Raw genomic sequence first — 56,443 nt, 5'->3', positions numbered from 1 at the left:
AAGTCGCCCAGCGCGAACTTGCCGGCCACCACCGAGATCCGCTCGACGTCGCGGGTCATCGCCACCTGGTTGACGCCGTCCGGCACGTCCTCGGTGGCGCCGCCCAGCCCGAAGGTCTGGCGGATGAAATAGCGGTTCGAGCGCAGCTTCGGGAACGGCGCGCCGGCCTTCTGGGCCTCGCCGTTGACGAAGCCGGCGACGCCGAGCGTCCTCGACAGGCCGAAGCCCTGCGAGAATTCCGGGTTGTAGTAGAGCTCGGTGCTGTCGGTCAGCTTCACGCCGAGGAACAGGGTCGCGGTGGTGGTGGACTGGACCTGGTTCGGCACCAGGCTGTTCTCGCCGCGATAGGGCGCGCGGAAGCCCGGTACCCCTTGCATCACGAAGGTGGTCTGGCCGTGGAAGGAATAGCGGCCGGTGTCGCGGCTGGCCGGCGCGTCCTCGGCCACCTCCGCCGGCCGCCTGAGGCCGTAGGGATACCAGGAGAGCCGCGCCATCATCTGGTGCGACGAGAACGCGGCCTGGGTGGCGACGGGGCCGAGCCCCGGCACCGCGCCGAGGTCGAAGCGGCCGGACCGACCGAGGTCGATGTAGCGGTAGTCGAGGCCGAGCGCGAGGTTGGGGGTGATGGCGTATTGCACGCCGGCCCCCAGGGTGAAGCCGAGGAAGGACAGGTCCTTGCGCGCCGTCGCCGTCGTGCCCGCGGCGGCGTCCGGGTAGGTCGCCAGCACCCGCGCGTCGGCGCCCGCAAGCCCGAAGGTTGCGTAGACGAGGTAGCTCTCGAACGCGTAGCCGAGGCGGGCGCGCAGTGCGCCATAGAGATCGGTCTTGGCGCGGATCACGCTGAAGGCCGGATCGACGTCCTCGTAGCCGAAGCCCAAAGCCGTCGAGGGGACCGGGCGCTTGAGGTTGGCGCCGTAGAGGTCGGCCTCGATCCCGTAGAGGTAGGGACCCGTCTGCCAGTTGTAGCCGCCGAACAGGCCGCCGACCGCCGTGGTGGCGGTGCGGCCCGCATCCGAGCGCCGCGTCGAGTCGCCGCTCTGGAAGGCCGGGATCGCCCGGCCGCCGACCGTGCTCGGCCCGAAGCGGTAATTGCCGAACGAGGCGCCGGCGCTGCCCTCGACGCCGAGATAGGGGCCCGACCAGTCGGTGTAGGTCGGCCCCTCCGCGGGCGCGGGCGCGGGAGGGCGCAGGTCGGCGGCCTGCGCCAGCCCGGCCCACAGGCCGAGCGCCACACCGAGTCCCGCTCCGCCCGCACGCCGCATCGCCGCTTCCCCTGCCGTTCCGGTGCCGGGTATAGCAATTGCTATATTCCTGGCAACCGGCCACGCTCGTCCGGGAAAGGCCTCTACGGTTTCCGTGACGGTATTGTCACGGTCCGGCGCCCTAGGCCGGTTACCCTACGCCGAGAGCGTCGTCAGGCGCCGAGCAGCCCGCGGCCCGCGAGGTTGCGCATCAGCGCCGCCGCCCCGAAGGTCCAGGGCTCGCAATCCTGGCAATGGCGCATCCGGTTGACCAGCGCCCCGAGCCCGGGGCTGCGGATCACCACCCGGTCGCCGACCTGGTGGGTGAAGCCCTGGCCCGGCGCGCCGCGATCCTCCACGGGGGCGAACATCGTGCCGAGGAAGAGCACCGCGCCGTCCGGGTACTGGTGGGTCCCGCCCATCATCGCCTCGACGAGGTCGGCCGGGTCGCGGCTGATCTCCGAGAGGGGCGAGGTGCCCGACAGCCGGAAGCCGTCCGCGCCCATCACCTCGAGGCTCACCACCGTGCGGCGGACGTCGTCGAGGGAGAAGCGATCGTCGAACAGGCGCACGAACGGCCCCAGCGCGCAGGAGGCGGCGTTGTCCTTGGCCTTGCCGAGCAGCAGGGCCGAGCGGCCCTCGAAGTCGCGCAGGTTGACGTCGTTGCCGAGGCTCGCCCCGACGATGCGCTGGTCGGAGGCGACCACCAGGGCGATCTCGGGCTCGGGGTTGTTCCACTGCGAGCCCGGATGCAGGCCGGCCTCCTGGCCGCAGCCGACCGCCGAGAGCGGCTGGGCCTTGGTGAAGATCTCGGCGTCCGGGCCGATGCCGACCTCGAGGTACTGGCTCCAGGCGCCCTGCGCCACCAGCACGGCCTTGAGCGCCATCGCCTCGGGCGAGCCGGGCTTCAGGCGCCGCAGGTCGTCGCCGACGAGGCGCCCGACCTCGAGGCGGATCGCCGCCGCGGCGTCCGGGTTGCCCCGCGCCCGCTCCTCGATCACCCGCTCCAGCATCGAGACCGCGAAGGTCACGCCGGCGGCCTTGACCGCCTGGAGGTCGATGGGGGCGAGGAGCCACGGCCGTGACGGGTCGCGGGTGTCCGGCGGGGTGTTGGCCAGCACCGCGTCGAGGGGGCCGAGCGTCTCGCCCGTGGCGGCCCGCAGGGCGCCCGCCGGATCGGCCGCCTCGCACAGGTCGCGGACCGTCGGGAAGGCGCGGGTGACGTCGACGAGCTCGGGCGCGCCCGACGCGCCGTCGCGCACGGCGACGACGCTCGGGCCGTTCAGCTCCGGCCGCCAGACGCGGCCGGCGAGCGCCCCGGCACAGCCGTCCTCCGGCAGGATGGCGCGGGCGTCGAAGGCATCGAGGATCGGCTGCATGGGTGTCTCCTCCCGGCCGGCTCCCGTTCGGCGGGGCGCAGCATGGGGAGAGACCTAAGCCGATCGGCCGCGGCGGGGAAGCGCGGAAGACGCCGGATCGTCCGGATCCATGTGCCTGCCTCCGGGATCCCCCGCGGCGAGGGGCGTCAGGCCGCGTCCGGCCGGCAGGCCAGGACATGGCGGAGCGCCTCGTCCAGGGGGGCGGGGCGGCCCAGGTGGTAGCCCTGCACGAAGGGGCAGCCGAGGCTCCGCAGCATCGCGAGGTCCTCGGCGGTCTCGATGCCCTCGGCCACCACCTCGAGGCCGAGGGCACGGCCGAGGCCGAGCACCGCCTGGACCAGCCCGCGCTTGTCGTCGGAGTCCGCCAGGCCGGTGACGAGGCTGCGGTCGATCTTCACCCGGCCGGCCCGCAGGTGGCGCAGCGAGGCCAGCGACGAGTAGCCGATGCCGAAATCGTCGAGCGCGACGCCGATGCCGGCCCGCGACAGGGCGAGGAGCTTGCCCTGCACCGCCTCGATGTCGAGGGCGGTCTCCTCGGTGATCTCGATCTCGAGCATCGCCGGCGGCAGGCCGAGCGCCCGCAGGCGCTCGAGCACGATCTCGTCGACCGGGACCTGCACCATCTCCCGCGGCGACACGTTCATCGCCACCCGCACGCCCTGGACCCCGCCGGCGCGCAGGGCCTGGAGCGCGCCGCAGACCTGCTCCAGGATGACGCGCAGGAGCGATTCGGTCAGCCCCGCCCGGGCGGCGGCCGCGACGATCTCGCCCGGCGGGACCCAGCCGTGGACCGGGTGGTACCAGCGCACCAGGGCCTCGAGGCCCGCCACGGTGCGGCCGCCCTCGCCGAAGATCGGCTGGAACCAGACCGCGACGCCGGTCTCGGCGAGCGCGTGCGACAGGTCTCGCTCGCAGTCGCGGCGCAGCTCGATGCGGCCGCGCAGGCTCTCGTCGAAGATCCGGAAGCGGTTGCGCCCGGCGGCCTTGGCGGCGTGCAGCGCCTCGTCGGCGCAGGTCAGCATCTGGGTCAGGTCGGGCCCGTGGGCGTGGCACAGCCCGGCGCTGATGCCGAGCCGCCCGGCATCCAGCCCGTCGAAGGGCTCGACCGCCGCCTTGATCAGGGCCGCCGCGAGGTCGGCGGGCGGCAGGGCGGCGGACGGGTCGTAGAGGACCGCGAACTCGTCGCCGCCGAAGCGGGCCGCCAGGGCCTCCGGCGGCAGGCTGCGGCGCAGGCGCCGGGCCACCTCGACCAGCACCCGGTCGCCGGTGGTATGGCCGTAGACGTCGTTGACCGACTTGAAGCCGTCGAGGTCGAGGAGCATCAGGCACGGCGCCGGGCCGGGGCGCTGGATCCGCTCCTCCGCCGCCAGGGCGAAGCCGGCGCGGTTGTTGAGGCCGGTGAGCACGTCGTGGGTGGCGCGCCGCCGCATCTCCTCGGCGAGGATCGAGGCGGCCGCATGGGCCTCCTGGCGCGAGCGCGCGAGCGCCGTGGCCTCGTTCTTGAGCCGGCTGGTGCGGCGGAAGGTGCGCTCGGTCTCGGCCGCATTGCGCAGGAGCGCCGCGAGGTAGAGCAGCACCGTGAAGGCGAGGCAGGTACGGTCGAAGCCGCCGGCCCAGGCGAGGCAGCCCGCCGCGGTCAGCAGCGGCGGCGTGATGAAGCCCGTGGGGATGGCCGCGAAGGCCGTGCCGTGCGCGACCGCGCCCGAGGTGATGCCGCAGGTCACGATGAGGTAGAACAGCGTCTCGGGCGCGGTGTAGCCGGCGCACAGGAGCGGCACCAGGGACCAGACCACGCCCGACAGCAGGGCCGCCAGGGTGGCGAGGCGCAGGTGCCGGTCGACCGAGCGCGCCGCATCCTCGGCCTGCTCGGGCGCCTCGCCGGCCGCGAGGCCCTGGCAGGGCGCCCGGCACAGGCCGACGCGGATCAGGTTCACGGCCGACGAGACCGCGAACCAGGCGAGGCCGGCCTGCCCGTTCCCGGCATGCCAGGCCACCAGGGCGCTGGCGGCGCCGAGCAGCGCGTTCACCAGCATGGCGGGCTGGACGCTGCGCCGGACCGATTCGAGCTGGTCGCGTCGGATCGATGACCGCAGGTCGGTGTCGTCGCTCGCGGGCAACATGTCGGAGCCTGCTTCCTGGCTGCCTGTTCCTGACATGACCCCTCGGCGCGTCAGTGTGCTTCCCTTAGCGGTCGCAGGTAAAGAATCGTTGACGGCGGGATACGTCAACCCGCCCATTACGCGCAGTTCGCCCGACGCGACGGAACGTCGGCCGAGCCTGGCCGTTGAATTCGCGCTGCAGAGCGGAGGAGGGAATATGCGGAACGTGGCGAAGGCGGCCGTGGTGGTGGCCGTGACGCTGATGGGCGCCGGGGCGGCCGAGGCCAAGGGCTGCATCAAGGGTGCGATCATTGGCGGCGTGGCCGGCCATTACTTGGCCGAGCGCGGCGTGGTCGGGGCCGTGGCCGGCTGCCTCGCGGGCCGGGCGCTGGCCAAGCGGCGCGACCAGCAGCGCGACGTCGATTATGGCGCCCGCGTCGGACCCCGCGACGGCTACGCGCCGCGCCGGAACTACAGCTACTGACGGATACCCGTCCCGGGCCGGCCCGTGCCGCCCGGGATCGACACCGCGCGCCGGCGCGGCGATCGGTCCCGTGCCGGCGGCGCCGGCCGCCCCATCTGATCGCGCATTCCTCCCGCCGTCCGGATGCGCATGGCCGTCTTCTTCACCGCCGACACGCATTTCGGCGACACCCACATCCTGCGCCAGCGCGGCCGCCTGTTCGCCTCCATCGCGGAGCACGACGAGACGCTGGTGGCGAACTGGAACGCGGCGGTGGGCCCCGACGACGAGGTCTGGCACGTCGGCGACTTCGCGGCCCATGCCGAGCGGTCGCATTGCGCGACGATCTTCGCCCGGCTGAACGGCATCAAGCGCCTGGTGCGCGGCAACCACGACAGCAACCGCGTCCTCGACCTGCCCTGGGCCGATCCGCCGGTGGAGAGCGTCCGCGTCATCCTGCGGGAGGAGGGGCGCGAGTGGCGCCTCTTCCTGGCGCATTACGCCCACCGCGCCTGGCCGGGCCTGTGGCGCGGCACCCGCCACCTCTACGGCCACACCCACGGCACGCTGCCCGACACCACCCGCTCCTGCGACGTCGGGGTCGATGCCTGGGACTACCGGCCGGTGGGCCTGGCGGCGCTCGCCGCGCGCCAGGACGCCGCGACTCTGGTGCCGGAGGAGCTGGCGCGGGACGGCGCGACCGGTCGGAAGCCGGAGGAATGACGTCTCGATCCGTCGCACCCACGAACTCATCCTGAGGTGCCGGCGATCTGTGATCGGCCGGCACCTCAGGATGAGGTTTCGGTTGGGATGAGCGGGGGGCCGAACGGCTCCCCGGCTCCACTCAGCCGCCGATGTTGTAGGCCGCCAGCGCCGCCATGTTGACGATGTCGGAATCGGTCGCGCCGAGCGGGACGATCTGCACCGCCTTGTCGAGGCCGACGATCAGCGGCCCGAGCACCTGGGCGCCGCCGAGCTCCTGCAGCATCTTGGTGGAGATGGCCGCCGAGTGGAAGGCGGGCATCACCAGCACGTTGGCCGGCTGCTTGAGGCGGCTGAACGGGTACTGGGCGAGCAGGTCCTTGTTCAGTGCGACGTCGGCCGCCATCTCGCCGTCGTACTCGAAGTCGACCCGCATCCCGTCGAGGATGCGCACCGCCTCCTGCACCTTCTCGGCGCGCTCGGCCTTGGGGAAGCCGAAGGTCGAGAACGACAGCATCGCCACCCGCGGCTCGTAGCCGAGGCGGCGTGCCACGCCCGCCGCCTCGATGGCGATGCCGGCGAGTTCCTCGGCGCTCGGCATCTCGTGGATCGCGGTGTCGGCCACCAGCACCACCCGGCCGCGGGCGAGGCAGAGCGAGACGCCGATCACCCGGTGGCCGGGCTTGTGGTCGATGACCCGGCGCACGTCCTCGAGCGCGATCGAGTAGTTGCGGGTGGTGCCGGTCACCATCGCGTCGGCGTCGCCGAGCGCCACCATCGAGGCGGCGAAGTGGTTGCGGTCCTGGTTGATCAGGCGCTGGCAGTCGCGGAACAGGTAGCCCTTGCGCTGCATCCGGGCATACAGGAACTGTGCATAGACGCTGTTGCGGTCCGACTTCGCGGCGTTGTGGATCTCGATGTTGTCGCGACCGGCGAGATCGATGCCGGCGGCCTCGGCATTGGCCATCACCCGGTCCTCGCGGCCGACCAGGATCGCGGTGCCGAGGCCCTGGTTGACGAAGGAGATCGCGGCGCGGATCACCACCTCCTCCTCGCCCTCGGCGAAGACGACGCGCTTGGGGTACTTGCGCACCCGCTCGAACACCCGGTTCAGCGTGCCGGCGACGGGGTCGCGCCGGGCCGAGAGCTGGGCCCGGTAGCGGTCCATGTTGTCGATCGGCTTGCGGGCGACGCCGGTCTCCATCGCGGCCTTCGCCACCGCCGGCGGGATGGTGAAGATGAGGCGCGGGTCGAACGGCACCGGGATGATGTATTCGCGCCCGAAGCGCGGCCGCGTGCCCTGGTAGGCCGCCGCCACCTCGTCCGGCACGTCCTCGCGGGCGAGCGCCGCGAGCGCCTGCGCCGCCGCGATCTTCATCTCCATGTTGATCGTGGTCGCGTGCACGTCCAGCGCGCCGCGGAAGATGTAGGGGAAGCCCAGAACGTTGTTGACCTGGTTGGGGTAGTCCGAGCGCCCCGTCGCCACGATGGCGTCGTCGCGGACCTGCGCCACCTCCTCGGGGGTGATCTCCGGGTTCGGGTTCGCCATTGCGAAGATGATCGGCTGCGGCGCCATCGAGGCGATCATCTCAGGGGTGAAGGCGCCCTTGACCGAGAGGCCGAACACGATGTCGGCGCCCTCGAGCGCCTCCGAGAGCGTGCGCTTGTCGGTGGCGACGGCGTGGGCCGACTTCCACTGGTTCATGCCCTCGGTGCGGCCCTGGAACACCACGCCCTTGGTGTCGCACAGGATCACGTTCTCGGAGCGGAAGCCGAGCGCCTTGACGAGCTCGATGCAGGCGATGCCGGCCGCGCCCGCGCCGTTGACGACGAGGCGGGCCTCGGAAATGTCGCGGCCGGTGAGGTGCAGGGCGTTGATGATGCCCGCCGCCGAGATGATCGCGGTGCCGTGCTGGTCGTCATGGAAGACCGGGATGTCCATCAGTTCCCGCAGGCGCTCCTCGATGATGAAGCACTCGGGGGCCTTGATGTCCTCCAGGTTGATGCCGCCGAAGGTGGGCCCAAGGTAGCGCACGCAGTTGATGAACGCCTCGGCATCCTCCGTTTCGACCTCGAGGTCGAAGGAATCGATGTCGGCGAAGCGCTTGAACAGGACCGCCTTGCCCTCCATCACGGGCTTGGAGGCGAGCGCGCCGCGATTGCCGAGGCCGAGGATCGCGGTTCCGTTCGAGATCACCGCCACGAGGTTGCCCTTGGCGGTGTAGTCGTAGGCGAGCGCCGGATCGTCCGCGATGGCGAGAACCGGCACGGCGACGCCCGGCGAGTAGGCGAGCGACAGGTCGCGCTGCGTCGCCATCGGCTTCGTCGCCACGACCTCGAGCTTGCCCGGGCGACCCTGCTGGTGGAACTGCAGCGCCTCCTGGTCGGTGAAGGTCGGGCGCTTGCCGCGGGTGACGGGGCGGGACTCGCTCATGCCAGGCTCTTCTCGTGCGACCAGGGTCATACTCTGGGGGAACCGTCCCTTAGGGCCATGATCCGGCCGGCTCAAGCGGCGCCGGAGCGCTAAACCGTGTCGGTCCGCGATTTTAAACCGGGGACGACCATCCCCATCATCCCCGCTGTGCCGGTCTGGAGCGTGGCCGTCGGCCTCTGTTAGTCTGCCCGACCACGATGCCGCGGACCCGACAGCCCCCCGATCTCATGACGATGGACAGCGATACCGGCCGCCTCATACGCAGCGAGGCCTACGAGCCCGCCGACGAGGCGCCCCCGGCCCCCGCCCGCGGCCGGCGCCCTGCCGCGCCCGACGACGAGACCAAGGTCTCGCCGATGATGGCGCAGTACCTCGAGATCAAGGCGGCGAACCCCGATTCCCTGCTGTTCTACCGCATGGGGGACTTCTACGAGCTGTTCTTCGAGGATGCCGAGATCGCCTCGCGGGCGCTCGGCATCGTGCTCACCCGCCGCGGCAAGCACGGCGGCGCCGACATCCCGATGTGCGGCGTGCCGGTCGAGCGCTCCGACGACTACCTCCAGCGGCTGATCGGGCTCGGCCACCGGGTCGCGGTCTGCGAGCAGACCGAGGACACGGCCGAGGCCAAGAAGCGCGGCTCGAAATCGGTGGTGCGGCGCGAGGTCGTGCGCCTCGTCACTCCCGGCACCATCACGGAAGACCGCCTGCTCGATCCCGGCCGGGCCAACGTGCTCCTGGCGCTCGCCCGCCGGCGCGCCTCGGATGCTGCCTGGACCTACGGGCTCGCCGCCGTCGACATCTCGACCGGGCGCTTCTCGCTCGGCGAGGTCGAGGGGCCCGGCCTCGCCGCGGAGATCGCCCGGCTCGACCCGCGCGAGATCGTGATGGGCGAGGCGATCCACCAGGATCCCGAGATCGCCCGGCTGTGGCGCGAGACCCGGGCCGCCGTCACGCCGGTCGGGCGCGGCGACGTCGATCCGGCCTCGGCCGAGCGGGCGATCAAGGAGCAGTTCGGCGTCCAGACCCTCGACGGGTTCGGCGCCTTCAGCCGGGTCGAGATCGCGGCGGCGGGCGCCGTGCTGCACTACATCGCCCGCACCCAGCTCGGCGCGAAGGTGACGTTGAGCCCGCCGACCCGCCAGGCGGCGGGCGCCAGCCTGATGATCGACGCGGCGACGCGCCAGAACCTCGAACTCACACGCACCCTGTCGGGCGAGCGCGCAGGCAGCCTGCTGGCCGCCATCGACCGCACGGTCGGGGGCGCCGGGGCGCGGCTTCTCGCCGAGCGGCTGGCCGGCCCCTCGACCGACCTCGCGCTGATCCGGCGCCGGCACGACGCGGTCGCGTTCCTGGTCTCCGAGGGGCCGTTGCGGGCCGAATTGCGGGCCGAGCTGGCGCGCGCGCCCGACATGGCCCGGGCGCTCACCCGCATCGGCCTCGGCCGGGCCGGGCCCCGCGACCTCGCGGCTCTGCGCGACGGGCTGATGGCCGCCCGCGGCATCGCGACGGCGCTCGCCGGGGCCGGCGCGCTGCCGGGCGAGATCGGCAAGGCCGCCCGCATCCTCGCCGGGCTCGACGAGGGGCTGGCCGACGACCTGTCCGCCGCGCTCGCCGACGACCTGCCGCTGCAGCGCCGCGACGGCGGCTTCGTGCGCGAGGGCTACCGGGCCGAACTCGACGAATCCCGCACCCTCCAGCGCGATTCGCGCCAGGTCGTCGCCGGTCTCCAGTCCCGCTACGCGACCGAGACCGGCTGCCGGACGCTCCGGATCAAGCACAACAACCTGCTCGGCTACTTCATCGAGGTGCCGCAGGCCTTCGGCGAGACCCTGCTGAAGGACCCCTGGCGCGCCACGTTCGTCCATCGCCAGACGATGGTGGACGCGATGCGCTTCACCAGCGTGGAACTGGGCGAACTGGAAACGAAGATCGCCAATGCCGCCGGGCGCGGGCTCGCCCTCGAGCTCGAGGTCTTCGAGAGCCTGTCGGCGTCCGTGATGGCACAGGCCGACGCGATCGTGGCGGCGGCAAGCGCGCTCGCGGCGCTGGACGTCGCGGCCTCGCACGCGGAGCTCGCCGTCGAGCTGAACTGGACCCGGCCGGTGGTCGACGACGGCCTCGCCTTCCGGATCGAGGGCGGGCGCCACCCCGTGGTCGAGGCGGCGCTGACCAAGGCCGGCGAGGCCTTCATCGCCAATGCCTGCGACCTGTCGGGGCGCGAGGCCGGTCAGATCCTCCTCGTCACCGGCCCGAACATGGGCGGCAAGTCGACCTTCCTGCGCCAGAACGCGCTCATCGCGGTGCTGGCCCAGATGGGCGCCTTCGTGCCGGCGATCTCGGCCCATCTCGGCCTCGTCGACCGGCTCTTTTCCCGCGTCGGCGCCGCCGACGACCTGGCGCGCGGCCACTCGACCTTCATGGTCGAGATGGTCGAGACCGCGGCGATCCTCAACCAGGCGACGCGCCGCTCCCTCGTCGTGCTCGACGAGATCGGGCGCGGCACCGCGACCTTCGACGGCCTCTCGATCGCCTGGGCCTGCCTGGAGCACCTGCACGGCACGAACGGCTGCCGGGCGCTGTTCGCCACCCATTTCCACGAGCTGACGGGGCTGGCCCAGCGTCTGGAGCGGCTCTCCAACGCCACCCTCAAGGTGACCGAGTGGAAGGGCGACGTGGTGTTCCTGCACGAGGTGGTGCCGGGCGCGGCCGACCGCTCCTACGGTCTCCAGGTCGCGCGCCTCGCCGGCCTGCCGGCTCCGGTGATCGCCCGCGCCAAGGCGCTGCTCGCCGAGCTGGAGAAGGGGGAGGGCGGCTCCGGACGGCGGAAGGCCCCGGCCGAGCTGCCGCTCTTCGCCGCGATGCCGGCCGCCCCGCCCCCGGCCCCGCCGCCGGTCGAGACGCCCGACCCGGTCGGGCGCCTCCTCGACGGGATCGACCCCGACGCGCTGAGCCCGCGCGAGGCGCTCGACGCGCTCTACCGGCTCAAGGCGGCGCGGGCGGAGGGGTAGGGGCGGGGCGCGGGCGGTCCTCGCGGCGCACCCCGCCGTTCCTCGAGCCGTCAGGCGGCGCGCGTCTCGCGTCGCCCGGCCCGGTGATGCGCGATCCCCTCGGCGATGACCTTCGCGTAGCGGCCGAAGGCGTTGCCCTCCGGCAGGAGGAGGCGCGGGATCGCCAGCTCGCATTCGAGCAGGCGGAGGCGGCCGTCGGCGTCCTGGAGCCCGTCGATGCGGGAAAACCAGAGCGGGCCGTAGCGCCGTTCGAGCGCGTCGTTCACCCCCGTCGCCCAGCGTTCCTCCGCGGGGCTCGGGGTCCAGCGATGGTTCCGGCCGCCCAGCCGCTCGTGCGCCCACCAGCCTCCCTGGTCGCCGACGGTCTTGCGCACGACGTGGCTCAGGCTTCCGCCGAGGAACACGAAGGACAGCTCGCCGAAATCGAGGACGGAGGACAGGAACGGCTGCACGATCAGCTCGTGCGTCCGGGCCAGCGCGGCCATCTCGGCCTGTCTCGGGAACCCGCCCTCGGCGAGGACGAAGTGGTGCTCGTCCAGCGCCGGACCGCGCCGGGACACCCGGATGGTGTTCCAGGAGCCCGACGACACGGTCGGCTTGACGACGACGTCGTCCCAGCCGGCCTCCTCCATCGTCCGGACCACGTCGAAGGCGGAGCCCCTGGCGATCCAGCGGGTGGGAACGAGGTCGATCCCGTCCTGCGCGAGCTTTCGCAGGTAGCGTCCCTTGTCGAGGGCATCGAGGACCAGCGGCAGGGGGTTGGCCAGCGGAACCGGACCGTTCGGTGCAGCCAAGAGCCGCTCGTGGACGTGCTCCACGCGCTCCTGGAAGCGCGGCTCCTTGTGGTACCACCGGCACATGCGCAGGTTCACGAGATCGATCTCGCCGAGATCGAGCGTGTCGAACGCGTCGAGATGGACCATCCGCGCCGCCACGCCCTCGGCGCGAAGGGCCTCCTCCACCGCGGGATATTCGAGGTGGGGCGCGCCGAGGCTCAGGTAGAGGGCCTTACGCATGGGAGCCCCCCGCGTTGTTCGTCAGGTCGGTGGAGAGGGGCGAGGATTTCCCGACGGTCTTCGGCGACAGCCGCATCAGGAGCTTGCGCCGGCCGGTATCGGCGGCGTCGTAGACGTAGCCGAAGGCGAAGCAGGCCAGAAGGCCGAGCGGGCGCAGCCTGATGACCCAGTCGAGCTTGGTGTTGATCGCGACCGGCAGCCGGTCGAACCACGTCGCCGTCCCGGCGGGACGCTGCGCGGCCGGCTCGACGAGGTCGCGGGCGCTGATGTCGAGCACCTGTCCGTGCCGGGCGAAGGGCAGCCGCCAGATCCACGGCAGCGGCGCCGTGACCGACAGGACGCTCTTGAGCGGGGGAGGGACGATGCCGTGGCGCTGGCGCCAGCGCGCCCGTTCGGCGATCCTGCCCTGCAGGAAGCGCTGGAGACGCTGCACCCGTTCGGGCGACAGGCCGAGCCAGTAGGGCGAGCGCGAGTAGAACAGGCGGCGTTCCACGTCGCGCCGGAGCCGTTCGAGCGCCGGGGTCTCCCGGTCCGAATGGCCTTCGGTGCGCACCAGCCAATGCGTCAGCTTGGCCCGCGTGCTGCCCATGCACCAGAAGATCGCCATGTCGAGGATGTGGGACAGAAGGAAGAAGCGCGAATCCTCGATCGCGGGCGTGTACTTCTCGCGCACCATGTTGCGCATCATCGCCCAGTCCTGCCGCGTCGCCTCGTTGATGCGGTCGATGTAGGCGTCGTCGATCTCGCCGGTCTTGACCTGCCGCTCCATCACGTTGGCGATGTGCCAGCTCGAGACCAGCGCCAGCGCGATGCCCTGGCTGTAATAGGCGTCGATGATGCTGCCGGCATCCCCGGCCATGGCGTAGCGTTTGGCGCTGACGAACCGGTCGGTCCAGTGCTGGACCTGGCGATAGGCCTGGAACTCGAGCAGCGTCTCCTCGCCGATGATCCCGTCGAGCACCGGATGGCGGCGGATCAGGGCCCAGAACTGCTCGCGCAGCGTTCCCTCGACGGGCGTGCGGCGCAGGTCGAAGGTCACGCCGACGCTGATCCGGTTCTGCGAGAGACGGATGACCCAGATCCAGTAGCCGACGCCCCACAGGTGGACGGTGTAGAGGTCGCGCGGCGTCCGCTGGCCCGAGGCGAGCAGCGCGGTCCAGCGCTCGTCGAACTTGGCGTCGTCGACGTGGGAGAACTGGCCCCAGGCCGCGGAGGTCTGGAACCCGTCGTCCATCTCCTGCCGTTCCGCCCGGTGGTCGAGCTTGCGGGCCAGCAGGCGGTTGCGCCCCGAGCAATCCATCACCCAGCCGGCTTCCAGGGGCGACGGGTACTTGTCGCCGGCGAGCGTCAGGCGATGCGGGGCGTCGGTCTCGGAGAGATCGATCGCCTCGACGCGGACGTCGTCGAGGAACCGGATGCCGGGGTGTCGGCGGACGGCGTCGCGCATCGCGGCCTCGGCGTCCGGCCGCGCGATCTGCATGTCGAGGAACATGCAGCGGAACCACTTCTTGTCGGGGGCGTGGTCGAAGAGATAGTGCGGCGGATGCGGGTCGGCGTTGACCGCCCACTCGGTCGTTCCGGAGAATTCCGTCTTGTGCTCCGCGCCGGCGGTGAACCAGACGCCGAGCTTGATGAACGATTCCTCGGAGATGAAGTGGTCCAGCTCGCCGACGGTCCGCAGGAAGGCGCTCGTGAACACCAGGAAGGATTCGCCGACCTTGTAGCTGTCCTTCCGGCTCTCGACGTTGTCGACGAGCGTCACCGTCAGGCCGCGCTTGGCGAATTGCAGCGCGTTGGTCAATCCGACGATGCCGGCGCCGACGACGACGACATTACTGTAGGTCTCGCACCTGGAGTTTTTCTCGTGCCCGGAGGCTGGCGTCGCTTGAGCGGAACGAAAGTTTACTGAGGTAGGCATCGGCTACACTCCGTCGACAATGTCGTTCAGGGCGCCGCCCGCCAGGCGGCGTTCGGGGCGGGCGGCGGTGCGCGTACGCGCCGTCGCCCGCCGGCTCTGCGACCCCTGGCGCATCGGCCGGGACACGGCCCGGCCTTCGTCGGGGCGGGGTGCGCCGACGTCCTCGCGCCGCCAAGTTGCGGGTCGTCGAGAGATGGTAAAGGCCAGCATTTGAAGTTTTTATGACGATGTCAAAGTCGAATATGCGCTTTTTACTACCCGAGGTTGATCTATTTACCTAAGGGAAACAAAATTAAACATATGTAATTGCGGGAGGCGCCGGTCCTCGTCGAGGGCCGTGCCCGGCGCGTCCCTCGCGGCGGAGGGGCCGGACGCCCATTGTCCGATCGCGAGAAATCCCGTCGGCGGCCGGCGGACATTCCGCTTGACGGTGGACGGGGTGGGCGACAGTGTCGCGGGACATGAGCCCGGACCGGACCCTTCGCGATCGACGCCGACGTCGCCCCTCTCACGCGGCGGCTCCGTGCGCTGCGCGTCGATCGGCGTTCCTCCGCGTGGCGGCGGCCTGACCCCTCGGGCCTCGACCGACCCCACCACGCGTCGCAGCCGCCCGGCCCGCATGCCCGGACGACCCCCGCAGCCCCCGGCTCCGGGGGTTTTCTTTTGCCCGCAACCCGGAAGGACATTCCCATGAGCATTCGCGTCGGCATCGTCGGCATCAGCGGTTTCGGCGGCGGCGAGGCGATGCGCCTGATCGCCGGCCACCCGTCCTTCGAGCTCGTCTACGCCGCCGGCGAGGGCAGCGCCGGCAGCCGCCTCGCCGAGCGCTTCCCCGGCGCGCCGGCCCGGTTCGCCGATCTCGTCATCGAGAAGTGGGACCCCGCGGCCCTGCCGCCGCTCGACGTGCTGTTTGCCTCGCTGCCGACCGGCACCTCGGCCGAGGCGCTGGCGCGCGTGCCCCGGAACGTGAAGATCGTCGATATCGGCGGCGACCACCGCTACGCCGAGGGCTGGGCCTACGGCCTGGCCGACGTCTGGCCGGACCGGATCGCCGGCCGGACCCGCATCGCCAATCCCGGCTGCTTTCCCGCGGCGACGCTGATCGCCCTGGCGCCGCTGCTGGCCGCGAAACTGATCGCGCCCGGCCACATCATCGTCGACGCCAAGACCGGCATCTCCGGGGCCGGCCGGGGCGGCGGCGACAGCCGGTTCGGCTACGCCGAGAGCAACGAGAACCTGGTGCCCTACGGCCTCCTCCAGCACACCCACATGCCCGAGATCGCCGAGACGATCGAGCGGCTGGGCGGGGGCAGCGCCGCCGGGCTGGTGTTCACGCCGCACCTCGTCCCGATGACCCGCGGCATCCTCGTTACCCTGTACGCCCGCGGCCGGGCGACTACGCAGGAGTGCCTGGAGGCGGCCCGGAGCTTCTATGCCGGGCGGGCCTTCGTCCGCGTGACCGATAGGCCGCCGCAGACCAAGTGGGCGACCGGCTCGAACCTCGCCTTCGTCAGCTACGCGGCCGATCCCGCGCGCGATCTGGTGATCGCGATGGGCGTGGTCGACAACCTCGGCAAGGGTGCGGCGGGCCAGGCGGTGCAGAACGCCAACCTGATCTGCGGCCTGCCCGAGACCGCGGGGCTCGACGGCGCGCCCGTCTGGCCCTGACGGAAGCGCCGTTCCGCGCCGCGCCGGCCCGTGCGGGCGGCGCCGATCAGTCCGGCAGGTCGGGATCGGGTGCCGCGTCCCCGCGGATCGCGGGCGACAGCACCACCCCGTCCGGCGGCTCCGTCGACGCGCCGCCGTGGCGGCGCCACGCCACGTAGGCCAGGGCTGCCCGGATCACCCGCTCGGAATAGGGCTTGGCGATGATCCCGGCGGCGCCGGCGAAGTCCGGCGGCACCCGCTTGGCGTTGGCGGTGGTGAACAGCACCGTCGTGCCGGGCCGGGCGCTCAGATCCTGCGCCACCCCGATCCCGGTCGGCCCGTCGGCGAGGTGGACGTCGACGAGGGCGACGTCGGGCGAGAGATCGCGGGCGAGCGCGACCGCCTCCTGCGACCGGGTCGCCACGCCGACCGCGACGTGGCCCGCCTCCTCGATCAGGCATTCGAGCTCGAGGGCGATGAACGCCTCGTCCTCGACGATGAGAACCCGCAACGCCGGTCCGCTCACCGCCCGGGTCCCGAGTCGGGTCCCAAGGGCAGCACGACGTGGGCCCGGGTGCCCGGGCCCAGGTCCTCGACGACGAGGCTCCCGCGCAGCTGGCGCACCAGCATGCCGACGAGATCGCGCCCGAACGCCTCCGGGTTGGCGGGCGCGTCGGAGAGGCCGATTCCGTCGTCCCAGACTTCGAGCACCAGGTGCTCGCCCTCGCGCCGCGCCGTGAGGGCGACCCGGCCGCGGCGGCCGTCCGGGAAGGCATGCCGGACGGCGTTGGTCGCGAGCTCGTGCATCAGCAGCGCCAACGGCGCGGCCATCGAGGCCGGCACCGCCACCGCCTCGACGTCGACCGTCAGCGCGATCCGCTCGGGGTCGATCCCGGCCTCGAGCTCGATGGCGAAATCGGCCGCGAAGTCGCGCAGCTCGAAGCGCGAGACGTCGTCGAGGGTGTAGAGCAGGCGGTGGACGGTGGCGAGCGCACCGATGCGGTCGGCCATGCTGCGCAGCACCTCGCGGCAGGCCGCGTCCTGGGCGCGCCGCGCCTTGAGCAGCACCAGGGAGGAGATGACCTGAAGGTTGTTCTTCACCCGGTGGTCGACCTCGTGCAGCAGCGCGGTCTGCTGGTCGAGCGCGGCCTGGAGCGCCCGGTTGCGGGCCTCAATGTCCCGGGCGAGGACCTCCTTCTCCCGCATCAGCGCCAGCTCGGCCTGCCGGGTGCCGGTGACGTCGGAGAGGAGCGCGAAGTAGGTGGACAGCGTACCGCGCTCGTCCCGGACCGGCGTCAGCGTCATGGCGTTCCAGAACGGGCGCCCGTCCTTGCGGTAGTTCAGGATGTCGACCTGCACCGGCTCGCCCTGGGCCACCGCCTGCCGCACCCGGGCGACGGCGGCCGGGTCGGTGTCGGGCCCCTGGAGGAAGCGGCAGTTGCGGCCCATCACCTCGTGCTCCTCGTAGCCGGTGACGCGGCAGAAGGCGGGGTTGGCGAACACGATCGGGTTGTCGGCCCGGCCCGGGTCGGTCATGACCATCGGCGTCTCGCTCGCCCGGAAGGCGTCCGCGAAGCGGGCCCCGTGAGCGGCGTCGCCCGCCTGCGCGGCGCTCGCCTCGGCCTGCCTGGGAGCGTCCAACCCGATCATCCGCACTCGCCCACCGCCGGCTGGCACCACCCGGAGGAGCCCGGACGGAGAGGGGAATCACCCCCAATCTATCCCAGCGAACCCGCGACCCGGGGTGCGGTTCCCATTCGCAGCGTAAGCTTCGGTGGACGCAATGTTAATCCTTTCTCCATCATGATCCCGCCCACATCCTGGCGTCGAGTGCGCGGCGGCGGCCGGGCGCGGCGCCGCCCGGCGGAAATGCGCGGCGCAATTCTGTCGTGTTCATTGTTTTTGCATCGTCTCGCCGCCGGCTCCGGCGGGGGAGGTGCGGTGCCCGGAAGGACGACGCGCGCGATGACGGCAGCCGGGAAGACGACATCCGGGACGGGACGGCCGGCCGCCGGCTGGGTCGCCCGCACCCGCGCCACCCTGCGGGACGTGGCGGCCGACCGGCGCATGGCCATGATGCTGGTGCTCGGCTTCGGCGCCGGCCTGCCGATCCTGCTCGTCTTCGCCACCCTGTCGGCCTGGCTGCGCAGCGCCGGCATCGAGCGCTCGAGCATCGGCCTGCTCAGCTACGTGTCGCTCGCCTACACGCTGAAGTTCCTCTGGGCCCCGGTGATCGACCGGCTCGACCTGCCGGTGCTGTCGCGCCTGCTCGGCCGGCGCCGGGCCTGGATGCTGCTGTCGCAGATCGCGGTCGCGGCCGGCCTGATCGCGATGAGCCGGGGCGATCCGGCGACCTCGCTCGGCTACACGGTGGCCTGCGCCCTCGTGATCGCCTTCGCGTCGGCGACCCAGGACATCGTGGTCGACGGCTGGCGCATCGATTCCGCGCCCACCGAGCGCCAGGGCATGATGCTGGCCTCCTACCAGCTCGGCTACAGCCTCGCCCGCATCTGCGCCGGCGCCGGCGCGCTGTTCGTCGCCGACGCCTTCGGCTGGGCGCCCGCCTACGGCGCCATGGCGCTCCTGATGCTGGTCGCGCTCGGCGGCACGCTCGCCGCCCCGAAGGTGCAGGCGCGCGACCCCGGACCCCGGCGCGGCTGGCGCCACGCGCTGCGCGAGGCGGTGGTCGAGCCCTTCGCCGACCTCGTCGCCCGCAAGGGGACGGGGCTGGTGCTGATCCTGGCGCTGATCACCGTCTACCGCCTGCCCGACATCGTGTCGGGCATCATGGCGAACCCGCTCTACATCGACATGCAGTTCACCCTGTCGGAGATCGCCACGGTCTCGAAGGTCTACGGCGTCTGGATCGGCATCGCCGGGGCCTTCGCGGGCGGCATCGCGGTGAGCCGGCTCGGCCTCTACCCGGCGCTCCTGATCGGCGGCATCGCGGCCTCGGCCTCCAACCTGATGTTCGCCTGGCTGGCGCTCGCCGGCCACGACCTGCCGCTGCTGGTGGCCAGCATCAGCATCGACAACTTCGCCGGCGCCTTCGCGGGCACGGCGCTCATCGCCTACATGTCGAGCCTGACCTCGCCGGCCTTCGCGGCGACGCAGTACGCGCTGCTCTCCTCGCTCTACGCGCTGCCGGGCAAGTTCGTCGGTGGCCTGTCGGGCTTCGCCGTCGAGTCGCTCGGCTACCCGGTCTTCTTCGTGATGACCGCGGCGGTCGGCATCCCGGTGACGCTGCTCTGCCTCGGCCTGCGGCTCCTGCCGGGCGAGACCGAGCCGGCCCCGGGGGCGGAACCGGCGCAGGACCTGCCGGCCCGGGCCTGAGGCGGCCCTCGCGCGGCGCCGCTCGCCGGCGCCTCTGCCGCCCCTTGCGGAACCCTCCCCAGGCGCCCCAGCTTTATCGGCACGTTCGATGCGACGGCCCGCCCGTCGCACCGCCTGTCGCCCGAGAGGGAGCGCCCGTGTCCGAGATCGTCGCCGTCGAGCCCGTCCCGTCCCCCGTCCCGGTCGGGGCGCCCGAGCCCCTCACCGCGGAGGATCGCGCCGCCCTGCGCCGGGCGGTCGCGGCGTTGGAGCGGCCGAGCCTCGCCGGCCGGCTGTCGGCCATGGCCGGCGCCCCGCTCGACCTCATCGGCCGCGCCCTGCCGGCTCCGGTGATGGACGCGGTCGGTCATGCCACCGAGACGGCGATGCGCGGCGCCCTGCGGGCGGCCCTGGCGACCCTGCCGGCGAAATCCGCCGCGACCGCGGCGGACCCCGACGCCGCGGCGCTGGCACCCCTCGGGCCCGACATCCAGCCGTCCTGGTCGCCGTCCTGGCGCGACCGGGCGATCGACCTCATCGGCCGCTTCCCGCCCGGCGACCGCGGCCACAAGGCGCTGGCGGCCTTGTCGGGCGCCGTCGGGGGTGCCTTCGGGCTCACCACGCTCGCCGTCGAGCTGCCGCTCTCCACCACCCTGATGCTGCGCTCGATCGCCGAGATCGCCCAGCGGGAGGGCGAGGACCTCGGCGATCCCGAGGCGGCGCTCGCCTGCATGCAGGTCTTCGCCCTCGGCGGCCGCGGCCCGGTCCAGGCCGATGCGCCGGCCGGGAACGCCGCCGAGAGCGGCTACTTCGCGGTGCGCGGTGCGCTCGCCAAGGCGATGTCGGAGGCCGCCCGTTACGCCGCCGGCCGCGGCCTCCTCGACGAGAGCGCGCCGGCGCTGATGCGGTTCGCCGGCCAGGTCGGCGCCCGGTTCGGCGGCGTGGTCTCGCAGAAGCTCGCCGCCCAGGCGGTGCCGGTGCTCGGCGCGCTCGGCGGCGCGGCCGTCAACACCGCCTTCATGGACCATTTCCAGTCGATCGCCCGCGGCCACTTCACCGTGCGGCGCCTGGAGCGCCGCTACGGCAAGGGCCCGGTGCGGGAGGCCTACGAGGCGGAGCGGGCCGCCCTCGGCGCGGCGTAGCGGCGCTTCAGGAGGGCGTAGACGAGGCGCGCGGTCTGCACCTCGCCGCCCTCCGGCCGGCCGGGCTTGGCGCTCGGGTTCCAGCCGTAGAGGTCGAGGTGGACATGCGCCTTCGCCGCGGGCGCGAAGCGGCGCAGGAACAGGGCCGCCGTGACCGCCCCGGCGAACGGCCCGCCCGAGACGTTGTTGAGGTCGGCGACCTTGGAATCGAGCAGGCCGGCATAGGGCGCCCAGAGCGGCATCCGCCAGACCGGATCGTTGACGGAAAGGCCGGTGGCGCAAAGGTCCGCCGCCAGGGCGTCGTCCTCGGTGAACAGGGCCGGCAGGTCGGGGCCGAGCGCCACCCGGGCGGCGCCCGTCAGGGTGGCGAAGTCGAAGACCAGTTCCGGCGCTTCCTCGTCGGCGAGCGCGAGGGCGTCGGCCAGGATCAGCCGGCCTTCCGCGTCGGTGTTGCCGATCTCGACGGTGAGGCCGCGCCGGCTCTTGAGCACGTCGCCGGGCCGGAAGGCATCGCCCGCGACCGCGTTCTCGACCGTCGGGACCAGCACCCGCAGCCGGACGGGCAGGCCCGCCCCCATCACCATCTCGGCGGCGGCGAGCGCCACCGCGGCGCCGGCCATGTCCTTCTTCATCAGCAGCATCGCGGCCGAGGGCTTGATGTCGAGGCCGCCGGTATCGAACACCACGCCCTTGCCGACGAGGGTGACGCGCGGCGCCGACGGGTCGCCCCAGGCGATGTCGATCAGCCGCGGCGCCCGCGGCGAGGCCCGGCCCACCGCCGCGATGAGCGGAAAGCCCGCCTCCAGCGCCTCGCCCGCCACCACCGTGCAGGCGGCGCCGAACCGTTCGGCCAGGGCCCGCGCGGCCGCCTCGACCTCCGCCGGGCCGAGGTCGTTCGCCGGGGTGTTGACGAGGTCGCGGCCCGCCGCCACCGCGTCCGCGATGCGGTCGATCTCGGCGGCGTCGACGCCCGCAGGTGCGGCGAGCCGCGCCTGCGGCGCCGCCCGCTCGCGGTAGCGGCCGAAACGGTAGCCCGACAGCCGCCAGGCGAGCGCCGCCAGCGCCGGATCGCCGGGATAGCCGTCGAGCCGGTAGGTCCCCTCGGGGAGGGCATCGGGCAGGCGCCCGGCCGCGAAGGCGTCGCCCTTGTCCCCGCCCTCGACCCCGAACAGCACGCTCTCGATCGCGCCCTCCGGCCCCGGCAGCAGGGCGATGCGGCCGGGCTTGGCCTCGAACCCGCTCGCCCGCGCGAAGGCGGCGGCGAGCGGCGGAAGCGCCGCCAGGGCAGCCGGCCAGCCGGCGGCGTCGACGCAGCGGATCGGGATGGCGGTCTCGGTCGCGGGCAGGAGCGTGGTCACGCGGGGGCATCCCTTCCTTCAACGCGGACGGCTGAGGGCCGGAGGGGGAGCCAAGACGGGACGGTTGTCAATCCTCGGGCAATGCACCTCGGGCAGGCGCTTCGAGCAGGCGCCCCGGGGTAGGCGCCGGAGCGCGTGGCCCCGGTCGCCTCGCCGCAGGCCGGGAACCCCGGCGGGCCGCCAGCGTCACCCAGGACCCCAACCGCCCGACGAGGAGATCGACATGACCGAGGACAGGAAGCCCATCAACCCGCTGGAGCGGCGCGAGACCATCGGCATCGAGGACGGCAGCCGCCACGACGGCGAGGCCGTGACGGCGAGCCGGCACGGGACCGGGACCGATCGTGGCGGCGCCGAGACCCGGCCGCCGGCCCCGAAGGCGACACCCTCGGACACGCCCCGGCGTTAACGGCCGATTAGGGTTAACGACCTATCACCACGTTCACGAGGGCCGTGGGAGCGGGTTGCCACATCCCAGGCCCGTTCCTGGAGTGGCCGATGCCCGCGACCGTCGAGACCCGTCCCGTCCGCTCGAACGCCCTGCGGCGCCTCGCCGTCGTCGCGGCGGTGGCGCTGATGGCCTCGGGGTGCCTGTCGCGCAAGCCGCTGACCACCGGCTCGATCGACGCCGCCGCGCCCGCCGATACTGCGCGCCGCGACGTCGGGCGGCTCGCCGCCCGCTACGAGCGCGACCCGGGCGACGTCGGCACCGCCATGGCCTACGCCCACGCGCTGCGCGCCACCGACCAGGGCTCGCAGGCCGCGGCGGTGCTGCAGCAGACCGCCCTGCGCAACCCGAAGAATCCGGCGGTGCTCTCCGCCTACGGCAAGAGCCTGGCCGAGGTCGGCCGCCTCGCCGAGGCGGCGGAAGTGCTGCGCAACGCCCACTCGCCGGCCAATCCGGACTGGCGCGTGCTCTCGGCGCAGGGCGCGGTGGCCGACCAGATGGGCGACCATCTGCAGGCCCAGCGCTACTACGAGGCGGCGCTGAAGATCGTCCCGGGCGAGCCGGCCGTGATGTCGAATCTCGGCCTGTCCTACGCGCTCGCCAAGCGGCTGCCCGAGGCCGAGGCGACCCTGCGCCAGGCCAGCGCCGACCCCCGCGCCGACGCCCGGGTGCGCCAGAACCTCGCCCTGGTGCTCGGGCTGCAGGGCCGCTTCGGCGAGGCCGAGCAGATCCTCACCCGCGACCTCGGGCCCGCGGAAGCGGCGCAGAACGTCGCGGCGCTCCGCGCCTCCGTCACCCAGCCCAATGCCTGGAAGGCGATCCGCTCGGCCGAGAAGGCCGAGGCCCCGGCCCCACGGCCGCGCGTCGCCGCCTCGGCGATGTGAGGGCCCGTCCGGGACACCGTTCGACCCCGGGTCGCCTCTCTCATCCCGATCTCGACCTCCTCCCGAGGTGTCGGGCGATCGCCTGACCTCGAAGGAGGATTCCGGCAGGCGCGACGTCGTCAGAGCCCTCCTTCGAGGTCATGGTCGGGCAAGCCCGTCAGGCCGGGATCGCGGACGATCCCGGATTTCCGGGCGGTCGCGCCGCGCGCAGGTCAGGACGGCTGCGGGGCCACCCACACCGCGTCGCGCACGGTGATCGCCCGCGGGATCAGGCCGAGGCGATGGAAGCGGTCGGCGGTGGCCTGCTGGCCGTCGAGGATCCGGTCGGTCAGCGGCCGCACCGCGAACTGGGTCCGGTCGGCGGCGGCCTTCTGGATCGGCAGCGGGATGCCGGTGACCTCGGCGAGCGCCTGCGCCACCTGATCGCGATGCGCCTCGGCCCAGGCCGCGCCCTGCTCCAGCGCCCGCAGGGCCGCGCTCACCACCGCCGGATGGGCCTGCGCGAAGGTCTTGTTGGCGAGGAAGTAGCCGGACACGTCGAGGGTCTGCCCGGAGGTGGTGAGGACCCGGGTCTTGTCGCGCGCCTGCGCGACGGCGAAGTACGGATCCCAGATCGCCCAGGCGTCGACGCTGTCGCCGGTGAAGGCCGAGCCCGCATCGGCCGGCGAGAGGTAGACCGGCGTGATGTCCGTGAAGCTCAATCCCGCCTTCTCGAGGGCGGCGACCAGCAGGTTGTGCGAGGAGGTGCCGCGCCCGACCGCCACCTTGCGGCCCTTGAGATCGGCGACCGTGCGGATCGGCGATGCGTCCTTCACCAGGATCGCCTCGCCCTCGCCGGAGGGTGCCGCCGCCGCGGTATAGACCAGGTTGCCGCCGGCGGCCTGGGAGAAGATCGGCGGCGCGTCGCCGGTATAGCCGAAATCGATGCTGCCCGCGTTGAGCGCCTCGAGGAGCGGCGGGCCGGCCTGGAACTCGAACCAGCGCACCTTGACGCCGCGATCGGCGAGCTGCGTCTCGATCAGCTGCTGCTGGCGCGTGACGACGATCAGCCCGATCTTCTGGTAGCCGATCCGGAATTCCTTGAGCGCGGTCTGCGCGGCGCGGGCCGGACCCGCCGCGAGGGCGCCGGCCGTCATCAGCCCCGCGAGGACGGAGCGGCGTGTCGGATGCATCGAACAAACTCCCGCAGAGATCATCCGAGGCGTACAGCAGTCGTTGCCGGCTCGTCGGATGATGTCGAAAGCTCTCATCCCCCGGTTCGGCCGTCAATGAACGGGAAATCCAAACTCGGCGGCGAGCCGGGACAGGATTTCTCTCGCGGCGGGCATCGCGGAAATTTCGTTTTCCGAACCCGCGAGGGTGCCCGGTTCGGCGGATCGTCGCGGACCGGCTCGCTCTCCCGCGAGAGCGGCCGGGTGAAAACACTCTGAAAAATCGAGCGCGGGATCTCCTCTCCCGCACGGGGGGAGGGGAGGCGCGCCACATCCCGTCCTGGACGACCCTGCCTCTCGCGAGGCGGGATCGCGCCCGCCGTGACGGGTTGCGTCGTCCGGTCCATCCCCAGGGGGCGTTCCCGCGTTGCCGCCCGGGCCGCCCGCCGCCATGATCCGCCCGGCCAAGGCGCCCGGCTCACCGGGGCGCCGCCGGAGGAACGCCTCGTGTCCCGCGTGCTCTACGAACTCGCCGCCGCCGACCCGGACCGGCGCTTCAGCCCGTTCTGCTGGCGCATCCGCCTCGCCCTGGAGCACAAGGGCCTCGCCTTCGAGGGCCGGCCGTGGCGCTTCACCGAGACCGAGGCGCTGGCCTTCTCGGGCTCGGACAAGGTGCCGGTGCTGATCGAGGACGGGCGTCCGATCGCCGAATCCTCGGTCATCGCCGCCCACCTCGATGCGGCCTACCCGGATCGTCCCTCGCTGTTCGGCGGCGCGGCGGGGCAGGCGCTGACCCGCTTCCACGTCGCCTGGACCGACCAGGTGCTGCACCTCGCCCTGGTGCCGCTCCTCCTCCTGCCCATCCACCGCCACCTCGACGACGACGACCGGGCCTATTTCCGCAGGAGCCGCGAGGCCCGCTTCGGCAAGCCGCTCGAGGCGGTCTGTCCCGATCCCGAGGCCCAGCTCGCCGTCCTGCGAAAGACCCTCGCGCCGGTCCGCGCCGTGCTGCGCGCCCAGCCCTTCCTCGGCGGCGACGCCCCGCTCTACGCCGACCACGCGGTGATGGGGGCCTTCCTGTGGGCCCGCGGCGTCGGCGGGCCCGACCTGCTCGAGCCCGACGATCCGGTGGAGGCGTGGCGCCGCCGGATGATCGAGCGCCTGGGCGAGGGGTCGCGGGCGCTCGCCTCGGGCTGACGCCCGCCCGCGAGGGCTCACCGAAAGGCCTTCCGCCAACTCCCTGTGGACCCCGCGGCCCGGCGCGGATCGGGGCGGTCCCGGCCGTGTTACGAGTCGTGGCCGTTGCAGGGAGCCGAGATGACGATCAGCGTCGAGATGGGGGTGGCGAGCGGCGGCCGGCCGGCCGCCCTCGACCTGGAGGAACTGCTGGCGACGCGCCTGCTCGTCCAGGGCAACTCCGGCTCGGGCAAGTCGCACCTGCTGCGCCGGCTGCTCGAGCAGAGCGCGCCGCACGTCCAGCAGGTGGTGATCGATCCCGAGGGCGACTTCGTCACCCTGGCGGACGCCCACGGCCACGTCGTCGTCGAGGGGGACCACGGCGAGGCCGACCTCCAGCGCATCGCCGCGCGGGTGCGGGCGCACCGGGTCTCGGTGGTGCTGACGCTCGAGAACCTCGACGTCGAGGCGCAGATGCGCGCGGCCGCCGCCTTCCTGGGCGGGTTGTTCGAGGCCGAGCGCGACCACTGGTACCCGGTGCTCGTGGTGGTGGACGAGGCGCAGCTCTTCGCGCCTGCCGCCGCCGGCGAGGTCTCGGACGAGGCCCGCAAGGCCTCGCTCGGGGCGATGACCAACCTGATGTGCCGCGGCCGCAAGCGCGGGCTCGCCGGCATCATCGCGACCCAGCGCCTCGCCAAGCTCGCCAAGAACGTGGCGGCGGAAGCGTCGAACTTCCTGATGGGCCGCACCTTCCTCGACATCGACATGGCGCGGGCCGCCGACCTTCTGGGCCTGGAGCGGCGCCAGGCCGAGAGCTTTCGCGACCTGGAGCGCGGCCACTTCATCGCGCTGGGGCCCGCCCTCTCGAAGCGCCCGCTGCCGATCGCCATCGGGCCGGTCGCGACCTCGGCCCGCTCGTCGAGCCCCAAGCTCGTGCCGCTGCCGAGCCCGGCCGCCGGCGATTCCCTGCGCGACCTGATCCTGACGCCCGCCGAGGACGAGGTGACGTGGATGCCTGCGCCGCGCCCGGCCCCCGCGCCGCGGGCGACGCCGACCGACCTCCTTCAGCAGCTCGCCCAGTACCGGCCGCCCGAGCCCGTCGAGGCGCCGCCGAGCATGAGCGAAGCCGAGCGGGACGCCGCGCTCGCCGAGATCCTGCGCGAGATCGCCGCCGACCCGGACGGGTCCCATCACCCGATCGCGGTGCTCTACCAGGACTTCCTCGTCCGCTGCCGCATGCGCCGGCTGCCAGGCGAGCCCCTCGATCTCGGCCGCTTCCGCCGCCGCCTCGCCATCGCGCGGGCCGGGGTCGACGGCGAGGCCGCCGAGGGCGACGAGGCGGAGGCCGTGATGGCAGCCTGCGCCGGCCTGCCCGAGGAGGTCCAGGGCCTCTTCCTGCTGCTCGCCCGCGCCGCCCGGGCCGGCGCCCCGTGCCCGTCCGACGACGCGCTGGCCCGCGCCATCGGCTCGCGCTCGCCCGGCCGGGCGCGGCGGCTCCTCGCCTATGTCGAGAGCCGCGGCGCCGCGGTGTGCCGCACCGATTTCCGCGGCAACCGCGTCGTCGCGCTGCCGGCGCTGGGCTGCGAGACCGCCCCGGGCGACCCGAAGGGATCGACGCAGGAGCCCGCCGGCCTGTTCGCGGCGGAATAAAATCTCTCCGGCACCCGCGAACCGGGCGCCGAACCGTGTCCGTTCGTGTCGCGTGCACCGGGCATTAAGCCTCATCGGAGAAGGTGGGCCAGCGGCAGCGTACGCCCTTGCGGTCGAACGACCCTCGGGCGACACAACTACCGCTCACTTGAACGATCGTGGCGGACGCCTTGAAGTTGCAGAGCCAGCTTGAACCGGAACCGGGTGCCCGGCCGATCCAGATCCGGGTCGGCGGCCGCTACCTCCTGCCGGGCGGGGCGGAGCATGCCTGCGAGACCCGCAGCCTGTCCCTCGCGGCCATCGAGGTGCTGGCGCCGGAAAGCGGCCTCCTGGGCGATCCGGTCACGCTCTACCTCGACGACGTCGGCCCGGTGGCCGGTGCCATCCGGGCGATCAACCCGGACGGCTTCACCCTCGCGGTCGATGTCGGGCCGGAGCGACGGGCCCGCTTCGCCGCCCGCCTGGACTGGCTCGCCGGCCTGACGAGCGGACGGAGCGACCAGCGCAGCGACCCGCGCATCGTGCCGACCGTCCGCACCGTCGAGGTGCGCGGCGCCGACGGCCGGGTCCAGCCCGGGACGATCATCGATCTGTCGATGACCGGCGCGGCGATCTCGGTCCCCGACCGGCCGGCCGTGGGCGAGGCGGTCACCATCGGCAAGCGCCGCGCCACCGTGGTGCGCCACCTCGAGAACGGGTTCGCCGTCACCTTCCGGCTGCCGTTCCGGCCCGAGACCTTCGGCCTGCACGTCATGCTGTGAACCGAAGCGTGCCGCGAAAGCCGCACGCTTCCGGCGCACGGGACCAGAATCCGCCCCTCACGCAACGGCCCCGCGCGGCCGGGAGACCGGGATGCCGGGCACGAACCGGGGCGGCAAGGCCCCGCGCGATCGCATCGAGCGGATCGACCGCGGGTCCGGCCGGGACCCGGTCGACATCCGCATCGTCGTCTCGACGGCTCGGGGCGGGCGGGGGCGCGCCCGCTTGCCCTGGCCGGTCAGGCTCGCGCTGACGCTCGCGGTTCCCGCCCTGGTGCTGGTCGTCGTCTTCGTGCTGCCGCACTACCTCGACTGCCGCGGCCGGGCCGGGGCCGGCTTCGTCGTCCAGGGCGTGGGCGACGCGGCCTGTCTCCGCCGGAGCGTCTCCGGCCAGATCGACGAGACCCACAAGCGCTTCGAGGACATCGCCCGCGCCGTCGGCGCGCGCTGACCGGCCGGCCTTCGATCGCAAGACGGGAAGTCTGTCAGGTACCGGCGCGGGCGACAAGGCGGATCCCGGCACGGGGCCTTGCGCCGCGCCGCCTGTCTGTTTTGGGAGCGCTGCCTTAAGTTCGGGACGATCCCCTCCGGTACGAGGACGAGGCCCGATGTTCCCAGACGTGAAGCTCCACATCGCCGGCGAGTGGCGCGCCGGCAGCGGCGGCCAGACGCTGCCGATCCTCAACCCGGCGACCGGCGAGACCCTGAGCCAGCTCGCCGTCGCGACCCGGGACGACCTCGACCAGGCCCTCGCGGCGGCCGAGCGCGGCTTCCAGGCCTGGCGCAAGGTCTCGGCCTTCGAGCGCAGCAAGGTGCTGCGCAAGGCCGCCAACCTGATGCGCGAACGCGCCGACGAGATCGCCCGGATCATGACCCTCGAGCAGGGCAAGCCGGTGGCGGAGGCCAAGATGGAGGTGCTCGGCGGCGCCGACACCATGGACTGGTTCGCGGAAGAGGGCCGGCGCGCCTACGGCCGGGTGATCCCGCCCCGCGCCGAGGGCGTGATGCAGCTCGTGATCCGCGAGCCGGTCGGCCCCGTCGCCGCCTTCACGCCGTGGAACTTCCCGATCAACCAGGCGGTGCGCAAGGTCTCGGCGGCGCTCTGCACCGGCTGCTCGGTGATCCTCAAGGGCCCCGAGGACACGCCGGCGAGCTGCACCGCGCTGATCCAGGCCCTGCTCGACGCCGGCGTGCCGGGCGACGTGCTCGGCCTCGTCTTCGGCGATCCGGCGACGATCTCGTCCTACCTCATCCCGCACCCGGTGATCCGCAAGATCACCTTCACGGGCTCGACCGCGATCGGCAAGGAGCTCGCCGCGCTCGCCGGCCAGCACATGAAGCGCGCCACGATGGAGCTCGGCGGCCACGCCCCGGCGATCGTCTTCCGCGACGCCGACGTGCAGAAGGCCGTGCAGGTGCTGGGCGCCAACAAGTTCCGCAATGCCGGCCAGGTCTGCGTCGCGCCGACCCGCTTCCTCGTCCACGATTCGGTGTTCGACGCCTTCGTCGACGGCTTCGTCGGCCTGTCCCAGGGCCTCAAGGTCGGCAACGGCCTGGTGGACGGCGTCAAGATGGGCCCGCTCGCCCATGGCCGCCGCATCGAGGCGATGGAGGCCTTCGTGGCCGATGCCGAGCAGAAGGGCGCCACCTTGCGCACCGGCGGCAAGCGCATCGGCAACCAGGGCAACTTCTTCGAGCCCACGGTCTTCACCGACGTGCCGCTCGACGCCCGGATCATGAACGAGGAGCCCTTCGGGCCGATCGCCGCGATCCAGCGCTTCTCGGACGACGAGGAGGCCTTCACGGAGGCCAACCGTCTTCCCTATGGCCTCGCCGCCTACGCCTATACCCGCTCGGCCGAGACCGCGACCAAGCTCGCCACCCGGGTCGAGAGCGGCATGATGTCGATCAACCACCACGGCATCGCCCTGCCGGAAACGCCCTTCGGCGGCGTCAAGGATTCGGGCTACGGCAGCGAGGGCGGCTCGGAGGCGATCGAGGCCTACCTCAACACCAAGTTCGTCACGCAGGCCGGCTTCTGACCGACGGGGAGGGGCCGGCCCGGCCGGCCTCTCCCGCGATGGTGCCCGTAGGGATTCCCGCCGGACGAAATGAAAAGTCGCGATCCGGGGTGGCGGGCGAACTCGGTTTCGAGAGCCAGCCCGGCACACGCAACGGATTAACAGAAGATCTTGCCTCCGGCACACGACCTCGGGATGAGGTCGAGAGGAGGACAAGATCTTCCGCTCGAGTCGAACAGGCCCTTACAGACTGGTCGAGTGCCGTCCCGGCCCGGTGGCGAGCCGTGCGTCGAACACGGCGCTGGCCGAGCGCAGCAGGCCGCGCATCGCCTCCGGCACCGCGATGCGGTGGCCCGACCGTGCGACGACGCCGAGGCGGGCCATGGCGTCGAGCCGCGCCAGTTCCGGCGCGAAGGCAGCTTCCGCGCTGACGCCGTGCCGGCCGCAGACCTCGTCGAGGTCGACGGCGAGATCGCACATCAGGCGCTCGATCACGTCGCGGCGCAGGCGGTCCTCCGGGGTCAGCGCGAGGCCGCGGGCGGTCGGCAGCTCCCCGCGGGCGACGGCCTCGGCGTAGGCCGCGATGTCGGCGATCGACTGGGCGTAGCCGCCGGGCAGGCTGGAGATCGCCGAGGCGCCGAAGCCGAGGAGCGTGCGGGTCCCGTCGGTGGTGTAGCCCTGGAAGTTCCGGCGCAGGGCCCCGGTCGCCGCGGCGCGGGCAAGGGAGTCGTCGGGCGCGGCGAAGTGGTCGAGGCCGATCCGCACGTAGCCGGCGCGCACGAGGCGCGCGGCCGCCGCCTCGAACTGGGCGTGACGCTCGTGCGGGCCGGGCAGGGCGGTCTCCGGCAGGGCGCGCTGGTGCGGCTTCATCCAGGGCACGTGCCCGTAGCCGAACACCGCGACCCGGTCGGGCCCGAGCGCCAGTACGTGGTCCACCGTCGCCACGACGTTGGCGACGCTCTGGTGCGGCAGCCCGATCATCAGGTCGACGTTCACCGCCTCGATGCCGGAGAAGCGCAGCCAGTCGACGGCCCGGGCGGTCTCCGCCACCGATTGCTCGCGGCGGATCGCCCGCTGGACCTGCGGGTCGAGGCTCTGCACCCCGAGGCTCGCCCGGGTGACGCCGATCGCCGCCAGGGTCTCGACGTCGGCCGGGGTCAGCGTGCGCGGGTCGATCTCGACCGCGATCTCGATGTCGGGCGCGACCGTGAAGACCTCGCGCAGGCGCGCCATCAGCCGGCGCATGTCCGAGCCGCGCAGCATCGTCGGGGTGCCCCCGCCCCAGTGCAGGTGGCGCAGGACCGGCCGGCCGGCGACGCGCTCCGCGACGAGATCGATCTCCCGGACGAGCGCGGCGACGTAGGCCTCCACCGGCGCGTAGCGGCGCACGACCCTGGTGTGGCAGCCGCAATAGAGGCAGAGCTCGGCGCAGAACGGGACGTGGAGATAGGCCGAGACCGCCTCGCCCGCCTCCACCTCCCCGAGCCATCGGCCGGTCGCGGCGGGGCCGACCGCAGCGGTGAAGTGCGGCGCGGTCGGGTAGCTCGTGTAGCGCGGCACGCGCTCGCCGCCGAGGCGGTCGATCAGGTCGGGCGTGATCGTGGCAGGCGAGACCATGGCGGGGATCGCTCCGGAAACGGGTCGGGCGAAGGCTCGCAAGGTCGCGGGCCCGGCGCCTTGCGGTGGATCAACCCCGCCCGCCGCTGCGTGCGTCGTCACGGTCATCCCCCGGTGCGGCCGGGGCCGGCTTGAGGCAGATCAAGGCTCGGCCGGAAGGCCCGTGACCTAACGGGGCGATCACGCAACCCGTGCGTGGAGCCAGCCGAATCCCGCCATGCCCGCCCTACCCGCACCCAAATACATGACCGAGGGGGAGGCCGGCCTGTGCGCCGCCTTCGGCCTCGGCGCGCTCCTGTGCCTCGTCGCCTCGGCGAAGGCCGTCGATCCCGCCTACGGATTCCATGCCGGGCTGTTCTCGCTGGCGGCGGTCGCCGGCATCGTGGCGATCCTGCGCCGCTACGCCGCCCGCGACCCCGAGCCGGTCCCCCAGGAGATCGGGGGAAAGCCCAACTACAACCTCGGCCCGATCAAGGTCGCCGCGGTCGCCTCGATGGGCTGGGGCATCGCCGGGTTCCTGGTCGGCTGCATCATCGCCTTCCAGCTCTGGGCGCCCGCGCTCAACCTCGGGCTCGAATACACCACGTTCGGGCGGCTGCGCCCGCTCCACACCTCGGCGGTGATCTTCGCCTTCGGCGGCAACGTCCTGATCGCGACCTCGCTCTACGTGGTGCAGCGGACCTGCCGGGCGCGGCTCGCGGGCGATCTCGCCCCGTGGTTCGTGGTGCTCGGCTACAACCTGTTCATCGTGGTTGCCGGCACCGGCTACCTGATGGGCGTCACCCAGTCGAAGGAATACGCCGAGCCGGAATGGTACGCCGACCTCTGGCTGACCATCGTCTGGGTCGTCTACCTCGCGGTGTTCCTCGCCACCCTGGCCAAGCGGCGCGAGCCGCACATCTTCGTGGCGAACTGGTTCTACCTCGCCTTCATCGTCACCATCGCGATGCTGCACGTGGTGAACAACCTCGCGCTCCCGGTGAGCGTGTTCGGCTCGAAGTCCTACCCGATCTTCTCCGGCGTGCAGGACGCGCTGGTGCAATGGTGGTACGGCCACAACGCCGTCGGCTTCTTCCTCACCGCCGGCTTCCTCGCCATCATGTACTACTTCATCCCGAAGCGGGCGGAGCGGCCGGTGTATTCCTACCGGCTCTCCATCATCCACTTCTGGGCCCTGATCTTCATGTACATCTGGGCCGGCCCGCACCACCTGCACTACACGGCGCTGCCGGACTGGGCGCAGACCCTCGGCATGACCTTCTCGATCATGCTGTGGATGCCGTCCTGGGGCGGGATGATCAACGGCCTGATGACGCTGTCCGGCGCCTGGGACAAGCTGCGCACCGATCCGATCCTGCGCCTGATGGTCGTCTCGCTCGCCTTCTACGGCATGGCGACCTTCGAGGGCCCTATGATGTCGATCAAGGCCGTCAACGCGCTCAGCCACTACACCGACTGGACCATCGGCCACGTCCATTCCGGGGCGCTGGGCTGGGTCGCCTACGTGTCGTTCGGCGCGCTCTACTGCCTGGTGCCGTGGCTGTGGAACCGGCGCGAGGTCTATTCGCTGCGCCTCGTCGAGTGGCACTTCTGGGTCTCGACGCTCGGCATCGTCCTCTACATCACGGCGATGTGGGTCGCCGGGATCATGCAGGGCCTGATGTGGCGCGCCTATAACGACTTCGGCTTCCTCGAATACTCCTTCGTCGAGACCGTCGAGGCGATGCGGCCCTACTACCTGGTGCGGGCGCTCGGCGGCGTCCTGTTCCTGATCGGCGCGCTGATCATGGCCTACAACCTCGCCATGACGATCCTGGGCCGCGAGGCGAACGCGCCCAATCCCGCGCCCGCCGCCCCCGGCGCCCTCGTCCCGGCCGCGTAGTCCGACGAGCGATCCATCGGGCCCGCCCGCCGGCGGGCCCCGTTCCTTCCGTCACACGCGAGAGATTCCGGCCATGGCCATCGCCCAGCCCGGCCTCTGGAAGAGGCATGAGTTCTTCGAGAGGAACTCGATCCTGCTGCTCATCGGCATCCTGATCGTCGTCGCCATCGGCGGCCTGATCGAGATCGTGCCGCTGTTCTACCTGAAGAGCACCATCGAGGCGGTGGAAGGGGTACGGCCCTACACGCCGCTCGAGCTTGCCGGCCGCAACGTCTACGTGCGCGAGGGCTGCTACCTCTGCCACAGCCAGATGGTGCGCCCGATGCGCGACGAGGTCGAGCGCTACGGCCATTTCTCGCTCGCCGCGGAATCGCTGTACGACCACCCCTTCCAGTGGGGCTCGAAGCGCACCGGGCCCGACCTCGCCCGGGTCGGGGGGAAGTATTCCGACGCCTGGCACCGCGAGCACCTCAAGGACCCGCGTGCCGTCGTTCCCGGCTCGATCATGCCGGCCTATCCGTTCCTCGACCGGCCCCTCGACGCCGAGGCCATCGCCGGCGACCTGACGGCGAATGCCCGGCTCGGCGTGCCCTACAGCCGCGACATGATCCTGCGGGCGGACAGCGACCTCACCGCCCAGCTCGACCCCGACGGCGCGGATGCGGGCTTCGCGCAGCGCTACCCCGGCGCCGTCGCGCACGCCCCCGGCGAGAAGGGCCGCCCGACCGAGCTCGACGCGCTGGTGGCCTACCTCCAGGTGCTCGGCACGATGGTCGACTTCAAGCTCTACGACGACCGCAGCAACCTGAGGTGACGCCCGTGACCTACGACCTCGCCTCCCGCTTCGCCCAGACGAGCGGCCTTCTCTATTTCGTGGCGCTGTTTGCCGGCGTCGGCCTCTACGCCCTCTGGCCGCGCAACCAGGGCCGGTTCGACGCCGCCGCCCGCCTGCCCCTCGACGAGGAGTGAGCCTCGTGACCGACCTGAAGTCCTCCAATCCCGCCGCCGGCCCGGAGACCACCGGCCACGAATGGGACGGCATCGCCGAGTTCAACAACCCGCTGCCGCGCTGGTGGCTGTACTCGCTCTACGCCACGATCGTCTGGGCCTTTGGCTACTGGATCCTCTACCCGGCCTGGCCGCTGGTCTCCGACCACACCAGGGGCCTCCTGGGCTACTCGACCCGCGCCTCGGTGCTGGCCGACGTCGCCGCGACCAGGACCGCCCGCGCCGCCCTCGGCCAGTCGACGCTCGCCGCCGCGGATCTGACGCGGATCGCCGCCGATCCGGCGCTGCTGCCCCTCGCGCTCGCCACCGGCAAGGCGGCCTTCGGCGACAATTGCGCCGGCTGCCACGGCACCGCGGCGACCGGCCGGACCGGCTACCCGAACCTCCAGGACGACGACTGGCTCTGGGGCGGCAGCCTGGAGGCGATCGCCGAGACGATCCGGGTCGGCATCCGGTCGGGCCACGCCGATGCCCGCGCGGGCGAGATGCCGGCCTTCGGGCGCGACGGCCTCCTCAAGCGCGACGAGATCGAGACCGTGGCGAACTACGTCCTGTCGCTCTCCGGCAGGGCCTTCGCGCCGGCCCTGAGCCTCGAGAACGGCGCCGCGCTCTTTTCCCGGAACTGCGCCGCCTGCCACGGCGAGCAGGGCCGGGGCAACCCGGAGATGGGCGCCCCGAACCTGACCGACGCGGTCTGGCTCTACGGCGCCTCGCCCGGGGACGTGATCGCGACGATCCAGGGCGGGCGCAAGGGCGTGATGCCGACCTGGGAGGGGCGGCTCGACGCCGCGACGATCAAGTCCCTGGCGGTCTACGTCCACGGGCTCGGGGGCGGGCGGTAGCGGGAGGAGCCGCAGAAAGCCGGGCTGGACCGCCTCTCCGGTCCGGGCCGGCCGGCTCCTCCGGCGCCCCGAAAGGCCGGGCGCGGGTCTCCTTCGAGTTCGCGCGTGACCTGCGCCCTCGGGCCTGCGCGCCCGGCCTCACCCCCCGGCACCGGTCCACGCCGCGTGCACCGCGCCGGAGGCGGTGTCGGGCTTGGCCTCGCCGATGAAGATCACGACCGGTCCGTGCGCGTCGCGGCGGGGGTCGTAGAAGTCGAGGAGGTGCGGGTCGCGGTGCTGGAGGAAGTCCGGCCGCAGGCCCCGGCGGCGCATCAGGTGGTCGATGACGACCTGGTCGCCGTGGACCGCGTTGGGGACCGGCCCGCAGGCGCCGGCGGTCATCCAGCGTTCCGGCTCGGCCGCGAAGGTCTCGTAAAGGAAGGCGAGCTCGTCGCCCTGCCAGCGCAGGAGCGCGCTGGAGACCCGCCCCTTGTGGAAGTAATCCTCCATGGCGGCGAGGCCGGGCGCGGCCAGCGCATCGGCCGGCCCGGTGAGCACGGTGTCGAGGTCGCACAGCAGCACCGGGCCCTCGACCGCGAGGTCGGGCCGGAACGCCTCCATCTTCGCCCACCAGGCCGGCCAGTCGTGGCGAAGGCGCACCGGCTCGACGCCCATCGCCGCGAGGGGGGCGAGGGCGAGCGGGGTGTCGGTGAGGCAGAGGATCCGGGCGAACCCGGGCGCGTGGCGGCGCACGCCGCGGGCCAGGCGCTCGACCCAGGCCGCGTCGTAGCGGCCGCCGCTCTTGAGGACGGTGATCAGGGTCGCCATCGAGGGTCTCACGCGTCGGTCGGGGGAGGGTGCAGGCGCAATCGGCCCGCCGCGGCGGCGCGGCTGCACCAGGCCCGCTCGGCCGCCCAAGGGTGGCCGGGCCAGCCGGCGAAGCCGAAGCCGTGCGCCTCGACCGGGGCCGCCGCGGCGGGGCGCCCGGCGAGGAGGGCGAGCACGGTCAGGAAGCCGGTGCTCGGGTTCGGCCGCTCGCCCGCGAGCGGCGCGAGGCCGGCCCGCGCCGTCTCGTGCAGCTCCTCGGGCAGGATGTGGACCGGCTTGCCGAGGGGACGCAGCATCGCCAGCGCCTCGCGGGTGAAGCAGATCGGCTCGGGACGGTTATGGGCCTCGGGCAGCATCGGGAAGGGCAGGACGAAGGCTTGGGCCCGGCGCACGACCGGGCGGTCGCAGAACCCCGGATCGTCCAGCCACTCGCGCATCTGCCCTCCGCGGTTGACGAGGACGAGATGGGTGACGTGCGAGCCCGCCCGCTCGCCGAAGCCCGCGGCGTTGTTGAAGCGCACGACGCTCGCGCCCGCGTCGATCGCCGCGGCGGCGTCGACACCCGGCGCGTTGCCCACCACCACGACCGCGCCGTGCAGGGACGGACCCGGCCACGCGGCGCGGAGGGGATCGGGGGCGGGCATGGGGCGGTGACGGTTCCGGGGTGGCGAAGTGCGCCGTCGTGCGGTCACGCTTTCGCGGATAGGACGGGGAAGTATGGCGCCCGGCCCGGGGCGACCAGCCCCGACCGTCCCGGAGTCTCCGCGATGACCGCCGAGAGCGGACCTGACCGACGCTGCTTCCTCTGCGCCGCCGCCATGCTGGCGCCGAGCGCGCGCCGCCTCGCCTATCCGGGTGGCCGCGAGCGCGCCTTTCCGATCGCCTGCGGCTCCTGCGGCGTGCTGACGGCGCCGGACGCGGACCCGGACCGCTGCCGGGACGACCTCGCCCGGCGCCTCGGCGAGGAGGTCTTCGTTCCCGATCAAGACGCCGCCTACGGCCTCGATATCTACACCCTGCGCAGCGCCGCGACCCGGCTCGCCCGCGGCCTGCGCCCGCGCGGTCCCGACGACCGGGCCGCCCTGCTGCAGCCCCACGCGGTGCGCGCCGCCGAGGCCGTCCTGTACGACCTCGCCGCCGGACCGGGACGCCCCGTCTCCCTCGGGCTGATCTGCCGGGTGGCCGAGCGCGACGCGGTGCTGGCCGGTCTTGCACCCCACGCCGCCTGGACCGACGACGTCGTCCTGCTCCTCGACGCCGCGGCCTCGCCGCCCCGCCCGGTCGCGGCCCCGGGATTCGCCGACGGCGCCGTGCGGGTCGCGACCCGGCCGCTCTCGGGCGATTTTGCCGCCCAGCGCAACGCCCTCCAGGACCTGGCGCGCCACCCCTGGATGCTGCAGCTCGACGCCGACGAAACGATCGATCCCGCCCTCGGCCGGGTGCTGCCCGCGCTCGCCGCGCTGGCCGAGGACGGAGACGTCGTCTCGGTCGGGCTGCCCCGGCGCAACCGGGTCGACGGGATCCTCTCGGACGTCTACCCGGACGTGCAGTACCGGCTGAACCGGGCCTCGACCCGCTATGCCGGCCGCGTCCACGAGCGACCGGTCCTCGACGGGGGCTGGTCCCGCAGCCTCATCGCCCTCACCGGGGCGATCGATCACGGCTTGAGCCTCGCCCGTGTCCGGGCGCGCTCGCGGGCCTACGAGAGCCTCGATCCCGGGCGCGGGCGGCTCGAGGAGGAGGAGGCGCTGCTGCGGCCCTACCGGGCGTGAGGCCGGCTCCGCGCCGCCGCGACCGCCCTGCGGTACAGGTCGAGCGTCTCGCGCCCCAGGCGCGCCCGGTCGAACCGCCCGGCCGCCGCCAGCGCGCGGGCGCGGTAGGCGAGGCGCAGGGCCGGATCGCGCAGGAGCGGCCGCAGGGCGTCGGCGAGTGCCGGACCGGTCGCCTCCGCGGCGAGCGGCCCCGCCCCGGGCGTGCCCACGAAGGCGCGGGCGCTGGCATCCTGCGCGCAGGCCACCACCGGGCGGCCATACGCCAACGCCTCCTGGTAGACGAGGCCGAAGCTCTCGTAGCGCGAGGGCGCGAGGACGACGTGGGCGTGCCGGTAGGCGTCGTCGAGCCCTGCCGCGTCGATCCGGCCGCGGGCCTCGACCCGGGCGCGGGCCGGGGCGGCGAGGTCGGCGGGCAGATCCTCCGGCGGCACCCCGACGAGGTCGAGCCGGAACGGCGGCAGGGCGCCCCGCTCCTGCTCGTCGGCGAGGATCGCCAGCGCGGCCATGAGCGCGTCGAAGCCCTTGCGCGCCTCCGCCCGGCCGACGAAGAGCAGCCGCACCGGACCTTGCGTCTCGGGATAAGCGGCGTCCCGGGCGCCCGCCACGATCTCCGGCGGTAGGCTCAGCCCGATCACCGCGGCCGGTTGGCCGCCCGAGAGCCGGTAGGCCTGGTCGATCACCGCGGCGTGCGCGGCAGTGTTGGCGATGAGGCCGGCGCTGCCCCGCGCCTGGCGCCGTTCGAGCGCGTCGGCGCTCGCCCCGTCCAGGCGGTCGCGCAGGTTGGGTGCGGGGCCGCGCGTGAAGGCGGCCGGCGTCGAGGAGCGGGTGACCAGCGGCAGGTCGCGGCGCCCGGCGAGCAGCACGGCCGGGGCGTACCAGTTCGTCGCCTCGACGACGTCGAAGGGGGCCTCGCGATGGGCGGCCAGCACCGCGCGGCGAAAGGCGAGGGGCGCCGCGAGATGGCCGAGCGAGCCACAGCGGCGCAGCCGCGCCAGGGCCCCCCCCGGCTTCAGGGCGAGGCCGACGATCCGGACGCCGCCGGCCCGCGCGGTGCCGGCGCGGTCGAGGGTGAACACCGTCACGTCGGCGCCGGCTTCGGCCAGGCTCTCGGCGATCTCCCGGGCGGCGGTCGAGAGGCCGCTCGGGGCCGGCGGGTAGTCCCAGGTCAGGAGGGCGGTGCGCATCAGCGACCGAGAAGGCGCCGGTAGAGGGCGAGGTAGTCGCGCGCCATGCGCTCGGCGGTGAACCGCTCCTCGAAGCGGCGGCGCACCCCCGCCCGGTCGAGGGTGCCGATCCGGGCGAGCGCCCCGACGGCTTCCTCCTCGGAGGAGACGACGAAGCCCGTCACCCCGTCCTCGACGATCTCCGGCACCGAGCCGCGGTTCCAGGCAATCACCGGCGTGCCGCAGGCCATCGCCTCGATCATCACGAGGCCGAACGGCTCCGGCCAGTCGATCGGGAAGAGGAGCGCGATCGCCTCGCGCAGGAGCGCGCCCTTGCCCGCGTCGTCCACCGGCCCGAGATAGACCGCGTCCTCGCCGAGCAGCGGCCGCACCTCCCGGTCGAAATAGCCCGGATTGCCGACGTCGATCGTGCCGCCGAGCCGGATCGGCAGGCCGGCGGCCCGGGCGACCCGGATCGCGGTGTCGGGCCGCTTCTGGTCGGTCAGACGGCCGACGAAGGCGAGGTGGCGGCCCGGCGCCGGGGAGGCGGCGTAGCGGTCGCGGTCGATGCCGTGATGGACCACCCCGGCGCGGTTCGCCGCCGGGATGCCGGCGGCTTGCGCGGCCGAGATACCCGCGACCGGCAGATCCGGAAATCCCTGGAAGAACAACGCACGGTCGAGCTCGTCGACCCGCCAGTGGATCGTCGTCAGGCTGTGGCGACGGCGCTCGCCGAGCAGCGCCGCATGGGCGAACTCGCCGTGGCAATGGACGATGTCGAAGGCGTCGAGGTGCTGGCGCAGGGCCTCGAGCTGCAGCGCGTCGAGCGCCGCCGGCACCCCGGGCGCGACCGTGCCGTGGCGCCGCTCCAGGGCCGCGAGGCTCGGATAATTACCGATACGGGGTAAGTGTGTCGCACTGTCCGACGGGGCGAACAGCGTTACCTCCACCCCCAAGCTTCGCAGCGCCGTGCTGAGGTCGTGGATGACCCGTTCCGTGCCGCCGTGATGCTCCGGGGGGATGGGAAAGATGTTCGGAGCGACTTGGGCGACACGGATGCTTTGGGTGGCTTCGATCACGAAAGATACCTCACGCGAACCGTCCTGTCTTTGCGGCGCCTCTGCTGCGGCAGCGGCGTGATGTTCGTTCTGCACGTCGCCCTGCAGGGCTGCCTGCGCGGTCGGGATGTCGTCTACGGGCTCACCGCCGATACCGGCGGCCATATCCGCTACCTGCTCGATCTCGTCGCCGCCTCGGCCCAGGATCCCGGGATCGACCGGATCGTGGTGGCGACGCGGCGTTTCGACGGTCCGCCCGGACCGGACTACGCCGTGCCCGAAGAGCGCCTCGGCGACAAGGTCGCGCTCGTGCGGCTGGCGAGCGCGTCCCCGGGTTACCGGACCAAGGAGGAGATGCACGCGGAGGTGGCAAGCCTCGCCGAGAACCTGATCGCCTGGATCGGCGCGCAGGCGCGCGCGCCCGACCTTCTCCACGCCCATTACGCCGATGCCGCCGCGGTGGCGGCGATCGTCGAGGAGCGCCTCGGCATCCCGTTCGTGTTCACCGCCCATTCCCTCGGGCGGGTCAAGGCGGCGACGCTGGGGGAGGGGGCCGAGAACCGTCCCGACCTCGCCCGCCGGATCGCCACCGAGGAGCGGGCGCTCGCCCGCGCGAGCCTCGTCGTCGCCTCCTCGCGCGACGAGGCGGAGGTGCAGTACGCCGGCTACGACGCCTACGATCCCGGCCGGATCCGGGTGCTGCCGCCGGGCAGCGACCTCGCCCGCTTCGCCGACAGCCGGCCCGACCCGCGGGTTGACGCCACGCTCGCGCGCTTCCTGCACGAGCCCGGGAAACCGGTGCTGCTGGCGCTCGCCCGCCCGGTGGCGCGCAAGAACCTCGCGGCCCTGGTGCGGGCCTACGGCGAGAGCGCGGAATTGCAGGCGCGGGCGAACCTCGTCCTGGTCGCGGGCACCCGCCAGGACATCGACGCGCTCGACGGCGACATGGCCGCGACGATGCGCGACCTCCTGGTGCTGATCGACCGCTACGATCTCTACGGCCGGATCGCCTATCCCAAGACCCACCGGCCCGAGGACGTGCCGGCGCTCTACGCCCATGCCCGCGTGCGCGGCGGCCTGTTCGTCAACCCGGCGCTGAACGAGCCGTTCGGGCTGACGCTGCTCGAGGCCTCCGCCGCCGGCCTGCCCCTCGTCGCCACCGACAGCGGCGGGCCCAACGACATCGTCGAGACCTGCGGCAACGGGATCCTGGTCGATCCGCGCCAGCCCGACGCCATCGCGGCGGCGGCCCTGCGCATCCTCGACGATCCGGCCTTCTACGCGGCTTGCGTCGCCGGCGGGGCGCGGGCGGCGGCGGCCTACGACTGGGACCGGCACGCCGCGCGCTACCACGCCCTGCTGCGGGCGCTGCACGCCCCCGTGCCGCCGATGCGGGCGCCGCGCCAGCTCCTGATCAGCGACATCGACAACACGCTCGTCGGCTGCCGGGCCGGCTTGAGCACCTTCCGCCGCTGGCGCAGCCGGCAGGCCGCGCTCGCCTTCGGGGTCGCGACCGGGCGCTCGTTCCACAGCGCGATGGCGATCCTGGAGCAGCAGGACAGCCCGCGCCCGCAGGTGATGATCACCTCGGTCGGCTCCGAGATCTACCATCTCGATGCGAACGGCGTGACCTACACGGCCGACGCGGCCTGGCGCGAGACCGTCGCGGCCGGCTGGAAGCGGGAGGCGATGCGGGCCGCGCTCGACGGCCTCGACGGGCTCGCCCCGCAAGGCCCGCTGGAGCAGCGCGCGTTCAAGCTGAGCTATTTCGGCGACGCCGCGGCGGTGGCCCGGGTCCGCGCCCGGCTCGCCCGGGCGGGGTTGCGCGCGAGCGTGATCCACAGCCACGGCCGCTACCTCGACGTCCTGCCGGAGCGGGCCTCGAAGGGTACCGCGGTCGATCACGTCCGCGCGCTCTACCGCCTGCCCGAGCGGGCGGTGTTCGTCGCCGGGGATTCGGGCAACGACGTCGAGATGCTGCGCGCCCGCGCGCAAGCGATCATCGTGGCGAACTATTCCGACGACCTCGCCGGCCACGCGGCCCTCCAGCATTCCTACGTCGCCCGCGCCTCGCATGCCCGCGGCATCATCGAGGGCGTGGGCCATTTCCGCCGGGTTCTCGCGTCCCAGGTCCTCGAAGCCCATGCCGGCTGAACCCGGCGCGGTGAGCGTGCTCACCCTGGTGCGCGGCCGGGCCGACCGGCTGCGCTACCTGATGCGCGGGCTCGCCCGCCAGACGGCCCCTCCGCGCGAGCTCGTCATCGCCTGGATGCAGCCCGAGGCCGAGCCGGACCTGCCCGATCTCGGCTGCCCGGTCAGCCACCTGCACGTCCCGGGCGAGCCGATGCCGCTCGCCGCCGCCCGCAACCGGGCGGCGGAGGCGGCCTGCGGCGACCTCCTGGTCTTCCTCGACGTCGACTGCATCCCGAGCCGCGGCCTCGTCGCCGCCTATGCGGCGGCGGCGGCGCGGGCCGACGGGCTGTTCCTCGGCGAGGTCCTGTACCTGCCGCCCGGCGGCCTGCCGGCCGCCTCCGCCGCGCCCGACGACGCGACCCTCGACCGGCTCGGCCGCGTCCACCCGGCCCGGCCCCCGGTGCCGGCGGCGGGGATCCGCCCCGAGCCCGATTCCGGCCAGCTCTGGGGCCTGTCCTTCGCCCTGCCGGCGCGGGCCTGGCACGCGGTCGGCGGCATGGACGAGACGTATGCGGGCTATGGCGGCGAGGAGACCGACCTCGCGGCGCGCCTGTCGCTCAGCGGCCTGCCGACCTTCTGGGTCGGGGGCGCGCGGGCCTATCACCAGCACCACCCGGTCCACGTCCCGCCGCTGCAGCACTTCGCGCCGATCCTCGCCAACGCGGCCCGCTTCCGGGCCCGGCACGGGCGCTGGTGCATGACCTACTGGCTCGGCCAGTTCCGCGACGCCGGGCTGATCGCCTGGGACGAGGCGGCGGAGTCGATCCGCCTGCTGCGCCCGCCGACCGAATCCGAGATCGCCGCCGCCTCGCGGCCCGACGCCCTGTTCTCCTGACGACCGAGAGACCATGAAGAAGCCGATCGCATTCTTCGTCCACCACCAGGGACGGGGGCACGCCAACCGCACGATGGCGGTGGCGGCCGAGTTCGCCCGCGACCGCCCGGTCTCGGTGCTGACCGCGGGGCCCCACCTGTTCGACGGCTTCGCTCGCGACATCGAGATCGTCGCCCTGCCGAACATGATCGGCGCCGCGGTGCCGACCCCGCGCCTCTACGCCGAGCCGACGCCGCAGGTGATGCATTGCGTGCCCCTCGGCCTGGCCGAGATGCGCCGGACGATGCGCCAGATCCTCGACCACCTCGACGAGCGCGGGATCGGCCTGTTCGTCGTCGACGTCTCGGCCGAGATCGCACTTTTGTCGCGCATCGCCAGCGTGCCGGCGGTGCAGATCCGGATGCACGGCGATCGCCAGGATATCGGCCATGTCGGGTCCTACGAGGCCTGCGTCGGGATGCTGGCGCCGTTCGATCCCCGGATGGAGCAGGACGACTACCCGGCGCACTTGCGCGCCAAGACGTTCTACAGCGGCGGGCTGTGCACCAGCGTCGACCGGGTGCCGGACCGGGCCGAGGCGCGGGCTAGGCTCGGCCTCGATCCCGACCGCGAGATCGTCGTGGCGGTGACCGGCGGCGGGGGCAGCGGCACGCCCTACGCGCCCCTCACGGTCGCGGCGCGTGCCGCCCCCGACGCCCTGTGGCTGACCCTCGGGCCGACCCACCGCGAGGGCCACGAGACCGATTTCTCGAACCTGCGCGAGCTCGGCTGGGTGCCGTCCGTCACCGACTACCTGGCGGCGGCCGACATCGTGGTGGCCTCGGCCGGCGACAACACGGTGCACGAGGTCGCCCGCGTCGGCGGCCGCCTGATCGTGATGCCGGAATGGCGCTATTTCGGCGAACAGACCCGCAAGGCGGAAGCCCTGGTGCGCCTCGGCGCCGCCGTCCAGGCGCCTGTCTGGCCCGGCGACCTCCAGGGCTGGCGCGACCTCCTCGCCCGGGCCCGCGCCCTCGACGGGACGGCGCTGCGGAGCCTCTACGCGCCGGACGCCGCCGCCCGCGCCGCCGGCTGGCTCGAGGGGCTGACCGACGACCTCTGGCAGGGCGCCGCCGAGCCCCAGCAGGCCGCCGCCCCGCTGCGCGTCGTCGCGGCCGGCTAAAACCCGTCCGATCCCCCCTTGCCGGAGCCCGGAGCCCGCATGTCCACCGTTTCCGTCGTGACCCTGGCCAAGGGCCGGCCGGCGCATCTCGCCAACGTCCTGCGCGGCCTGGAGCGCCAGACGCAAGCCCCCGTCGAGTTCATCGTCGCGGTGATGCAGGACGACCTCTACGACCTGCCCGCGTCGTCGGTGCCCGTGCGCCAGATCCGGGTGCCGGGCGAGGCGCTGCCGCTCGCCGCCGCGCGCAACCGCGGCGTCGCGGCCGCCACCGGCGACGCCGTGGTCTTCCTCGACGTCGACTGCATCCCCGCGCCCGACCTCGTCGCCGACTACGCGCAGGGGCTCGCCACCCTCGACGGCCTGCTGATGGGCGAGGTCATGCACCTGCCCGAGGCCGCAACCCTCGGCGCCTGGACCTACGAGGGCCTGGCCGGAGTCGCGGAAAAGCACTCCGACCGCCGCGGGCCCCCGGCCTCGGGACTCGAGATCTGCCGCGACTACCGCTGCTTCTGGTCGCTCAACTTCGCGATCCGCCGCGCCACCTTCCTGGCCACCGGCGGCTTCGACGAGCGCTATACCGGCTATGGCGGCGAGGACACCGATTTCGGCAAGGCCCTCGACCAGCGCGGCCTGCCGATCGCCTGGATGAAGGGCGGGCTCGCCTATCACCAGTACCACCCCCACCACATGCCGCCGGTCCATCATCTCGACAGCGTGGTGCGCAACGCCGAGTTGTTCGAGGCCAAGTGGGGCTACCGCACCATGGGGCACTGGCTCCACGCCTTCCGGGTGATGGGGCTCATCGACGACACCCCCGACCGGCCGATCCGCATCCTGCGCCGCCCGGATGCCGGCGACCTCGCGCTCACCGGCCAGCAGGGCCACCAGCCCTACACCAATTCCGCTTCCGTCATCCGCGCCATCGAGGCCCGGGAGGAGCCGGTACAGGACGCGGTGCCTGCGTGAGGATCGCGCTCCTCGCCCATCTGCGCCACCCGATCGCGCCGCCCTTCGCGGGCGGGCTCGAAGCCTATTGCTGGCACCTCGCCGAGGGGCTGACCGCGCGGGGCCACGACGTGGTGCTTTTCGCCACCGGCGACAGCGACCCGCGCTTTTCCCTCGACCCGGTGAGCCCGGTCCACCACGAGAAGAGCTTCCCGGGCCTCGAGCACCGGGGCGATGCCGGGTTGCGCGCCCATGTCGACGCCGCCTACGCGGCGGCGCTCGACCGGATCGGCGCCGGCGGCTTCGACGTGGTGCACAACAACTCGCTCAGCCGGCTGCCGCTGGAACGGCGGCGCACGGACACCGTCCCGACGCTCACCTCCCTGCACGCGCCGCCCTACGACGCGCTCCGCTGGTTCGTGCACGACAGCCCGTCGCCGCATCACCGCCTCACCGCGACCTCGGCCGCCCACCTCGCCGCCTGGTGGCCGGACGGCGCCCCGCCCGAGGCGTCCGTCCTGCCCAACGGCGTCGATCCCGCCGCCTGGCCCTTCGGCGCGGAGGGGGACGGCAGCGCCGCGTGGAGCGGGCGCCTGACGCCCGTGAAGGGCGCCCACCACGCGATCGCGGCGGCGAGGAGCGCCGGCCTGCCCCTGACCCTGTTCGGCCCGATCGAGGAGCCGGATTACTGGGAGACGGCGATCCGCCCGCTCCTCGGAGGGTCGATCCGCTACGGCGGCCATCTCGCCGGATCGGCACTCGCCGCCGAATTGGCCCGCGCCTCTTTGTTCCTGTTCACCCCGTGCTGGGACGAGCCGTTCGGGCTCGCGGCGATCGAGGCAATGGCCTGCGGCCTGCCCGTGGCGGGCTTTGCCCGCGGCGCGGCCCGGGAGGTCGTCGGCGAGGGCGGGTGCCTGGTCGCGTCCGAGGACGCCTCGGCGCTGGCCGGGGCGATCCCGGCGGCGCTCGCCATCCCGCGAGAGATCCCGCGCGAGCGGGTGCTGCGCCTGTTCACCCGCGAGCGCTGGCTCGACCGTTGCGAGGCGCTCTACGCGGCACTCCGCGCCGGCGACGCGTCTTCCCCGTTCCCCGCATCCCGAGCCGCACCATGACCCGCCAGACCATCATCGACGCGCTGTGGCACGGCCGCGATCCCTTCGCGAACCCGCCCGAGGCCCTGCGCGCCCTCGACCTCCAGGGCTGGCGCAGCATCCACCCCTACCTGGAGGAGGCGGTACGCGAGTGGCGGCCCGGCACCGTCGTCGAGATCGGCGCCTGGAAGGGGGCGAGCGTGCTCTACCTCGCGAGGACGATGGCCGAGCACGCCGTGTCCGGCACGGTGATCGCGGTCGATACCTGGCTCGGTGCCGTCGACCACTGGGCCGACCCGGCCTTGTTCGCGGAGCTGAGCCCCGAGCACGGCTATCCGAGCCTCTACCGCACCTTCCTGGCCAACGTCCTGCACGAGGGCATGGCCGAGCGGGTGGTGCCGCTCCCGCTCGATTCGGTGAACGCCGCCGAGCTGATGCGCCTGCGCGGGCTGTCGGCCGACGTGATCCACCTCGATGCCGGCCACGAGGAATCCTCGGTGGCGGCCGACCTGCGGGCGTGGTGGCCGGTCCTGCGCCCCGGCGGCCTGTTCATCGCCGACGATTACGACAGCCAGGGCGGGAAATTTCCCGGCGTCGCCCGGGCGGTCGACGCCTTCTGCGCCGAGCACGGGCTGGCGGGGCCGTGGTCGCTGCGGGGCAAGGCCAAGTTCGTGAAGCCGCTCGACGCCGCGTGATCCCGGCGGATCGTCCCGCCGGCACCCCGGCGGCGAGGCATGGCGCGCCTCCGCCGGGGTGCCCGCCCCGCCTCAGGCGGCGATCTTCCGGCACTCGGCCGCGCACCGGCGGCAGGAGTCGCGGCAGGCGCGGCACTCGGCGATGTCGGGGAACTTGGCGCATTCCGCCTCGCAGGCGGTGCAGACCTCGGCCACGGCCCGGGCCATCGCCGGGGTGCGGGGCGAGTCGACGGCGGCCAGCGTCTGAAGCGCCGCGCAGGCATGGACGAGGTCGTAGGTCGACCGCGTGCAGGCCGCCATGCGGGCGTCGTTCATCGCCAGCATGGCGAAGCAATGCCGCAGGCAGTCGTTGCCGGTGGCGACGCATTCGGCGCTCGACGCGGCGAGGGCGGCGAACCGCGCCGGATGGTCGTGCGGTGCCCCGGCCGGCGCCGACCCGTGATCGTGGTCGTGCGCGTGATCGGCCGCCGCGGCCCTCGTCGCCACGCCGCCCGCGAGGCTCGCCAGCGCGCCCGCCGCGATGAATTGCCGTCGTTCCATGTCGGTCCGTCCTTCTCGGTCCCTGCCCCAGGGGCACGCCCTCGCGCCCTCCTACACGCGCGGCATCGCGGCGGCGACCGGTCTCGTCCGCCGCCCGTCGCCGCACGGCGCGCCGGCCCCGGCACACGGACCCCGGGCACCGCGTGGCGCGGGGCTTGCCTCCAGGGCGGCACGCCGAGGAGGGGGCGCACGCCACTCGCCCTCAAGGCTCTGCGACACTCGCCGAGGGAGAGACTCATGAAGCGCGAAGACCTCACCGAGAAGCTGCTCGACATCAAGCGCGAGAAGGGCTGGACCTGGAAGCACATCCAGGACGAGATCGGCGGCATCTCGCCGATCCTGATCACCGCCGCCTGCATGGGCCAGATGAAGCTGCCCAAGGCTCAGGCCGCCAAGGCCGCCGCCCTGTTCGGCCTGACCCAGGCCGAGGAGCGGATGCTGAACGAGGCGCCGTATCGCGGTTCGATTCCCTCGATGCCCCCGACCGACCCGCTGATCTACCGCTTCTACGAGCTCGTCATGGTCTACGGCACTACCTGGAAGGAGCTGATCCAGGAGGAGTTCGGCGACGGCATCATGTCGGCGATCGACTTCAACATGACGATGGAGCGCGAGCCCAACAACAAGGGCGACAGGGTCAAGATGAACCTGTCGGGCAAGTTCCTGCCCTACAAGTACTACGGCAACGAGGAGGGCGTGCCCGAATACGGCTTCAAGGAGAGCTGAGGCGGGAAGCGGCCGGCGCCCGGCGGGCGCCGGCCGTCACGGACGGTCTCACCGCCCCTCCGCACCGTCGCCGCGGCTCCGGCGCCGTCGTCACCCCGAGCATCGCCGGCTGCGCGGAGCGGACCAGCCCGCGCAGGGCGAGGCCGAGCGCCTGGAGCCGCTCCTCCGTGAGCTGGGCCTGGAACGGGTGGGCCGCCACCACGAGGCGTGGGCGCCCGGTGCCGTCGCACAGGGCGGCGGCGACGGTGGTCACGCCGCGGATGAGGTGGCTGAGATCGAGGGCGTAGCCCCGGGCGGCCGCGGTCTCGGTCCATCCCGGCGCCCCCTTGCCGCGTCCGTCGTTTACGGTCCAGAACAGCGCTCAGCGGACGGAATGGAAACGCCCGATCCGCGCGCGGCCCGGGACAAGGCCGGACATCGTGGGAGGACCGGGATGGCACGCACCCGACGGGCTCCGGGGGCGCGTCGCGCCGGAGCGATGGTGCGGACGCTCTGCGCCGCGACCGCGCTCCTCGCGCCGGTGACGGCCCGCGCCGACGGCGACGTGCTCAGGATCGGCATCATCACCGACATGAGCGGCCAGTACAGCGAGGGCACCGGCGAGGGTTCGGTCGCCGCCGCGCGGCTCGCGGTCGAGGATTTCGGCCCGACGGTTCTGGGCAGGCGGATCGAGATCATCTCGGCCGATCACCAGAACAAGCCCGACATCGCCTCGACCATCGTGCGCAACTGGATCGACACGAAGGGCGTCGACGTGGTGGCGGAGGGCGTGAATTCCGCGGTCGCGCTCGCGGTCCAGGCGGTGACGCGGGAGCGCGGCAAGATCTTCCTGATCTCCGGCGCCGGCTCGTCCGACCTCACCGGCAAGTCGTGCTCGCCGACCGGCGTGCACTGGACCTACGACACCTACGCCTCGTCGAACGCCACGGCGAAGACGCTGGTCGCCCGGGGCGAGAAATCCTGGTACTTCCTCACCGCCGATTACGCCTTCGGCCACGCGCTGGAGCGCGACGCGGCCCGGGCGATCGAGACGGCGGGCGGGCAGGTCCTCGGCAAGGTCCGCCACCCGTTCAACAATCCCGACTTCTCGTCCTTCCTGCTCCAGGCCCAGGGATCGCCCGCCAGGGTGATCGCGCTCGCCAATGCGGGTGGTGACTTCGCCAACGCGGTCAAGCAGGCGCACGAATTCGGACTGACCCAGTCCGACAGGACCGTCGCGGCCTTGCAGGTGACCCTGACCGATGTCGCCTCCCTCGGCCTCGATGTGGTGCAGGGCGCGCTGTTCACCGACAGCTTCTACTGGGACCGGACGCCGGAGACCCGCGCCTATGCCGAGCGCTTCTTCGCCCTGCGCAAGGCGATGCCGACCGCCTACCAGGCCGGCGTGACCTCGGCCCTCACCCATTACCTCAAGGCGGTGCAGGCCGCCGGCACCACCGACGCCGCCGCCGTGATGGCGAGGATGCGCGAGACCCCCGTGAACGACTTCTTCGCGCAGGGCGGCAGGGTCCGGATCGACGGCCGCATGGTCCACGACATGTACCTGATGCGCTTCAAGAAGCCGTCCCAGTCGAAGGGCCGCTGGGACCTCTACGAGCTCGTCGCCACGGTGCCGGGCGACGAGGCGTTCCGGCCGATCGGTGAAGGCGGGTGCCCGTATGTCCGGAACTGAGCCCGCCGCCGATCTCGCCGCTCTGGTCCGGCCCGGCGCGGTCGCGATCGTCGGCGCCTCCGCCGACCCGACCCGCATCGGCGGCCGGCCGATCGCCTACATGCTGCGCGCCGGCTTCCCGGGCGCGATCCTGCCGGTGAATCCCAACCGGGCCGAGGTGCAGGGCCTCGCCTGCTTCCCCACCGTCGCGGCCCTGCCGTCGGCGCCCGACGTGGCGGTGATCGCCGTGCCGGGGGCCGCTGCGCTCCAGGCCGTCGAGGATCTGGGGGCGCGGGGCACGCGCTTTGCCATCCTGTTCACGGCGGGCTACGCCGAGGTCGGGGAGGTGGCGGCGCAAGACGCCCTCGTCGCGGCGGCGCGGCGGCACGGGATGCGGCTGCTCGGGCCGAACTGCCTCGGCCTGTTCAACGCGGCGGCCGGCTTCTACCCGATCTTCTCCGCCTCCCTGGAGGGCGGCCTGCCGCTGCCGGGACGGATCGGCATCGCCAGCCAGTCGGGCGCCTACGGTACCCACCTCTTCGCCGCCTGCCGCAACCGACACATCGGCACGGCGATGCTGGTCACCACCGGCAACGAGGCCGACCTGTCGGTCGCCGACGCGATCGGCTGGATGGCGCGGGACGACGACATCGACGTCATCATGGCCTATGCCGAGGGCGTCCAGGACGGGCCGGCCTTCGCGGACGCGCTTGCCGAGGCCCGGCGGGCGAAGAAGCCCGTGGTGATGATGAAGGTCGGCCGCAGCGCGGTCGGCAGCGCGGCGGCGCAGTCGCACACCGCCTCGATCGCCGGCAACGACGCGGTGTTCTCCGCGGTGCTGGCCGAGCACGGCGCGATCCGGGCCCGCTCGACGGAAGAGCTGATCGACATCGCCTACGCGGCGACGCGGCGGATCTACCCGGTGCCGAACAGCCTCGGCGTCATCACCATCTCGGGTGGCGCCGGCGTCCTGATCTCGGACGCCGCCGAGGCCGTGGGCCTGCCGATGCCCCCGATGCCCGAGGAGGCGCAAGCCCGCCTCAAGGCGATCCTGCCGATCGCCTCGCCGCTCAACCCGGTCGACTGCACCGCGCAGGCCTTCAACGACCTGTCGCTGATCGGCCGGTTCATGGAATCGATGATCGCCGACGGGGGCTATTCCTCGATCCTGGCCTTCTTCACCCAGATCGGCGGCGCCCCCAGCATGGCACCGGCGATCCGCGCCCAGCTCAACGCCGTCAAGGCGCGCCATCCGGACCGGCTCTACGCCCTCTCGGTCCTCGCCTCGGAGGAGCGCAACCGCGAATACGAGGCCGACGGCTACCTGCTCTACGAGGATCCGGCCCGCGCCGTGGTCGCCCTCGACGCGATGGGCCGCCTCGGCGCGAGCTTTTCGGAGATCGCGCCGGTGCCGCCGGCGGTCGGCGCCTCCATCCGGCTGCCGGAGACGAACCCGAGCGAGGCCGAGGCCAAGCGCCTGCTCGCAGCGGCGGGCATCGCGGTCGTGCCCGAGGCCGCCTGCTCCGATGCCGAGGCGGCGGTCGCGGCGGCCGAGGCGTTCGGCTTTCCGGTCGTGATGAAGATCCTGTCGCCGGACATCCTGCACAAGACCGAGATCGGCGGCGTGCTGCTCGACGTGGCCGATGCCGAGGCGGTCCGGCGCGGCTACGCCACCCTGATCGAACGCGCCGCCCGCCACGCGCCGTCCGCCCGGATCGAGGGGGTGCTGGTGGCGCGGCAGGTCGAGGGTGGGGTCGAGTGCATCCTGGGCATCCAGCGCGATCCGGTCTTCGGCCCGGTGGCGATGGTCGGCCTCGGCGGCGTCTTCGTCGAGGTGATGCGCGACGTGGTCTTCCGGCGCTGCCCGTTCGGCGAGGACGTCGCCGAGGCGATGATCCGCTCGATCAGGGCGGCGTCGCTCCTCACCGGCGCCCGCGGCCGGCCACCCTGCGATATCGCGGCGCTCGCCCGGATGCTGTCGCGCCTCTCGGTCCTCGCCGTCGCGGCGGGGCCGCGGCTGGCCTCGATCGATCTCAACCCAGTCTTCGCCCTACCCGAGGGGGCCTTCGCGGCGGATGCGGTGATCGAGGTCGGGTGACGGCGGTGCAGCACCCGGAACCCCGCTCAACAGGTGGCAAGGTTATTCCGGAACCTCCCGGGCCGGGGGCACGTCCGGCCACGCCGAAGGCGATCCGGTCGTCGAGACGCGGCCATGCGGGCACGAGGTGCACCCACCGCGCGATCACCGCTTCGCCCAGCCCCCCGGCGAGCCCGGACCGCGGCGCTCGGCCTTCGAAGTCCGGTGCTCACCAGCCGGCGCCCCCGGCGCGACCATTTCGCGCGTTCCCCGCACCGTGACGGCGGGCCCGCCGCGTCCATCTCGCGACGGAGGAGCGTCCGGCAGCGAGGGGTGCGATGGGGGCCGATCTGACCGTCTACTACGATGGGGCCTGCCCGCTCTGCCGCCGGGAGATCGCGCATTACCGCGGTCGGGCCGGGGCCGAGCGGGTGCGCTTCGTCGATCTGGCGGGCCCGGGCCGTCTCGATCTCGGACCGGACCTCGACCTCGCCGCCGCCCGGGCCAGGTTCCACGTCCGCGAGGCGGACGGGCGCCTCGTCTCGGGGGCGGCGGCCTTCGCGCGGCTGTGGCGGCGTTTCCCGGGCTGGCGCTGGCTCGCCCGCCTCGTCGAGCTGCGGCTCTTCGGCTGGCGGCCCCTGCTGCCCTTCGCCGAGGCGGCCTACCGGCTGTCGCTGATCGTCCGGCCCTGGCTGGCACGCCGCCTGCGCGACACGCATTGCGACGAGGCCTGCCGATGAGCGCGCCGGCTCCCGAGGGTGCGCAGGGCTCGGCGATCGTCGTCGGCGCCTCCGGCGGGGTCGGCGGTGCCCTCGTGGCGGCGCTCGCGGCGGGAGGGCCCCACGGCACGGTCTTTGCCCTTTCGCGCACGCCTGCGCCCCAGCCCGACGGGGTGCGCGCCCTGGCGATCGACGTCACCGACGAGGATTCGGTCGCCGCCGCGGCCCGGAGCGTCGGCGAGGCCGGCCCGGTCGGGCTCGTCGTCGTTGCGAGCGGCATCCTGCACGGGCCCGGCATCGCGCCCGAGAAGGCGATCCGGGCCCTCGATCCGGCCGCGATGGCGCGGGTCTTCGCGGTCAACACCCTGGGCCCCGCCCTCGTCGCCAAGCACTTCGTGCCGCTGATGCCCCGCAGGGGCCGCAGCGTCTTTGCCGCCCTTTCGGCGCGGGTCGGGTCGATCGGCGACAATCGGCTGGGTGGCTGGTACTCCTATCGGGCCTCCAAGGCGGCGCTGAACCAGGTGCTGCGCACCCTCGCGGTCGAGACCGCGCGCACCCACCCGGACCTGATCGTCGCCGGCCTGCATCCCGGCACCGTGCAGACCGGCCTGTCGCAGCCGTTCCGCCCCGAGCCCGGCCCCGGCCTGTTCACCCCGCAGGAGAGCGCCGCCCACCTCCTGCGGGTGATCGCGGGGCTGACCCGGGAGGGGTCCGGCCGCGTCCTCGCCTGGGACGGGCAGCCGATCCCGCCGTGAGTTTTCGGTGAGTCCCGGGTGATGGGTCGGGGGCATCCCTGTGCTTCCGCCGCCACGCTCCGCGAAATCCCTGTGCAGCACGTCCCGTTCGCCCTTGAGGCAACGCCTCCTTGAATGCGAGCGCGGCAGGATGGGGCCTGGCCGCGCGCGGGAGCAGGGATGGGTATCGAGGGCTTCGTCGTCGACGGGCTGACGCAGGCGGCGCAGCGGCGCGCCGCCGATCCGCGGGCCTCGGCCTGGGTGTCGGCCAATGCCGGGGCGGGCAAGACCAAGGTGCTCACCGACCGGGTGGTGCGCCTGCTGCTGCACGGCGCGGCCCCGGCCAAGATCCTCTGCCTGACCTTCACCAAGGCGGCCGCCGCCAACATGGCGATCCGGGTGTTCGAGCGCCTCGGGCGCTGGGTCACCCTCGACGAGGCGGCGCTCCGCGAGGAGCTGACGGCGCTGGAGGGCGAGGCGCCGGACGGCGCCACCCTGCGGCGCGCCCGGCGCCTGTTCGCCCGCGCCGTCGAGACGCCGGGCGGGCTCAAGATCGAGACCCTGCACGCGCTGTGCGAGCGGCTGCTGCACCTCGTGCCGTTCGAGGCCAACGTGCCGGCCCGCTTCGTGGTGCTGGACGAGGCCCAGACCCGCGAGGCGATCGACCGGACGATCGACAACGTGCTGGCCGACGCGGTCGATGCGCGTCACCCGCACCTCGCCGACGCGCTCGCCCTCGTCGCTCCCGAGGCGGCGGGCGAGGCCCTGCGCCGGGCGATGACCGCGGCGGTGCAGAATCGCGGCCTGATCGGCCATCCCGGCGGGGTGCCGGCCCGCCTCGCGGCGCTGCGCGACGCCCTCGGGCTCGGCCCCGACGAGACGCTGCCGGCGATCGAGGCCCGGATGCGCGACGGCGGGCCCGACCTCGCCGGGCTGGCGGCGGCGCTCCGCACGGGCAAGGCCAACGACGAGAAGCGCGCCGACGCCCTGGCGCTCGCGGCCTCCGCCACCGGCCCGGCCCGGCTGACGCTGACCCTCGCGGCGTTCTTCAAGGACGAGGGCGAGGGCGACCCCTACGCCGCCTCGTCGCTCGGCACCAAGTCCGTCCCGGCCGAGGCCAAGGAGGCGCTGCTCGCCGAGCAGGCGCGGCTCGCGGGGCTGCGCGACCGCCTCAAGGCCGCCCGGGCCTTCGCCCGCACCGAGGCCCTGTTCACGCTCGCCGCCGAGATCCACCGGCGGATGGAGGCCCAGAAGGCGCGCCTCGGCGCCCTCGACTTCGACGACCTGATCCACAAGACCCTCGACCTGCTGACGCGGGTCGATTCGGCCTGGGTGCTGTACAAGCTCGACCGCGGCGTCGACCACGTCCTGATCGACGAGGCGCAGGACACCAACCCGCAGCAATGGGAGATCCTGCGCCGGATCACCGAGGATTTCTGCGCCGGCGAGGGAGCCCGCGAGGCGGGCCAGGGCCTCGCCCGCACCCGCTTCGCCGTCGGCGACCCCAAGCAGTCGATCTACAGCTTCCAGGGCGCCGCGCCGGAGGAGTTCGAGACCACCCGGCGGGCCTGGCGGCGCGACGCGGAAGCGGCGGGCCTGCCCTTCGCGGATGTCGGCCTCACCCTGTCGTTCCGCTCGGCGATCGGCGTGCTGCGGGCGGTCGACGCGACCTTCGCGCTCCAGGACCATTATCGCGGCCTGTCCTTCGGCGACACCGCGGTCGGCACCGTGCATTCCACCGCCCGGGTGCGGGCGCCCGGCCAGGTCGAGCTGTGGCCGGTCGAGCGGCCGAGCGCCGAGGAGGAGCCCGACGCCTGGACCCACCCGGTCGACGCGATCGAGGCCGGGGCGCCTGCCCTCGTGGCCGCCCGGCGCGTCGCGAAGGCGGTGCGGCTCTGGACCACCTCGGGCGATGAATCCGGCCGGGTCTGGCGCCCCGGCGAGGTCCTGATCCTGGTGCGCAAGCGCTCGGCGGCCTTCGAGGGCGTGATCCGGGCGCTCAAGGCCGAGGGCGTGCCGGTGGCGGGCCAGGACCGCCTCGACATCGCCGCCCACATCGCCGTCCTCGACCTCGTGTCGGCCGGCCGCGCCGCCCTGCTGCCGCAGGACGACCTGACGCTCGCGACCGCCCTCAAGACGCCGCTCGTCGGCCTCTCCGACGACGACCTCGTCGGCATCGCGGCCGGGCGCGACCCGGCCGAGTCGCTGGTCGCGGCGCTGCGACGCCACGCCGAGGCCGGCGATCCGGCGGCCCTGCGCGGCGTCGCCGCGCTCGATCGCTGGACGGCGCTCGCCCGGGCGCACGGGCCGTTCGGGTTCTACGCCGAGCTGCTCGGGCCGCTGGGCGGCCGGGCGCTCCTCGTCCAGCGCCTCGGCGGCGAGGCGGGCGACGCGATCGACGTCTTCCTCACCGCGGCCGCCCAGGCCGAGGCCGGGCCCGACGCGCCCTCGCTCACCGGCTTTCTCTCGCGCTACGCCCCGAGCGGCGGGCGCGACGCCGGCGGCCACACGGTCAAGCGCGACCTCGACGCCGCCCGCGACGAGGTGCGGGTGATGACGGTGCACGGGGCCAAGGGCCTGGAGGCACCGCTGGTGCTGGTGCTCGATGGCTGCGACGCGCTCGGTCGCGACCCGGCCCTGATCCCGATGCGCCTTGCCGACGGCAGCACCGTGCCGGTCTGGTCGAGCGCCAAGGCCTACGACAGCTCAGGCATCGCGGCCGCCCGCGACGCGCTCCACGCCAAGGCCGGCGAGGAGCACAACCGCCTGCTCTACGTCGCGATGACCCGGGCCAAGGACCGGCTGGTGATCGCGCCCTATTCCGGCAACGACAAGGAGACGCCGGCCGAGGCCTGGTGCGAGATGATCCGCCGCGGCCTGGTCGCGGAGTTCGGCGGCGTCGAGATCGCCGAGATGCCCTACGGCCCGGCCGAGAGCTGGCGCGAGGGCGCCGCTCCGCCGGAGGCCCCGGCCGCGCCCGAGGGGGGCGCGGAGCCCGAAGCGGTGCCGGACTGGCTGCACCGCGCGGTCGTGCCCGAAGCCGAGCCGCTGCCGCCGCTTCGCCCCTCCGGCCTCGGGGCCGCCGACGAGCCGCGCCGCTCGGATGCCCGCTCCAGCGA

The 56,443-nt window shown here is 73.2% G+C and carries 47 protein-coding genes (1 of these 47 cut by a window edge); 30 read left to right on the top strand and 17 right to left on the bottom strand.

Annotated features, from left to right (window positions below; all coding sequences use genetic code 11):
* The 3 genes from HPY23_RS31265 to HPY23_RS31255 all read right to left on the bottom strand — a co-directional run.
* A protein-coding gene (locus HPY23_RS31265; RefSeq protein WP_091889227.1) for a carbohydrate porin crosses the window boundary here: on the bottom strand, window positions 1-1,262 show its 5' portion. Its footprint begins 835 nt before the window's first position; 1,262 of the gene's 2,097 nt are visible here — the first part of the coding sequence; the start codon lies at window positions 1,260-1,262; the stop codon falls past the left edge of the window.
* A 152-nt stretch (window positions 1,263-1,414) separates the two neighbouring features.
* Window positions 1,415-2,620: a fumarylacetoacetate hydrolase family protein gene (locus HPY23_RS31260; protein ID WP_060849832.1), complete on the bottom strand. Its 1,206-nt coding sequence runs from the start codon at window positions 2,618-2,620 to the stop codon at window positions 1,415-1,417.
* Between the two features lie 146 nt (window positions 2,621-2,766).
* Window positions 2,767-4,740: a putative bifunctional diguanylate cyclase/phosphodiesterase gene (locus HPY23_RS31255; RefSeq protein ID WP_091889229.1), complete on the bottom strand. Its 1,974-nt coding sequence runs from the start codon at window positions 4,738-4,740 to the stop codon at window positions 2,767-2,769.
* Between the two features lie 196 nt (window positions 4,741-4,936).
* On the opposite strand from HPY23_RS31255, the gene HPY23_RS31250 reads away from it, so the two are divergent.
* On the top strand, window positions 4,937-5,203 hold the full coding sequence (locus HPY23_RS31250; protein ID WP_060849834.1) for a hypothetical protein: 267 nt from the start codon (window positions 4,937-4,939) through the stop codon (window positions 5,201-5,203).
* A gap of 129 nt (window positions 5,204-5,332) precedes the next feature.
* The gene (locus HPY23_RS31245) at window positions 5,333-5,905 is read left to right on the top strand and encodes a metallophosphoesterase (RefSeq protein WP_091889231.1); all 573 of its coding nucleotides are present in this window, start codon (window positions 5,333-5,335) and stop codon (window positions 5,903-5,905) included.
* A 121-nt stretch (window positions 5,906-6,026) separates the two neighbouring features.
* On the opposite strand, the gene HPY23_RS31240 is transcribed toward HPY23_RS31245, so the two are convergent.
* Complete coding sequence (locus tag HPY23_RS31240) at window positions 6,027-8,318, bottom strand: NADP-dependent malic enzyme (RefSeq protein WP_060849836.1); 2,292 nt, start codon at window positions 8,316-8,318, stop codon at window positions 6,027-6,029.
* Window positions 8,319-8,545: 227 nt separating this feature from the next.
* On the opposite strand from HPY23_RS31240, the gene mutS reads away from it, so the two are divergent.
* Entirely contained in the window at window positions 8,546-11,326 is a 2,781-nt protein-coding gene (mutS, locus tag HPY23_RS31235) for a DNA mismatch repair protein MutS (RefSeq protein WP_091889233.1), read from the top strand.
* A 50-nt stretch (window positions 11,327-11,376) separates the two neighbouring features.
* Here the strand turns inward: mutS and HPY23_RS31230 are convergent, their stop codons facing one another.
* Both HPY23_RS31230 and HPY23_RS31225 read right to left on the bottom strand, forming a co-directional pair.
* On the bottom strand, window positions 11,377-12,342 hold the full coding sequence (locus tag HPY23_RS31230) for an ATP-grasp domain-containing protein (RefSeq protein ID WP_091889235.1): 966 nt from the start codon (window positions 12,340-12,342) through the stop codon (window positions 11,377-11,379).
* Entirely contained in the window at window positions 12,335-14,260 is a 1,926-nt protein-coding gene (locus HPY23_RS31225) for an NAD(P)/FAD-dependent oxidoreductase (RefSeq protein WP_200601885.1), read from the bottom strand. The genes HPY23_RS31230 and HPY23_RS31225 overlap by 8 nt, the downstream gene beginning before the upstream one ends.
* 690 nt (window positions 14,261-14,950) lie before the next feature.
* Here HPY23_RS31225 and argC point away from each other — a divergent pair.
* Window positions 14,951-15,928: an N-acetyl-gamma-glutamyl-phosphate reductase gene (argC, locus tag HPY23_RS31220; RefSeq protein ID WP_091889239.1), complete on the top strand. Its 978-nt coding sequence runs from the start codon at window positions 14,951-14,953 to the stop codon at window positions 15,926-15,928.
* 46 nt (window positions 15,929-15,974) lie between these two features.
* Here argC and HPY23_RS31215 read toward each other — a convergent pair whose 3' ends face one another.
* The gene (locus HPY23_RS31215; RefSeq protein ID WP_091889241.1) at window positions 15,975-16,418 is read right to left on the bottom strand and encodes a response regulator; all 444 of its coding nucleotides are present in this window, start codon (window positions 16,416-16,418) and stop codon (window positions 15,975-15,977) included.
* 11 nt (window positions 16,419-16,429) lie between these two features.
* The gene (locus HPY23_RS31210) at window positions 16,430-17,548 is read right to left on the bottom strand and encodes a PAS domain-containing protein (RefSeq protein WP_268926690.1); all 1,119 of its coding nucleotides are present in this window, start codon (window positions 17,546-17,548) and stop codon (window positions 16,430-16,432) included.
* A 324-nt stretch (window positions 17,549-17,872) separates the two neighbouring features.
* Between HPY23_RS31210 and HPY23_RS31205 the strand changes: the two genes are divergently transcribed.
* Together HPY23_RS31205 and HPY23_RS31200 are read left to right on the top strand one after the other, a co-directional pair.
* Window positions 17,873-19,240: an AmpG family muropeptide MFS transporter gene (locus HPY23_RS31205; protein ID WP_060849842.1), complete on the top strand. Its 1,368-nt coding sequence runs from the start codon at window positions 17,873-17,875 to the stop codon at window positions 19,238-19,240.
* A 137-nt stretch (window positions 19,241-19,377) separates the two neighbouring features.
* The gene (locus tag HPY23_RS31200) at window positions 19,378-20,361 is read left to right on the top strand and encodes an EcsC family protein (RefSeq protein WP_060849843.1); all 984 of its coding nucleotides are present in this window, start codon (window positions 19,378-19,380) and stop codon (window positions 20,359-20,361) included.
* Here the strand turns inward: HPY23_RS31200 and HPY23_RS31195 are convergent.
* Window positions 20,325-21,719, bottom strand: a complete 1,395-nt coding sequence (locus HPY23_RS31195) for a leucyl aminopeptidase family protein (protein ID WP_091889245.1) — start codon at window positions 21,717-21,719, stop codon at window positions 20,325-20,327. The two genes, HPY23_RS31200 and HPY23_RS31195, sit on opposite strands and share 37 nt — an antisense overlap.
* A 223-nt stretch (window positions 21,720-21,942) precedes the next feature.
* Here HPY23_RS31195 and HPY23_RS31190 point away from each other — a divergent pair, with 223 nt between their 5' ends.
* Both HPY23_RS31190 and HPY23_RS31185 read left to right on the top strand, forming a co-directional pair.
* Window positions 21,943-22,128 (top strand): hypothetical protein, encoded by a 186-nt coding sequence (locus tag HPY23_RS31190; protein ID WP_060849845.1) that lies wholly within the window; start codon window positions 21,943-21,945, stop codon window positions 22,126-22,128.
* An 89-nt stretch (window positions 22,129-22,217) separates the two neighbouring features.
* Window positions 22,218-23,051, top strand: coding sequence for a tetratricopeptide repeat protein (locus tag HPY23_RS31185; protein WP_091889247.1), 834 nt, complete (start codon window positions 22,218-22,220; stop codon window positions 23,049-23,051).
* A gap of 212 nt (window positions 23,052-23,263) precedes the next feature.
* On the opposite strand, the gene HPY23_RS31180 is transcribed toward HPY23_RS31185, so the two are convergent.
* Window positions 23,264-24,223 (bottom strand): sulfonate ABC transporter substrate-binding protein, encoded by a 960-nt coding sequence (locus HPY23_RS31180; RefSeq protein WP_060849847.1) that lies wholly within the window; start codon window positions 24,221-24,223, stop codon window positions 23,264-23,266.
* Between the two features lie 486 nt (window positions 24,224-24,709).
* On the opposite strand from HPY23_RS31180, the gene HPY23_RS31175 reads away from it, so the two are divergent.
* The 5 genes from HPY23_RS31175 (at window position 24,710) to HPY23_RS31155 (ending at window position 29,828) form a co-directional block, all read left to right on the top strand.
* Complete coding sequence (locus tag HPY23_RS31175) at window positions 24,710-25,399, top strand: glutathione S-transferase N-terminal domain-containing protein (protein ID WP_060849848.1); 690 nt, start codon at window positions 24,710-24,712, stop codon at window positions 25,397-25,399.
* 120 nt (window positions 25,400-25,519) lie between these two features.
* Window positions 25,520-27,028 (top strand): ATP-binding protein, encoded by a 1,509-nt coding sequence (locus HPY23_RS31170; protein WP_091889249.1) that lies wholly within the window; start codon window positions 25,520-25,522, stop codon window positions 27,026-27,028.
* Window positions 27,029-27,204: 176 nt separating this feature from the next.
* Window positions 27,205-27,789 (top strand): PilZ domain-containing protein, encoded by a 585-nt coding sequence (locus HPY23_RS31165; RefSeq protein ID WP_236012827.1) that lies wholly within the window; start codon window positions 27,205-27,207, stop codon window positions 27,787-27,789.
* Between the two features lie 91 nt (window positions 27,790-27,880).
* Window positions 27,881-28,237, top strand: coding sequence for a hypothetical protein (locus tag HPY23_RS31160; RefSeq protein ID WP_091889251.1), 357 nt, complete (start codon window positions 27,881-27,883; stop codon window positions 28,235-28,237).
* A gap of 157 nt (window positions 28,238-28,394) precedes the next feature.
* Entirely contained in the window at window positions 28,395-29,828 is a 1,434-nt protein-coding gene (locus HPY23_RS31155) for an NAD-dependent succinate-semialdehyde dehydrogenase (protein ID WP_091889253.1), read from the top strand.
* A gap of 222 nt (window positions 29,829-30,050) precedes the next feature.
* On the opposite strand, the gene hemN is transcribed toward HPY23_RS31155, so the two are convergent.
* A complete protein-coding gene (hemN, locus tag HPY23_RS31150) occupies window positions 30,051-31,424 on the bottom strand; it encodes an oxygen-independent coproporphyrinogen III oxidase (RefSeq protein ID WP_091889255.1) in 1,374 nt (457 codons plus the stop codon).
* 217 nt (window positions 31,425-31,641) lie between these two features.
* Between hemN and ccoN the strand changes: the two genes are divergently transcribed.
* From ccoN to ccoP, 4 genes are all read left to right on the top strand, one after another.
* A complete protein-coding gene (gene ccoN, locus HPY23_RS31145) occupies window positions 31,642-33,306 on the top strand; it encodes a cytochrome-c oxidase, cbb3-type subunit I (RefSeq protein WP_082742865.1) in 1,665 nt (554 codons plus the stop codon).
* A 73-nt stretch (window positions 33,307-33,379) separates the two neighbouring features.
* Entirely contained in the window at window positions 33,380-34,120 is a 741-nt protein-coding gene (gene ccoO, locus HPY23_RS31140; protein ID WP_091889257.1) for a cytochrome-c oxidase, cbb3-type subunit II, read from the top strand.
* Between the two features lie 5 nt (window positions 34,121-34,125).
* The gene (locus tag HPY23_RS31135; RefSeq protein ID WP_091889309.1) at window positions 34,126-34,275 is read left to right on the top strand and encodes a cbb3-type cytochrome c oxidase subunit 3; all 150 of its coding nucleotides are present in this window, start codon (window positions 34,126-34,128) and stop codon (window positions 34,273-34,275) included.
* A gap of 5 nt (window positions 34,276-34,280) precedes the next feature.
* A complete protein-coding gene (gene ccoP, locus HPY23_RS31130) occupies window positions 34,281-35,156 on the top strand; it encodes a cytochrome-c oxidase, cbb3-type subunit III (protein ID WP_175540036.1) in 876 nt (291 codons plus the stop codon).
* A 138-nt stretch (window positions 35,157-35,294) separates the two neighbouring features.
* On the opposite strand, the gene HPY23_RS31125 is transcribed toward ccoP, so the two are convergent.
* Window positions 35,295-35,963, bottom strand: a complete 669-nt coding sequence (locus HPY23_RS31125; RefSeq protein ID WP_091889259.1) for a hypothetical protein — start codon at window positions 35,961-35,963, stop codon at window positions 35,295-35,297.
* An 8-nt stretch (window positions 35,964-35,971) separates the two neighbouring features.
* Complete coding sequence (locus tag HPY23_RS31120; protein ID WP_091889261.1) at window positions 35,972-36,607, bottom strand: glycosyltransferase family 29 protein; 636 nt, start codon at window positions 36,605-36,607, stop codon at window positions 35,972-35,974.
* A 123-nt stretch (window positions 36,608-36,730) separates the two neighbouring features.
* Between HPY23_RS31120 and HPY23_RS31115 the strand changes: the two genes are divergently transcribed.
* Entirely contained in the window at window positions 36,731-37,735 is a 1,005-nt protein-coding gene (locus HPY23_RS31115; RefSeq protein ID WP_091889263.1) for a glycosyltransferase family protein, read from the top strand.
* Here HPY23_RS31115 and HPY23_RS31110 read toward each other — a convergent pair.
* Both HPY23_RS31110 and HPY23_RS31105 read right to left on the bottom strand, forming a co-directional pair.
* Window positions 37,723-38,919, bottom strand: coding sequence for a glycosyltransferase family 4 protein (locus tag HPY23_RS31110; protein WP_091889265.1), 1,197 nt, complete (start codon window positions 38,917-38,919; stop codon window positions 37,723-37,725). The two genes, HPY23_RS31115 and HPY23_RS31110, sit on opposite strands and share 13 nt — an antisense overlap.
* Window positions 38,919-39,956, bottom strand: a complete 1,038-nt coding sequence (locus HPY23_RS31105) for a glycosyltransferase family 4 protein (protein ID WP_329618747.1) — start codon at window positions 39,954-39,956, stop codon at window positions 38,919-38,921. Before HPY23_RS31105 ends, HPY23_RS31110 begins: the two co-directional genes overlap by 1 nt.
* 81 nt (window positions 39,957-40,037) lie before the next feature.
* Here HPY23_RS31105 and HPY23_RS31100 point away from each other — a divergent pair, with 81 nt between their 5' ends.
* Genes HPY23_RS31100 through HPY23_RS31075 form a run of 6 tightly spaced genes read left to right on the top strand, consistent with a single transcriptional unit; the run spans window position 40,038 to window position 46,877 of the window.
* Entirely contained in the window at window positions 40,038-42,110 is a 2,073-nt protein-coding gene (locus HPY23_RS31100) for an HAD-IIB family hydrolase (RefSeq protein ID WP_091889269.1), read from the top strand.
* On the top strand, window positions 42,100-42,984 hold the full coding sequence (locus tag HPY23_RS31095) for a glycosyltransferase family 2 protein (RefSeq protein WP_175540037.1): 885 nt from the start codon (window positions 42,100-42,102) through the stop codon (window positions 42,982-42,984). The genes HPY23_RS31100 and HPY23_RS31095 overlap by 11 nt, the downstream gene beginning before the upstream one ends.
* A gap of 13 nt (window positions 42,985-42,997) precedes the next feature.
* Window positions 42,998-44,146 (top strand): glycosyltransferase, encoded by a 1,149-nt coding sequence (locus tag HPY23_RS31090; protein WP_060849858.1) that lies wholly within the window; start codon window positions 42,998-43,000, stop codon window positions 44,144-44,146.
* A gap of 39 nt (window positions 44,147-44,185) precedes the next feature.
* On the top strand, window positions 44,186-45,112 hold the full coding sequence (locus HPY23_RS31085; RefSeq protein ID WP_060849859.1) for a galactosyltransferase-related protein: 927 nt from the start codon (window positions 44,186-44,188) through the stop codon (window positions 45,110-45,112).
* The gene (locus HPY23_RS31080; protein WP_091889271.1) at window positions 45,109-46,203 is read left to right on the top strand and encodes a glycosyltransferase; all 1,095 of its coding nucleotides are present in this window, start codon (window positions 45,109-45,111) and stop codon (window positions 46,201-46,203) included. Before HPY23_RS31085 ends, HPY23_RS31080 begins: the two co-directional genes overlap by 4 nt.
* On the top strand, window positions 46,200-46,877 hold the full coding sequence (locus HPY23_RS31075; RefSeq protein WP_091889273.1) for a class I SAM-dependent methyltransferase: 678 nt from the start codon (window positions 46,200-46,202) through the stop codon (window positions 46,875-46,877). The genes HPY23_RS31080 and HPY23_RS31075 overlap by 4 nt, the downstream gene beginning before the upstream one ends.
* 72 nt (window positions 46,878-46,949) lie before the next feature.
* On the opposite strand, the gene HPY23_RS31070 is transcribed toward HPY23_RS31075, so the two are convergent.
* Window positions 46,950-47,417, bottom strand: a complete 468-nt coding sequence (locus HPY23_RS31070) for a four-helix bundle copper-binding protein (protein WP_060849862.1) — start codon at window positions 47,415-47,417, stop codon at window positions 46,950-46,952.
* 237 nt (window positions 47,418-47,654) lie between these two features.
* On the opposite strand from HPY23_RS31070, the gene cynS reads away from it, so the two are divergent.
* Window positions 47,655-48,143 carry a cyanase gene (cynS, locus tag HPY23_RS31065; RefSeq protein WP_060849863.1) on the top strand — a complete coding sequence of 163 codons (489 nt, stop codon included), beginning with the start codon at window positions 47,655-47,657 and terminating at the stop codon, window positions 48,141-48,143.
* Here the strand turns inward: cynS and HPY23_RS31060 are convergent.
* On the bottom strand, window positions 48,130-48,396 hold the full coding sequence (locus tag HPY23_RS31060; RefSeq protein ID WP_091889275.1) for a hypothetical protein: 267 nt from the start codon (window positions 48,394-48,396) through the stop codon (window positions 48,130-48,132). The genes cynS and HPY23_RS31060 overlap by 14 nt on opposite strands.
* Window positions 48,397-48,576: 180 nt before the next feature.
* Between HPY23_RS31060 and HPY23_RS31055 the strand changes: the two genes are divergently transcribed.
* From HPY23_RS31055 to addA, 5 genes are all read left to right on the top strand, one after another.
* Window positions 48,577-49,815, top strand: a complete 1,239-nt coding sequence (locus HPY23_RS31055) for an ABC transporter substrate-binding protein (RefSeq protein ID WP_082742867.1) — start codon at window positions 48,577-48,579, stop codon at window positions 49,813-49,815.
* Window positions 49,802-51,892 (top strand): acetate--CoA ligase family protein, encoded by a 2,091-nt coding sequence (locus HPY23_RS31050; RefSeq protein ID WP_091889277.1) that lies wholly within the window; start codon window positions 49,802-49,804, stop codon window positions 51,890-51,892. The genes HPY23_RS31055 and HPY23_RS31050 overlap by 14 nt, the downstream gene beginning before the upstream one ends.
* 317 nt (window positions 51,893-52,209) lie before the next feature.
* The gene (locus HPY23_RS31045) at window positions 52,210-52,611 is read left to right on the top strand and encodes a thiol-disulfide oxidoreductase DCC family protein (RefSeq protein ID WP_060849866.1); all 402 of its coding nucleotides are present in this window, start codon (window positions 52,210-52,212) and stop codon (window positions 52,609-52,611) included.
* A complete protein-coding gene (locus HPY23_RS31040) occupies window positions 52,608-53,345 on the top strand; it encodes an SDR family NAD(P)-dependent oxidoreductase (protein WP_060849867.1) in 738 nt (245 codons plus the stop codon). Before HPY23_RS31045 ends, HPY23_RS31040 begins: the two co-directional genes overlap by 4 nt.
* Window positions 53,346-53,504: 159 nt before the next feature.
* A partial coding sequence (addA, locus tag HPY23_RS31035; RefSeq protein WP_200649728.1) for a double-strand break repair helicase AddA occupies window positions 53,505-56,443 on the top strand: 2,939 nt, incomplete at its 3' end.

The sequence above is a fragment of the Methylobacterium ajmalii genome, assembly GCF_016613415.1.
Classification (GTDB): Bacteria; Pseudomonadota; Alphaproteobacteria; order Rhizobiales; family Beijerinckiaceae; genus Methylobacterium; species Methylobacterium ajmalii.
The sequence above is the reverse complement of the archived record's forward strand: the minus strand, read 5'-3'. Positions and strand labels throughout refer to the sequence as shown.

What these genes read in the sequence shown, in the direction of transcription:
- HPY23_RS31225 (WP_200601885.1), bottom strand. Translation starts at nt 14,260, where the DNA reads ATGCCTACCTCAGTAAACTTTCGTTCCGCTCAAGCGACGCCAGCCTCC.
- HPY23_RS31040 (WP_060849867.1), top strand. Translation starts at nt 52,608, where the DNA reads ATGAGCGCGCCGGCTCCCGAGGGTGCGCAGGGCTCGGCGATCGTCGTC.
- HPY23_RS31110 (WP_091889265.1), bottom strand. Translation starts at nt 38,919, where the DNA reads ATGCGCACCGCCCTCCTGACCTGGGACTACCCGCCGGCCCCGAGCGGC.
- HPY23_RS31050 (WP_091889277.1), top strand. Translation starts at nt 49,802, where the DNA reads ATGTCCGGAACTGAGCCCGCCGCCGATCTCGCCGCTCTGGTCCGGCCC.
- HPY23_RS31205 (WP_060849842.1), top strand. Translation starts at nt 17,873, where the DNA reads ATGACGGCAGCCGGGAAGACGACATCCGGGACGGGACGGCCGGCCGCC.
- HPY23_RS31170 (WP_091889249.1), top strand. Translation starts at nt 25,520, where the DNA reads ATGACGATCAGCGTCGAGATGGGGGTGGCGAGCGGCGGCCGGCCGGCC.
- HPY23_RS31090 (WP_060849858.1), top strand. Translation starts at nt 42,998, where the DNA reads ATGAAGAAGCCGATCGCATTCTTCGTCCACCACCAGGGACGGGGGCAC.
- HPY23_RS31185 (WP_091889247.1), top strand. Translation starts at nt 22,218, where the DNA reads ATGCCCGCGACCGTCGAGACCCGTCCCGTCCGCTCGAACGCCCTGCGG.
- HPY23_RS31160 (WP_091889251.1), top strand. Translation starts at nt 27,881, where the DNA reads ATGCCGGGCACGAACCGGGGCGGCAAGGCCCCGCGCGATCGCATCGAG.
- HPY23_RS31190 (WP_060849845.1), top strand. Translation starts at nt 21,943, where the DNA reads ATGACCGAGGACAGGAAGCCCATCAACCCGCTGGAGCGGCGCGAGACC.
- HPY23_RS31260 (WP_060849832.1), bottom strand. Translation starts at nt 2,620, where the DNA reads ATGCAGCCGATCCTCGATGCCTTCGACGCCCGCGCCATCCTGCCGGAG.
- cynS (WP_060849863.1), top strand. Translation starts at nt 47,655, where the DNA reads ATGAAGCGCGAAGACCTCACCGAGAAGCTGCTCGACATCAAGCGCGAG.
- HPY23_RS31085 (WP_060849859.1), top strand. Translation starts at nt 44,186, where the DNA reads ATGTCCACCGTTTCCGTCGTGACCCTGGCCAAGGGCCGGCCGGCGCAT.
- HPY23_RS31125 (WP_091889259.1), bottom strand. Translation starts at nt 35,963, where the DNA reads ATGGCGACCCTGATCACCGTCCTCAAGAGCGGCGGCCGCTACGACGCG.
- HPY23_RS31255 (WP_091889229.1), bottom strand. Translation starts at nt 4,740, where the DNA reads ATGTTGCCCGCGAGCGACGACACCGACCTGCGGTCATCGATCCGACGC.
- HPY23_RS31240 (WP_060849836.1), bottom strand. Translation starts at nt 8,318, where the DNA reads ATGAGCGAGTCCCGCCCCGTCACCCGCGGCAAGCGCCCGACCTTCACC.
- HPY23_RS31070 (WP_060849862.1), bottom strand. Translation starts at nt 47,417, where the DNA reads ATGGAACGACGGCAATTCATCGCGGCGGGCGCGCTGGCGAGCCTCGCG.
- HPY23_RS31155 (WP_091889253.1), top strand. Translation starts at nt 28,395, where the DNA reads ATGTTCCCAGACGTGAAGCTCCACATCGCCGGCGAGTGGCGCGCCGGC.
- HPY23_RS31250 (WP_060849834.1), top strand. Translation starts at nt 4,937, where the DNA reads ATGCGGAACGTGGCGAAGGCGGCCGTGGTGGTGGCCGTGACGCTGATG.
- hemN (WP_091889255.1), bottom strand. Translation starts at nt 31,424, where the DNA reads ATGGTCTCGCCTGCCACGATCACGCCCGACCTGATCGACCGCCTCGGC.
- HPY23_RS31095 (WP_175540037.1), top strand. Translation starts at nt 42,100, where the DNA reads ATGCCGGCTGAACCCGGCGCGGTGAGCGTGCTCACCCTGGTGCGCGGC.
- HPY23_RS31180 (WP_060849847.1), bottom strand. Translation starts at nt 24,223, where the DNA reads ATGCATCCGACACGCCGCTCCGTCCTCGCGGGGCTGATGACGGCCGGC.
- HPY23_RS31230 (WP_091889235.1), bottom strand. Translation starts at nt 12,342, where the DNA reads ATGCGTAAGGCCCTCTACCTGAGCCTCGGCGCGCCCCACCTCGAATAT.
- HPY23_RS31115 (WP_091889263.1), top strand. Translation starts at nt 36,731, where the DNA reads ATGACCGCCGAGAGCGGACCTGACCGACGCTGCTTCCTCTGCGCCGCC.
- argC (WP_091889239.1), top strand. Translation starts at nt 14,951, where the DNA reads ATGAGCATTCGCGTCGGCATCGTCGGCATCAGCGGTTTCGGCGGCGGC.
- mutS (WP_091889233.1), top strand. Translation starts at nt 8,546, where the DNA reads ATGACGATGGACAGCGATACCGGCCGCCTCATACGCAGCGAGGCCTAC.
- ccoN (WP_082742865.1), top strand. Translation starts at nt 31,642, where the DNA reads ATGCCCGCCCTACCCGCACCCAAATACATGACCGAGGGGGAGGCCGGC.
- HPY23_RS31045 (WP_060849866.1), top strand. Translation starts at nt 52,210, where the DNA reads ATGGGGGCCGATCTGACCGTCTACTACGATGGGGCCTGCCCGCTCTGC.
- HPY23_RS31120 (WP_091889261.1), bottom strand. Translation starts at nt 36,607, where the DNA reads ATGCCCGCCCCCGATCCCCTCCGCGCCGCGTGGCCGGGTCCGTCCCTG.
- HPY23_RS31055 (WP_082742867.1), top strand. Translation starts at nt 48,577, where the DNA reads ATGGCACGCACCCGACGGGCTCCGGGGGCGCGTCGCGCCGGAGCGATG.
- HPY23_RS31245 (WP_091889231.1), top strand. Translation starts at nt 5,333, where the DNA reads ATGGCCGTCTTCTTCACCGCCGACACGCATTTCGGCGACACCCACATC.
- HPY23_RS31075 (WP_091889273.1), top strand. Translation starts at nt 46,200, where the DNA reads ATGACCCGCCAGACCATCATCGACGCGCTGTGGCACGGCCGCGATCCC.
- ccoO (WP_091889257.1), top strand. Translation starts at nt 33,380, where the DNA reads ATGGCCATCGCCCAGCCCGGCCTCTGGAAGAGGCATGAGTTCTTCGAG.
- HPY23_RS31100 (WP_091889269.1), top strand. Translation starts at nt 40,038, where the DNA reads ATGTTCGTTCTGCACGTCGCCCTGCAGGGCTGCCTGCGCGGTCGGGAT.